Source organism: Siccirubricoccus phaeus (genome assembly GCF_008360935.1).
In the GTDB taxonomy this organism is placed as follows: Bacteria; Pseudomonadota; Alphaproteobacteria; order Acetobacterales; family Acetobacteraceae; genus Siccirubricoccus; species Siccirubricoccus phaeus.
This window is the reverse complement of the sequence record NZ_SRXO01000007.1, coordinates 54336-109265: the sequence shown is the minus strand read 5'-3', so window position 1 is coordinate 109265 and position 54930 is coordinate 54336. Positions and strand designations below refer to the sequence as shown.

Here is a 54930-nt window from a genome sequence, read left to right as displayed (position 1 = left end):
CGTCCGGCGATTCCGCCGGACTTGAAAATGCCCCAGGCCCGGGCCGCGCCCCGCTTCTCAGGCCTTGGGGCCGACCCCGGCCGCGGCCGCGACCTCGGAGGCGAAATCCGGGCCCACCGGCTTGTCGATGCCTTCGCCGAGCTGGAAGCGGGCGAAGCCGGTCAGCTCGCCGCCCGCCTTCTTGACGATGGCCTTCACCCGGCTCTCGCCATCATGCACCCAGACCTGTTCCAGCAGCACCACTTCCTCGTAGTATTTGCGGATCCGGCCCTCGACCATCTTCTCGATGATCGCCTCGGGCTTGCCGGAAGCGCGGGCCTGCTCGGAGAGCACCGCCTTCTCCCGCTCCAGCGCGGAAGGGTCGACGGCGGAAACCTCCAGCGCCTCCGGCCGGGCGGCCGCCACATGCATGCCGATCTGCCGGCCGAGCTGCTCCAGCGCCTCGATCTCCGACCTGCCCTCGAGCGCGACCAGCACGCCGATCTTGCCGAGGCCGGGGCGGATGGCGTTGTGGGTGTAGGTGGCCACGACGCCGCCCTTCACCTCCAGCCGCTTCGCCCGGCGGATGGTCATGTTCTCGCCGATGGTGGCGATCAGGCGGGTCAGCTCCTCCGCCACGCTGTGGCCGGTGCCGGGATAGGTGGCGGCCTTCAGCACCTCGACATCGTCGCCGACCGAGAGGACCAGCCCCGCCACTTCCGCGACGAAATTCTGGAACTGCTCGTTGCGGGCGACGAAGTCGGTCTCGGCATTCACCTCGACCATGCCGGCGACGTTGGGGCCGGAGGCGACGCCCACCAGCCCTTCCGCGGCGACGCGGCCGGATTTCTTGGCGGCGGCCGAAAGCCCCTTCTTGCGCAGCCAGTCGATCGCGGCCTCCATGTCGCCGCCCGTCTCCACCAGCGCCTTCTTGCAATCCATCATGCCGGCACCGGTCTTGTCGCGCAGGTCGCGGACCAGTGCGGCGGTGATCTCGGCCATCGGTTGTCTCCCGTCTCACCCAAATGCGCTACGGCCCGCGCGCCTCCGCGCCGCGGGCCTCAACTCTCCGGGGCAGGCCGGGCAAGCCCCGCTCGCCCGGCCTGCCCCGTCCCTGGTCCGGTCGCGTGCGTCACGCGCCCGCAGCAGCGGCGCCGTGGTGCGGCGCCCGCGGCTCAGACCTTGCCGGCCCGGTTGCCGTCATCCTCATTGGCCTGGACCATCGTCTCCAGGCTTTCCGTGTCCAGGCCGACGGTCGGGCTGGACTGCGCCTCCTCCAGCACCGGCTCGTCCAGCACCTCATCCGTCGGCAAGTCGGCCGCGGCGCCGAGATCGACGCCCGAGGCCTGCAGCTCGGCCGAGATGCCGTCGAAGACCGCGCCGGCGATCAGGTCGCAATAGAGGTGGATGGCGCGGATCGCGTCGTCATTGCCGGGAATCGGGAAGGCGACGCCCTGCGGGTCCGCATTGCTGTCCACCACCGCGACGACCGGGATGCCGAGCTTGTTGGCCTCCTCGATCGCCAGCTTCTCCTTCACCACGTCGATGACGAAGATGATGTCGGGCAGCCCGCCCATCTCCTTGATGCCGCCGAGGGCGCGGTCGAGCTTCTCCTTCTCCCGCGTCAGCATCAGGATCTCCTTCTTGGTGAGGCCCTGGATGTTGCCGCCGAGCTGCTCCTCCATCTGCTTCAGCCGCTTGATGGAGCCGGTGATGGTCTTCCAATTCGTCAGCATGCCGCCGAGCCAGCGGTGGTTGACGTAGTACTGGCCGCAGCGGGTCGCCGCTTCCGCCACGTATTCCGCCGCCGCCTTCTTGGTGCCGACGAAGAGCACGCGGCCGCCGGCCGCCACCACGTCGCGCACCGCGCGCAGGGCGCGCTCCAGCAGCGGCACGGTCTGCTGCAGGTCGAGGATGTGGACCTGGTTGCGGACGCCGAAGATGTAGGGCGCCATGCGCGGGTTCCAGCGCCGCGTATGATGGCCGAAATGCACGCCGGCCTCGAGGAGCTGGCGCAGGGAAACCTGGGGCATCGCCATCGGCGATCTTCCTTCCGTATTCAGTCCGGTTGAGCCTCCGCGGCGCTTTCCCGGGGGATGTCCCGGGACCGGACCCTGCCGCCCCCGGCCGGCTCAGGCCTGGCCAGGAGGTGAAAGGGCGCACCGCGTGCGGATTTGCCGCCACGGGGGACCCGCGCCGGCCGGCGCCATATGGCATGCGGGATGGGCCGCGGCAAGCCATCGCGCTTGGCGCGGGCGGCTTGAGGCTTTCTCAACCATCCATCTCTAAAAGACGAAGGCGGGCATGTTTTCGCGTTCCCGCCGCATCGTATTCGTTATGGTGCGCCAGCCGCGACCGGATCCCGCATGGCGACCACCACCAGCCTCAGCGCCACCCGCAACCCCTATCTGGACGGCCTGCTTTACGGCCTGAAATGGTCGGGGCAGCTCAGCTTCGGCTTTCCCGACTCGGCTGCGGAGTACGAGCCGGGGTACGGGAATGGCGAGGTCCGGGACGGCTTCGCCCCGGTCTCGGCCGCCACCCAGGCGGCGGTGCGCGCGGCGCTGCTCGGCACCGCCGGCAGCGGCGGGGTGCTGCAGGGGCTCGGCGTCGCGCAATTCACCAACCTGTCGATCGTCGAGGCCGGGACGGGCATGGCCGATCTCCGCATCGCCCAGTCCGACGCCCCGCCCACCGCCTATGCCTATTGCCCCGCCGCCGGGGCCGGCGGCGATGTGTGGTTCGGCACCGCCTATGACTACCGCAACCCGGTCCTCGGCAATTACGGCTATCTCTCCACACTGCACGAGCTGGGCCATACCCTCGGCCTGAAGCATGCGCAGGAGGCGGGCGGGGTGGCGAACACCGCGGTGCCGGGCGATCGCGACAGCCTCGAATTCACCGTCATGACCTACCGCTCCTATGCCGGCGGGCCGACCAGCGGTTACACTTTCGGCACCTGGGATGCGCCGCAGGGCTACATGATGCTGGACATCGCCGCGCTGCAGGCGATGTACGGCGCCGACTACACCAGCCATGCGGGGGACAATGTCTATAGCTGGCGTCCGGAGACCGGCGAGACCTTCATAGACGGCATCGGCCAGGGCGCGCCGGGTGGGAACCGCATCTTCCTCACCCTCTGGGATGGCGGCGGGCACGACACCTACGATCTCTCCGCCTATGCCGACGGCGTCGCGGTCAGCCTGGCGGCGGGCGGCTGGTCCTCGCTCTCCGCGGCGCAGACGGCACAGCTCGGCGGGTCGCAGGCGGCGCGCGGCAATGTCTTCAACGCGCTGCTCTACCAGGGCAACACCGCCTCCCTCATCGAGGACGCGATCGGTGGCGCCGGCGACGACACGCTGAGCGGCAATGAGATCGGCAACCATCTCCGGGGCGGCGCCGGGAATGACAGCCTGGCGGGGCTGGAGGGCAATGACACGCTGGAAGGCGGCGCCGGGCGCAACACGCTGGAAGGCGGCGCGGGGAACGATCTCTACATCCTTGCCGGCAGCGGCGATGTCGTCACCGAATTCGGCAATGCCGGCATCGACACGGTGGAGATCGCCGGCAGCTACGCCCTGGGCGCCAATCTGGAGACGCTCCGCCTGACCGGCGACGGGGATTTCACCGGCATCGGCAATGCGCTGGCCAACGCCCTTACCGGCAATGCCGGGAATAACAGCCTCTCCGGTGGGGCGGGGGAGGATACGCTCGCCGGCGGCGAGGGTGCGGATAGGCTGGAGGGCGGGACCGGTCTGGACCGGCTGTCCGGCGGCGGGGGCGATGACAGCCTGGATGGCGGCGCCGGCCACGACTCGCTGGATGGCGGGGATGGCGCGGATACCCTGGCGGGCGGGACGGGCAACGACACCATGGCAGGTGGCCCGGGGGACGACACCTATATGGTGGACAGCAGCGGCGATGTGCTGCGCGAGGCCGCCGATGCCGGCACGGATCTGGTGCTGGCAGGGGTGAGCTGGACCCTGGGCGCCTGGTTCGAGGATCTGGCGCTGACCGGGGACGGCAACCTGATCGGCAGCGGCAATGCCGCGGACAACCTGCTGCGCGGCAATGGCGGCAACAACCTGCTGCGGGGCGGGGCGGGGCAGGACACCCTGCTGGGCAGCGCCGGGCAGGACACGCTGCTGGGCGGCGCGGGGCAGGATGCCTTCCGCTTCATGGCGGCGGATGCCGGGGCGGACGTGATCCTCGATTTCAACGCGGTGGAGGACCGCTTCGAATTCTCCGCCGCGGGCTTCGGCGGCGGGCTGGCGGCGGGGATGAGCCTCGGCGCGGAGCGGCTGGTGTTCGGCGCGGCGGCCATCGGCGCGCTGGGGCAATTCCTGTTCGACACCGCGGCGCATGCGCTGCTGTGGGACGCGGATGGCGGTGGTGGCGAGGACGCGGTGCTGCTGGCGACGCTCTACGCGCCGGCCGGGGCGGTGAGCGCGGCGGACTTCGCGATCATCGCCTAGAGCAGATCGCCGGAGGGCGGCATCGCCCGGAGGCGTGAATCTGCTCTACCATCCATAAGCTAGAGCGGGGCGGGTGAGCGCAGCTCAACCGATCCCGCTCTAGGCCGAGGGAGGCTCTGCCTCCCTCGAGCTCCCTCCGTCAAAGGCCGAAGGGCCTTTGGAACCCTTGAGTTCGGCGTCTCGACCGTCGGCTCCAAGACCCAAGGGTTCCAAGGGGGTTGGGCGCACTGCGCCCAACGAGGGGGAGCAGCGCTCCCCCTCAACACCGCAGATTGTCCCGCAGCGTCCGCCCCTCATACTCCCGCCGGAATACCCCCCGCCGCTGCAATTCCGGCACCACGAAGCGGCCGAATTCCTCGAACATCCGGGGCGAGATGGTCGGCCACAGGATGAAGCCGTCGCAGGCCCCGGCCCTGAACCACGCCTCCATCCGGTCCGCCACGCCCTGCGCCGTGCCCACCACCAGCCCGCGCGGCTTGCGCGCCGCCTCGGCGAAGCTGATGCCCTGCTCCCGCGCCACCTGCAGCACCCGGTTGCGGGAGCCCTCGATGCCGGTATGCCCGGCGGCCGCCACCGCCTCCGCCTCGGTCGCCACCCTGGTCAGGTCGGCGCCGATCATCGCCGAGTTCCAGGCCAGCACCAGCTCAGGGTCGGAGAGCGTCGCCAGGTACGCCGCCTTCTCCTGCGCGATCGCCTCCGTCTCCCCGATCACCACGGCCAGCGAGGGCAGCACGGCGCATTCCTCCGGCGCGCGGCCGTAGCGAGCCATGCGGGCGGAGAGGTCGGCGCGGTAGCGTGCGGCATCCTCCAGCGTCTCGGCATTGATGAAGACCAGCTCTGCCCAGCGCGCGGCGAATTCCCGGCCGCGGTCGGAGGTGCCGGCCTGCATCAGCACCGGCCGCCCCTGCGGGCTGCGCGGAATGGAAAGCGGGCCGCGGGTGCGGACATAGCGGCCCGCGTAATGGGCGTAGTGCACCTTGCCGGGGTCGGCGAAGCGGCCGCTCGCCTTGTCCAGCAGCAGCGCATCCGGCGCCCACCCCTCCCACAGGGCGCAGCAGGCTTCCAGCACCTCGTCGGCCTGGTCGTAGCGCTGCTCCTTCGGCGGCAGGCTCTCCATGCCGTAATTCCGCGCCTCCAGATCGGTGGCGGAGGTGACGATGTTCCAGGCGATGCGCCCGGCGCTGACATGGTCCAGCGAGGCCAGCGTTCGCGCCAGGTGATAGGCCGGGTAGAGCGTGGTGGAGAGCGTCGCCCCCAGCCCCAGATGCCGCGTCACCCGCGCCATCAGCGGCAGCACCGCCAGGGGATCGAGATAGGAGATCTGCCCGCCGCGGCCGAGATGGGTAGCGAAGCCGTCCTTATAGGTATCCGAAAGCCCGAAGGTGTCGGCGAAGAAGCAGCCATCGAAGCGCGCCGCTTCCAGCACCCGGGCCAAATGCTCGTAGCGCTCCGGCTGCAATATGTCGTCCAGCGGGCTTTCCGGATGGCGCCAGGCGCCGGGGTAGTTGGAGGTGGGGCCGGTCTTCAGATAGGCGACCAGATGCATCTGGCGCTGGGTCATGGGCGGGGCTCCTTGCCCAAGGGGATATGCGTTGCGGGCATGCAAGCGCTATTCCGGCGGCAGCAGCACCTCCACCCGGTTCCGCCCCTCCGGCAGCCGGGCATAGTGCAAGGCCCGGGCGGTGCGCTGCACCAGGGCCAGGCCGAGCCCGCCCCTCCCCTCCCCCACCCCTGGCAGGGCCGGACGGGGCTGGCTGGGGTCGAAGGGCGGGCCGGCATCCTCCAGGCAGAGTCGCCAGCCCGTCGCCTCCTGCCGCGCGGTGAGGGCCACCTCCGCCACGCCGCCATGGCGCAGCGCGTTCAGCGCCAGCTCCTCCAGCAGCAGCTCCGCCCGGGCGATGGTGCGCGGCCCTGCCCCAGCCGCCCGCAGATGCGCGGCCAGCGCGGCGCTCGCCGCCGCCAGGGTCGCGGCGCCGCCGACCGCCCCCTCGCCTGCCCGGTCTCCCGGGGCCCGGATCACCCGGCCGAATCCCGCTATCGTCATCCGCCTGCCCGCCCGCCCTTCAGGCCGCCAGCCGGGCGAGCGCCTCCGCCTCCGTCACCACGACGGGTATCATCTGGTCCAGGGCGATTGTCTCAAATACTTCCGCGACCGCGGGTTGCGCCGCATAGAGCACCAGCAGCCGGCCCCGCCGCTGCAGCACCCGCGCCACGCTGATCAGCAGCCGAAGGCCGAGGGAGGAGCAGAAATCCACCCCCGCCAGATTCACCAGCGCATGCCGGTCCACGCTGGCGACGGCGGCGGTGAAGCCCAGCTCGATCGCCTCGGCGCCAAGCGCGTCCAGCCGCCCGCTCATCGCCACGCGGTTGGTGGCGCCGTCCAGCGCCGTCACCTTGTATTCCATGACCCGCTACGACGTCCGGCACGATGCGATACAAGAAATATCATGAAAACATCATGGAAAGTCCAGGACGACGATCGAGACGTCATCGTCGAAGCCGCTCGGCCCCGCCGCTTCCCGCGCCCGGGCCAGCAGCGCCTCCGGCGCCGCCGCCAGGGGGGTGGTATGCGGCGGCAGCCATTCGGCCAGGGCGGCGAAGCCCCGCCGCCCAGCTATCGGCTGCTCGGTCTCGAACACCCCGTCGCTGCACAGGGTGAGGCGCGCGGCGGGCGGCAGGGTCGCCTCGAAGACCGGGTAGGTGGCGGCCGGCACGGCGCCGATGGGCGGCGCCTTGGCCGCCAGCGCCACCCGCCCGCCGGCGGTCTCCAGCAGCGCCGGGTGGTGGCCGGCGGCGGCGAAGCGCAGCCGCCGCGCCGCCAGATCCGCCACGCCATACCACATGGTGAAGAACAACCCGCCCTGCTGGTCCATCTGGAAGCTGGCATTCAGCCCGGCCAGCACCGCGGCGGGGTCCGGCCCCGCCCTTTCCCGCAGCAGGTTCATGACGGAGGCGGCCAGCAGGGCGGAATCCGTGCCATGCCCCGCCACATCCATGACATGGACGGCGAAGCGCGTGGCATCCAGCCAGCGATAGCCGAAGGCATCCCCGCCCAGGCTGGCGGAGGGCAGGAAGCGCCAGGCAGCCTGCACCGGGCCGGATTCGATCGGCGGCGGCAGCAGGGCCTGGAGGTAGCGCCGGGCGCGGTCCAGGTCGCGGGCCTCTGCGGCGGCGCGGTCCATCTCCGCCCGCGGGCCGCGCTGGTAGTCCAGCCGGAAGGGCCCGATGCCGATACGCGCCCCGGGGCTGAGCGCGATGGGCGCCGCGATCCGCACCCCGTCCACCAGGCAGCCATTGGTGGAGCCGAGATCGGTCAGCACCAGCCCGGCCTCGGTGAGGCTCAGCACCGCATGGTTGCGGGAGACTTCCGGTGCCGGCAGCACCAGATCATTCCCCGCCACCCGGCCAAGGCGCAGCGCCCCGGGGCCGAGCGGCAGGCGCCGCGGTGCCTCCCCCGGGGCGTGCAGGACCAGCGCATGCCCCAGGGGCTCGGCCGCCAGAAGCTCTTCGGCCGGGCGGCGCATCAGGGTGGAGTCGGTGTCCTCGACCGGCATCGTTCCGCCTTGCCTTTCGGCAAGGAGTTTTCCCCGTTCCGGCGGTGCACCGCAACAACTGCCGCTTGCCGTGGCGGGCGGAGGGCGGCATGGGGGAAGAAAATCCGGAGGAAGCCGCATGCCCCGCCTCGCCCGCCGCCCCGCCCTTGCCGCCGCGCTGGCCCTGCTGGCCCGTGGTGGCCCCGCCCTGGCCCAGGCCCCCTCCCAGGCCCCTTCCGGACGGCCCGTCACCCTGGTGGTGCCGAACCCGCCGGGCGGCGGCACGGATTTCGCGGCGCGGCTGTTCCAGGACCGGCTGGGGGCGTTGCTCGGCCAGCCCGTGGTGATCGAGAACAAGCCGGGCGCCAATGGCAACATCGCCATCCAGGCGGTGGTGCGGGCGGCGCCGGACGGGCTGACCCTGCTGATGCAGTATTCCGGCTACCACGCCGGCAACCCGGCGATGATCCCCAACCTGCCCTGGGATCCGGTGCGGGACCTGGCGCCGGTGGGCATGGCGACCGTCGCGCCGCACGCCATCCTGGTGCCGGCCAGCCTGCCGGTGCAGACCCTGCAGGAGCTGATCGCCTATGCCAAGGCGCGGCCGGGGCAGTTGAACTTCGCCTCCTCCGGCAATGGCTCCATCCAGCATATCGGCGGGGTGCTGTTCGCCCGGGCCATCGGCGTGCCGATGGTGCATGTGCCCTATCGCGGCGCGGCGCCGGCCCTGCAGGACGTGGCGGGCGGGCGGATCGAGCTGTTCGTCACGACGCCCTCCTCCGCCATCGGGCTGATCCAGGGCGGGCAGGTGCGGGCGCTGGCGATTGCCAGCGATGCCCGCATCCCGGCGCTGCCGGGGGTGCCGACCACGGCGGAGGCGGGGCTGCCGGGCTTCACCGTGGATGCCTGGTTCGCGGTCTTCGCCCCCGCCGCCACGCCGCGCCCGGTGCTGGAAAGGCTGAATGCGGCGATGCGGGAAGCGACGCGGGACCCGGATCTGCAGCGCCGCGCCCAGGAGGGCGGGGTGGTGCTGCGCGCCCTCACCTTGGCGGAGATGGATGCGGTGGCGCGCAAGGAGATCGAGGAGCTGGGCCGGACCATCCGGACGGCCGAGATCCGGCTGGAATAGAAGCAGGCCGGCCGCCGGGCCGGTGCGGGCCGGCCGCGCATGCCGCAGTCGCGCCGCCGCCGCCCGGGCGGCACACGACCGGGGCGGAGCCGCCCGATGCGGGGATTGGCGGGTTGCCGGGGCCCGGCAGCGCCAGGCGGCACGGCCCGGTAAGGTCTGCCCCGGCGCCCACCCATTACAGTGATGAGCGTTTTTTGCCTGAGATATTCTATCGTCAGTTGGTACTGTTTTTGTGATAGGGCTGAGATATAATTGCGGTATAGCGGAATACGATATTCCGTTACTGCTTCCCCTCGACGGCACGCACGGCAAGTAAGACACGGCCTCCCTCGCCATGCACGGGCGAGAAGGAATCGTGCTGACTGTAGCGCCGCCTTAACAGAGGCTATTAATTCGGGGGTAGGGAATGTTTGGTCCTGTCGAGAACTGGTTCCTACCAGAAGAATATGGCCACGAATTGGCACCACGCTGGTTGATTACCGATTTCTCCAGTGTCCAGGTGGACGAGGACACCATCAGAACCACGATCACCGCGATATCCTATCCGGAAACGCTGTATATCGACGCGGCGAGGGAAGATGTCGTGGTAAGCGGGGGTGGCCCGGCTCCCAGCACCGACCTGCTCATCCGCATCAATGGCGAGACCTTCGCCATCGACGACTACACGACCGGCCGCGGCGCCGCTTGGCATGGCGAGGTGACCCCGGGCCTGGTGGAGCTGATCCAGCAGGACGGCACGGTGGTCAGCGACACCAGCTCCGGCTTCACCGAGACAGTGGTCTTCGACATGGAGGGCGACTCCACCGCCTCCTACAACGCCATCGTCGCGAATATCAGCGGCAGCTTGGACCAGACCCAGGTCGGCCAGACCTTCTTCCTGCATGAGGCGGTGTTCGCCGACGGGACAGTCATCGACCTCTCCCTGGACAATGCCTTCCCCATCACCGGCAGCGAGGAGAGCGAAACCCTCTACGGCTTCGGCCGGGTCGGCTACCGCGCCTCCACCTTCCTGCGCAACGATACCATCGATGGCTTCGGCGGCGATGACCGTCTCGACGGGCTCGGCGGCGCCGACCTGATGCGCGGCGGCGAGGGCGACGACACGCTGGTCGGCGGCAATGGCAATGCCGGCGCGGACCCCAGCGAGCGCGACACGCTGGATGGCGGCGATGGCCAGGATCTCGCCGATTACAGCGGCGCCAATATCCGCCTCGCCACCACGCTGGGCGACCCCGGCATGGCCGGCATCGCGGTGCACGGCGCCGCGGCCGATACGCTGCTCTCCATCGAGCACGTGATCGGCACGCGGTTCGGCGACGAGATCACCGGCAATGACCTTGCCAACGCCTTCTCCGGCGGCGCGGGCGACGACTACCTCTCCGGTGCCGGCGGCAGCGATACGCTGGCGGGCGGCGGCGGCGCCGACACGATGATCGGCGGCTGGGGGGACGATGTGTTCCTGTTCAGCGCCCTGACCGACAGCACGGCGGCGGCGCCGGACCACATCCTAGATTTCTATGCCGGCGACCGGATCGACATCTCGGCCATCGATGCCGACGGCGCGCTGGCGGGGGACCAGGCCTTCCGCCAGGTGGCCGACTTCACCGGCGCGGCGGGGGAGTTCACCCTGGCCTATGACGCGGCGACCGACATCACCACCGCATCCTTCGCCACCGGCGGCGCAGGGGCGGAGATGGTCATCCTGCTGGCGGGCGACGTGACCGCGCTGGCGGATGACTGGGTGCTTTGAGGCCGGATTGAGGGAGGGCTCCGCCCTCCCTCAAACTCCTACCCGCAAAGGGCCAAAGGCCGTTTGAATCCTTGAGGTCGGCGTCTCGACCGTCGCGCCTGGAACTCACGGCTTCCAAAGGCCACTCGGTCTTTGGCGGGATCGGACGCACTGCGTCCACCGCGCCGCCCGACTACCGCCCCTCCCGCCGGATGTTCCACAGCACCGGGTAGCCCGCATCGATCACCCCCTTCAGCTCCGCCCGGTACACCGCCGGGCTGGCGAATTGGCCGAGCGGCACGACGTTGACATTCTCATGCGCCAGGGCCTGGAGCTGCGCCGCCAGCGCCCGGCGCTTCGCCGGATCCGGCTCCTCGGAATAGGCGCGCAGCAGCGGCACCTGGCGTTCGTCGCACCACCAGCCGGGATAGACATTGGCGCAATTATAGACCAGCGCCGGGTTCACCATCGGCTCCGGCATGTCGAAGCCGTTCCACACCAGCGGCACCACATGCCAGCCGGTGCGGCTGGTGCGGCGCTGCGCCACCGTGCTCCAATCCGTCGTCTGCAGGTCGATATTCAGCCCGATGCGCCGCATCTGGTCCACCGCGACCAAGGCGATGGGGTCGATCAGCGCGGAATCCCGCGCATGCAGCACCACGATCGGCTCGTTGTTGTAGCCGGCCTCGCGCAGCAGGGCGCGGGCGCGCTCGGGGCTGGCGTCGCGCAGGGGCCCGGTGCCGGCATCGCTCGCATAGGGCGTGTCGCACATGTAGATGGTGAAGCAGCGCTGATGCACCATGTCGTCCGGCAGGCCGGTGGCCGCCACCACATCCGGCTGCTGGATGGCGTATTGCAGCGCCCGGCGCATGCGCACGTCGTTGAAGGGCGGCTGCGCCTGGTTCAGCGTCAGCGCGCCGAAGATCTCCGAGGCGCCGAGCCCTTTCGTCACCACCACGCGACGGTCGCGCCGGAGCGATTCGATGAAGTCGAGCGGCGCCCGCTCGATATAGTCGATCTCGCCCTGCAGCAGCGCCGAGACCTTGGTGGAGTGGTCGGGAATGCTGACGAATTCGGCGCGCTCGAAATGCACCACCTTGCCGCCGGCCAGCCCGTCCGCCGGCTCCGGCCGCGGCCGGTAGCGCGGATTGCGGGCGAAGACCACGCGGTCGCCGGGCCGCCATTCCTCGCGCCGGAACAGGAAGGGGCCGGAGCCGATGATCTCGGTGACCTGGGTGCCGGGCGGCGTGGCGGCGAGGCGCGCCGGCATCATGTAGGGCACCAGCGTCGCGGTCTTGCCCAGCGCCTCCATCACCAGCGCGAAGGGGCGGTTCAGCCGCAGCACGAAGCTGTTCGTCCCCGTCGCCTCCATGGCAGAGGTCGCGGCGAGGAGCTGCCGGCCGAGCCCGTCCCGCGCGCCCCAGCGGCGGATCGAGGCGAGGCAATCCTCCGCCGTCACCGGTGCGCCGTCCGACCATTCGAGGCCGGGGCGCAGGGTGAAGCTCCAGGTCAGGCGATCGGCGCTCACCTCCCAGCCTTGCAGCATCTGCGGCCGCATCACGCCCTGGCTGTCCGGCGCCGCCAGCGTGTCCCACACCATGGAGGCGAAGGCACGGGTGACGACGGAGGGGGTGACGACGGGGTCGAGCACCTGCAGCTCATTGTTCATCACCAGGCGCAGCGGCGCCTGCGGCTGCTGCGCCACGGCATCAGGCGCGGCGGCGCCGGCCAGCATCGCCAGCCCCAACAGGAAGCCCCGCTTCGTCATCCTCCGCATCCTTCTCCCGGCGGCCGCACTCCAACGCGATGGCCGGCTGCTGGGAAGGGGTATTCCGCGCTGCAGCGAAAAAGCCGTGCCGCGCAGGCCGCGTGGGCCGCAATGTCGAAAGCCGCCGGCGCGGGCTGCCAGCGGCGAAGGCACGGCCTGCCTGCACTTGCGGCAGGCCGGAAACGCGGCGCGCCGGCCGCTGCCGGGCCGGCGCGCAAGGCAGGGCGCGGACCCGGCCGAAGCCGCCGGAGGATCAGGCCACCCGGAGCCCGGCGAGGAATTCCTCCGAGCGGGTGCGCAGCGTGCCGGCATGGCCGGAAAGCCCGTCCGCCGCGCCGAGCAGGGAGGTCGCCGCCTCCCCGGTCTGCACCGAGGCGCGCTGCACGTCCTGGATGCTCTTCACCACGGCGGAGGTGCCCTCGGCCACCTGGGCGGCGCTGCGGGCGATCTCCCGCGTCGCGCTGCCCTGCTCCTCCACCGCCGCGGCGATGGCGTTGGTCACCTCGTTCATCCGCTCGATGGTGGCGCCGATGCTGCGCAGCGCCGTCACCGCATTGCCGGTGGCGCCCTGGATGGCGCCGATCTGCTGGCTGATCTCCTCCGTCGCCTTGGCGGTCTGGCCGGCCAGCGCCTTCACCTCGCTCGCCACCACGGCGAAGCCCTTGCCGGCCTCGCCGGCCCGCGCCGCCTCGATAGTCGCATTCAGTGCGAGAAGGTTGGTCTGGCCGGCGATGTCGCCGATGAGGCGCACCACATCGCCGATCCGCTGCGCCGCCTGGGCCAGGCCCTGCACCGTGGCGTCGGTCGCCTTGGCTTCCTCCGCCGCGGCGCGCGCCACCTGGGCGCCATCCGCCACCTGGCGGGTGATCTCGGCGACCGAGGCCGCCAGCTCCTCGGCGCTCGCCGCCACCGCCTGCACGTCGGCGCCGGCGCGGGTGCCGGCGGAGGCCACCGAATCCGCCTCCTGGCCGGAGGTCATGGCGGCCGAGGACATCGCCTCCGCCGCCTCGTGCACCTGGGAGGCGGCGGCGGCCACGGCCTCCACCACCCCGCCGATATCGCTCTCGAAATTCGCCGCCATGCGCACCTGGCCGGTCACCGGCGTCAGCACCAGCATGGCGCTGGCATAGCTGCCATCGGCGTCGCGGATCGCCGTCGCGGTCAGGTCGATCACCTCCTCGGCCAGCGCGACGCGGCTGCGATGCGGCAGGCTGTCGGGCTCCGCCAGCCTCTCCCGCTGCCGCGCCAGCTCGGGGCCCAGCGCCTCCAGCCCCTGGCCCACCACCTGCTCGGCCGGCACCGCCAGCGCGCCCTCCACCTGGCCGAGAAGCTGCTTCGCATGCGGGTTGAGGTAGCCGATGCGGAATTCCTGCTGCGGGTCGGCAGTCAGCAGCGCGATGGGGAGCTGCTCCAGCATCTGCTGCTGGGCGAAGGCGCGCTGCACCGTGCCGCGCAGCTCCTCCAGCGCCGTGGCGATATTGCCGATCTCGTCGCGCCGGTCGCGGTCCGGCACCGTCACCGCGGCATTGCCGCCGGCGATGGTGCGCAGCACCCCCACCATCCGCCGCAGCGGCGTGCCGATGGCCCGCGCCGAGAGCCAGCCGGACAGCACCAGCATGGCGGCGACGGCGAGGCCGAAGCCGAACACCGCCTGCTGCACCTCCCCGGTCGCGGCGGCGCTGGCCGTGGCGCTGGCCGCGGCGTCCCGCTGCAGCAGCGCGCCCGCTTCCTCCAGCAGCGTCTCCAGCCGGTCGCGCGCCGGCACCGCCTCCTCCACCCGCGTCTTCTCGCCGCGCTCGGAAAGCTGCACCACCTCCAGCGCGGCGGCGGCGATGGCGTTCGCCACCTCGATCAGCCGCCGCAGGTCGCCCGCCGCGGTATTCGCCACGGGGATGGAGCCGAGCGCGCGCTGATGCACCCGGAGCTGCGCCGCCGCCCGCCGCACCCGCCGCGCCTGCCCTTCCTCCGTCGTCGCCAGGTAGCGCTGGCTGCCGAGCCGGACCTCGTTCACCGCCGCGTGGAAGGTGAGCAGGCGCTGCCGCGCCTCGTCCCGCGCCTCGGCCGGCACGTCGATCTCCAGCATGCTGGTCACCGCCTCGAAGGCCTGATCGTAATCATTCGAGCGCGGGAAGAAGGTGCTGTCGCGCTGGGCGATCAGCGCCAGGCGCAATTCGATGAGCTGGTTCAGCGCGCCGTCATAGACGGACAGCGCCTCGCGCGCCTCGTTCAGCCGGGCGATCACCGCCTCGGCGCGCGAGGCCGCCACCGTCGCCTGCAGCCGCTGCCCCAGTACGCCGAGCTCCTCATTCACCGATTGCCGCAGCGGGGCGATCGCCGCCTCGGTCTGCGCCATCAGGATCTGCTGGATCTCCCAGGCGATGCGCAGCGACAGCCCGCCCGCGACCTGCGCGTTGAGCTGCGCGGATTTCGCCCCGCGCTCGACCTCGAGCTGGCCCGCCGCCTGATCGAGCTTGATCGACACGATCCCGACCAGCGCCGACAGCAGCAGGACAGCCACCAGCACGCTGGCGGCGAGTTTCTTGCCGACACTCAAATTCCGGAAGAATCGCATGAGGCTGTGCCCTCCTGACCGGCAGCATGGGTCAGAAGCCTTAAGGAGAAGCTGAAGGCCCTGTCATAATGGCCCGGTTGCGCATCGGGGCCGCGCCGGACCGGCCCGCCCGGGCGCCCCAAGGCCCCTCGACAGCCGGCCCCGCCCGCGCCAGTGTCCGCCGAGCCGAGGAGAGCCGCCATGCTGTTCGACTTCACCCAGATCCCGCCGCAGGACGCCTACAAGCTCGTCGTCTCCTCCGTGGTGCCGCGGCCGATCGCCTGGGTGGTGACGCAGGACGCGGCCGGGGTGGTCAACGCCGCCCCCTACTCCTTCTTCAACGCCTTCTCCGACAATCCGGTGGTGGTCGGCATCGGCTGCGGCCCGAAGCCGCCCGGGGCGCTGAAGGACACCGCCGCCAACATCAAGGCGACCGGGCAATTCACCGTCTGCCTGGTGCCGGAGGAGGCGATCCACGCCATGAACGCCACGGCGGTGGATTTCCCGCCCGAGGTGGATGAGCTGCAGGAGGCCGGCCTCACCGCCCTGCCCTCGGCGAAGATCCGGCCGCCGCGCATCGCCGAAAGCCCGGTGGCGCTGGAATGCGAGACCTTCCAGCTCGTCCCGGCCGGCCATCACACCATCGTCCTCGGCCGCGTGCTGGCGGTGCACATCAAGGATGACTGCGTGCTGGACGCGGCCAAATGCTACGTCGATACGCCGAAGCTGAACCTCGTCGGCCGCATGCATGGCCGCGGCTGGTACACCCGCACCACGGACCGGCTGGAAGTGCCGCGGCTGACGGTGGCGGAGTGGGAAGCGCGGAAGAAGGCGGCGGAATAATCGGCCCGCCGAGCGGAACCGCAGGCGGGGACAGCGTGGCGGACGATGTCCGAGGCTGAGGCCTTCCCCGCCCCGCGCCCCGTCGCGCCCGTCCGGCGCGGCCCGGGCTGGACCTGGCTGGCCCTGCCCGCCGCCCTGCTGGTGACGGCGCCGCTCGCCGCCGTGCTGGTCACCGCGGTACGGCCGGCCGGGGCGGTGTGGCACCACATCCTCACCACGACCCTGTCGGAGATGCTGGCCAATTCGGCGCTGCTCGCCCTGCTGGTCGGGCTGATGGTGGCCTCCGCCGGGGCGCTGACCGCCTGGCTGGTCACCGCCTGCCGCTTCCCGGGGCGCGGCCTGCTGGAAGTGGCGCTGCTGCTGCCCATGGCGATGCCCGCCTATGTCTGCGGCTATGCCTATACCTGGCTGCTGGACGTCGCCGGGCCGGTGCAGGCCGCGCTGCGGGACGTCACCGGGCTGCGCTGGGGCCAGTACTGGTTCCCCGAGATCCGCAGCCTGCCGGGCGCCGCGCTGATGCTCGGCATGGTGCTCTACCCTTACGCCTACCTGCTCTGCCGCGCCGCCTTCCAGCAGCAGAGCGTCGCCCTCATCGAGGCCTCCCGCACCCTCGGCCATTCCCTGCCGCGCTGCTTCCTGCGGCTGGCGCTGCCCCTGGCGCGGCCGGCCATCGTCGGCGGCGTGGCGCTCGCCCTGATGGAGACGCTGGCGGATTTCGGCACGGTGCAGCATTTCGCCGTCCGCACCTTCACCACCGGCATCTACGAGGCCTGGTTCGGCCTCGGCGACCGCGGCGCCGCCAGCCAGCTCGCCGCCTGCCTGATGGGGCTCGTCGCCCTGCTGCTGCTGCTGGAGCAGCTCTCCCGCGGCGGGCGGCGCTTCCACCCGACCACCGGGCGGCAGCCGCCGCTGCATCCGGTGCCGCTGCATGGCTGGAAGGCGGCGCTGGCGGCGCTGGCCTGCGCCCTGCCCGTCTGCCTCGGCTTCCTGGTGCCGGCGGGCACGCTTTTCGCCCTGATGCTGCAGGTGGGAGATCCGCTGGAGACCGAGCGCTTCCTGCCCTTCGCCCGCAACTCCCTGGTGCTGGCAGGGCTGGCGGCGGCGGCGGCGGTGCTCATCGCCGCCTTCCTCGCCTGGGCGGCGCGGCTGGACCCGCGCCCCGCGCTGCGCGCCGCCAACCGGCTGGCCGGGCTGGGCTACGCCATTCCGGGCTCGGTCATCGCGGTCGGCACGCTGGTGCCGCTCGGCCTGTTCGACAACGCGCTGGACGGCTGGATGCGGGCGCGTTTCGGGATCTCCACCGGGCTGCTGCTCTCGGGCGGGCTCGCGGCGCTGGTCTTCGCCTATCTGGTCCGCTTCCTCGCCATCGCGCTCTCCGCCATCGAGTCCGGCCTGGCGCGGCTGCGGCCGAGCCTCTTCGCCGCGGCGCGGGTGCTGGGCGCCCGGCCGGCTGCGGCGATCCGGCGGGTGGAACTGCCGCTGGCGCGCGGCAGCCTGCTGACCGCCTTCCTGCTGGTCTTCGTCGATACGATGAAGGAGCTGCCGGCGACCCTCATCGTCCGGCCCTTCGATTTCGATACTCTTGCCGTCCGGGTCCATAGCCTGGCCGCCGATGAACGGCTGGCGGAGGCGAGCACCGCCGCCCTGCTCATCGTGCTGGCCGGGCTGCTGCCGGTGCTGGCGCTGACCCGCGCCATGCGCCGCGGCTGATGCCGCTGTCGAGGAAAGGCGGTTCCTGTCGCCCGCCCGCCGGTCTACCTGCCGAATTCACAACCCAAGCCGGGGATTCGTGGAGGAGTTCCCTGTCCGAAGCTGATCCGGGCGCAATGCGCCCGAAGGGGTAAAGCCTTGGATATCTGGCCTTGCCTTCAGGAATATTTCTGAAGTTGGTGTCTATGCAGCAGAATTTCGCCTTTTTTCCCGATTTTTCTTCCTGTTTCCGGTTTTCGTCGGCTCTGGCGCAGCGCCCCCGCATCCGCCCAGGCCGCGCCACGGCCGAAACGCCCTTGGCCAGTCACGAGTCGCGGCAACCATTCCCTGGCAGCGAGTTCAGGGATCACAAGTCGGTGGGACACCGCCCGGACGGGTCGCGCCCCGGCATCGTCTTCACGATAGTCGGATTCGCCCAGGCGCCACGCCGCGTCGGGGCCACGTGCGGATGGACGGGGTCAATGCCGGGCCTGGCTGGGTTGATCGACACCGAGGCGATGGCCCCGCATGGGGTCTGCCTCCTCTGGCAGCCGGAACTGATCTGGCTGCACGTGGTCTCCGATGGCGCCATCGCCCTGGCCTACTGGTCCATTCCGCTGGTCCTTGTCGTGCTGCTGCTGCGCCGGCGGGACCTCGTCTTCCCCTGGGCGATCGGGCTCTTCGCCGCCTTCATCCTGCTCTGCGGCGCGACCCATGCGATGGATATCTGGACCCTGTGGCACCCGGACTACGCGGTGCAGGGGGTGCTGAAGGCGGTCACCGCGGCGGTCTCGGTCGCCACCGCCATCGCGCTCTGGCCCCTGCTGCCGCGGCTGCTCTCCCTGCCTTCGGTGCAGGCGCTGGCGGAGGCGAATGCCAGCCTCTCGCGCGAGGTGGCGGAGCGGCGGGAGGCCGAGAGCCGGGCGCGGCAGAGCGAGGCGACGCTGGCCAGCTTCTTCACCCATATCCCGGATGCCCTCTTCATCGTCCGGGCCGGGCCGGAGGGGCCGGTCTTCGAGACGGTGAACCCCGCCTTCTGCCAGCTTTTCGGCATGGAGGGCGCGGCGCTTGAAGGGCTCGGGCCGCGGGAGCTGCTGGAGGCGGAAGCGGCCGCCGAGCTGGTCTTCCAGTTCGACGCCTGCTTCACCGCGCGGGAGAAGCGGGATTTCGAGACGCTGGTGAGTGCCGAGGCCCAAGGGACGACCCAGGGCCATGGCACGCGGCACTGGCACACCGTGCTGGTGCCGCTGCCCGGGCCGGAGGGGGAGGCGCCGCGCCTGCTCGGCAGCCTGCGCGACGTGACGGAGGTGCGCCGGCTGCAGGCGGAGCTGGTGGAGACGGCCCGGCGGGCGACGATCGGCGCCATGTGCGCCGGCGTCGCGCATGAGATGAGCCAGCCGGTGAACATCATCGGCCTCTGGGCCGACCGCGCCCGGGCGACGATCGCCGCGGGCGGCGCCGCGCCGCTGCGGGCGATGGAGGTGGTGCTGGGCCAGACCAAGCGGCTCGGCGCCCTGCTGGAGCGGATGCGGGAGCTGGCGCGCGGCGCCTCGAGCGAGACGGAGAGCTTCGATGCCGCGGCGACCGCGGCGGCGACGGTGGAGATCGCCCGCCGGTCCTGGCAGCTCGAGGGGCTGGAGGTGGCGCTGGAAATGCCAGGGCCCGGTCGGCTGCCGGTGCGCGGCCGGGCGGCGGAGCTGGAGCAGGCGCTGCTGCACCTGCTGGAGAATGCCCGGGACGCGGTGCTGCGCCGCCGCGCGGCGGACCCGGCCGCGCCGGCCCGCATCACCGTCAGCCTGACCGCGGGGGCGGAGCCGGGCCGGGTGGTGATCGCCGTGCGGGATACCGGCGGGGGCGTGCCGGCGGGAATCGCGCCGAGCATCCTGGAGCCCTTCGTCACCAGCAAGGATCCCGGCCAGGGCACCGGGCTCGGCCTGCCCATCGCCGCCGGCCTGCTGCGCGCCATGGGCGGGCGGCTGGCCTGGGCGAATTGGGCGGAGGGGCTGCCGGAGGCCGGCGCGGTCTTCCGCCTGATCTTGCCGCTGGCCGGCGGGGGCCGCGCGGCATGAGCATGCCGCTGCGGGTGCTGATGGCGGAGGATGAGGATCTGGCGGCCGAGGTGCTGCAGGAGGGGCTGGTGGATGCCGGCTTCGAGGTGCTGATGGCGCCGGACGGCCAGGCGGCGCTGGAGCTGGCGGCGGCCGGCGCCGGCTTCGACGTGCTGCTGACCGATCTCCGCATGCCGCGGTTGGACGGGAAGGAGCTGATCCTTCGGTTGCGGGCGGAGCGGCCGAGCCTGCCGGTGGTGGTGATGACGGGCTTCGCCCCGCCGGAGGGGCCGGACCGCCTGCATGATGGCAGCGGTCCGCTGCGGCTGCTGACGAAGCCGATCGACCTCAGCGGCCTGGTCTCCGCCCTTTGGGCGGTGACGCAGGTGGATTGAGGCGGGCCGGGCGGAAGCGCAGCCAGGCTGGCGAACAGGTTGCGGCGCGCGGCGGGTCCGCCAGTGCGGCCGCTTCCCCTGGCCCGCATCGCCTGACCCGGCGGCCGGGGCCCCGCCCCCGGCCACGGCACGGTTCAGGCGGTGGCGGGCAGCGCCTCGTTGACCTCCCGCGCCATGCCGGGGATCAGCAGCGCATCGGCCAGCGCCCAGGTGCCGGTGGCGACGAAGCCGAGCAGGCCCAGGCCGCTCCAGATCAGCGGGATGGAGAGGATGGTGATGGCCGCCATGCCGGCGGCCGAGAGGTTGCGGCCGAGATAGAGGCGGTGCAGCCCGACCAGGCCGAACAACGCCCAGATGACATAGGCAAGGCCGACCGAGCGGCGGCCCCCCGGAAACAGAACGGCGTCCATACTACTCCCCTGTGCCGGTGGCGGCCCCGCCAGCGGCAACGCCGCCGGCCCCCCGAAGCCGCACCGCAGGACAAAGAATTGCGGCAGCGCGGTACGGAAGGGAAGCCGTTTCGTGACGCGAGGGGCGAAGCGCCGGCGGCGTGGCCCCGGCGCCACGGCCCGTGGCGGTGCCGGGGCGGGGCGGGCCCGGGCGTGCCGGCGGCCCGGCTTCGCGCCCCCGGACGGGGCTGCTAGAGCAGATCGCCGGAGGGCGGCATCGCCCGGAGGCGTGAATCTGCTCTACAATCCATAAGCTAGAGCGGTTTCGCGCTGCACAGTCAGCGTGAAACCGCTCTAGTGTCCTGCCCGCGAAGTTCGCTGGATTTCCAGCGAACGCAGCGGACAAGCAGGCCACTAAAAAAAGCCAGTGGCCCGAGAACGAAGTCCGCAGGGCTGCGGAATCGGGACACCAGCCTTGCCGCGGAGCGACGCCAAGGAGCGCAGGGATGATCGAATTCTGGACCTGGAACACGCCGAATGGCCGCAAGATCAGCGTGGCGCTGGAGGAGATGGACCTGCCCTACGCGGTGATGCCGGTGAACATCAGCAAGGGCGAGCAATTCGATCCGCACTTCCTCTCCTTCAGCCCGAACAACCGGATCCCCGCCATCATCGACCCCGAGGGGCCGGGCGGGCAGCCGATTTCGGTCTTCGAGAGCGGCGCGATCCTGCTGTACCTGGCGGAGAAGACCGGCAAATTCCTGCCCGCCGACCTGCGCGCCCGGGTGCCGGTGCTGGAATGGCTGATGTGGCAGATGGGCGGCTTCGGGCCGATGCCGGGCCAAGTGCACCATTTCCTCATGCAGCCCGATGGCCCGGCCAAGGAATATGGCTTCACGCGCTACCACACGGAGACGCAGCGGCTTTACGGCGTGCTGGAGAAGCGCCTGGCGGGGCGGGAGTATGTGGCGACGGAGGGCGAGCCGAGCATCGCCGATTTCGCCATCCTCGGCTGGGCCTGGCGGCATGAGCGGCACCAGGTGCCCTTCGACGAATTGCCGAACGTGGCCGCCTGGTATGCCCGGATGATGGCCCGGCCGGCGACGGCGAAGGGCTTCGAGGTGGTGCTCTCCTGAGCCCCCGGGCGGCCGGGGACGCGGCGTTTGACGCTGCGCCCCCCGCCCTGTAAGACCAGCCCCGCATACGTCGTGGGCCGTGCTGCACCTGCGGAGGGGTGGCCGAGTGGCTGAAGGCGACGGTTTGCTAAACCGTTATAGGGGGTCAACCTCTATCGTGGGTTCGAATCCCATCCCCTCCGCCAGAATCTCTTAATTTTCAAACTCTTAGAGCGTTTGAGCGGCGTGGACCACAAGCTGGTCCACAATCTCCCGCCCGTTCTACCTCCCCCATCATCGGGCAAACGATCAACCAGCGGCACGCCTTGATGCGGCGCCGAAAAAGCGCTTGCAACCGCCCGAGTGACTCTCTCTCCTCGCGATCCTGTGTGGCGGCCGATTCACGCGCAATTCGCGCCCGGCAACCTAGCCACATAAAAATCGCTATTTGCGAACACCATTTACCCGACGATAGACTTTCAGGCCCGAAATGGGCTGGTAGGAGGGCCTCATGCCTAAGGTGATTGTCATCCAGGCTGAGTGGGACGACGAAGCGCACGTTTGGTGGGCGTCGTCGAAGGATGTGCCCGGCCTCGTCTCAGAAGCCTCTACTTTTGAAGGGCTTAGCCAGCGCATCCTCGCTGTCCTGCCTGAGGTTGTGGACCTGCCCGAGGGCGCCGAGGTCGAAATTCACGGCGCCCACCGTGCCCACCTGCCGGCCGCGGCCTAGTGTGGGCGGGACGTTTGACCGCGACCTGAAGGGCATCCTTCACGACGCCGGATGGCGCTTCGAGCGCTTCGCCAAGGGTAACCACGAGATCTGGCAGCACCCCGACAAGAGTTTCAAGCTGACCGTTCCCCAGGGCATCGTCTCCAAGCACACCGCCAACGGGGTGCTGAAGCAGGCCGGCCTGCGGAAGCACTTCTAACCCTACCCCACCCGCCACGCCCGCAGCCCGTCCGGGCCGGGCGCGGCCCCTGCGCCCCACGACGGTCGTCCGGTAGAGAGGGAGGCTGACGCCGCAGCTACGCCCTTCCCACCACCACCTCGCCGTTCCTGGCGACGTAGGCCAGCACCTCCGCCATCCAGTTGGGGCCGGTGGTTAGCACGAGCACGGCGCCGCCCGCGGCCCTTGCCTCGGCGATGCTCTGGTCAAGGATCAGCGCTGTGGCATCGGGCCTGACCTCAGGCTTAGGGGTGTCGGGATCGAACAGCGCCGAGACGCGGACGACAGGGCCAGGGCCGAACCGGATCACCTCCCGGCAGGGACATTGAGCCACAAGCTCCGCCAGCGTCGCCTCGTTCCCGTCATCCGGCAGCATGTCCCGCTCGCGCATCAGCGCGATCAGCTCGGCATCGGTCATGCCAGCAGGGCCGGCGCCCGGGAGCGGGGAGAGCTGCCGCTGTCCTGCCAGCCATTCCACCTCTGCGCGAACTGGCTTGCGCCGCTGAGGATGGAGCCGAATGCGCCCATCGTGCCGGCGGACCTGGCGCCGGCTCCCTGCGCCCGCAGCAACATGGCCTGCTGGCTCTGATCCGTCCCGGCCAGGAGCGCATTGTACCTGGTCGTCGCCGCGTCCAGGCCCGTGGCCTCGGCGGTGTCCCGCTGCACGTCCAGCGCGGTGCCGAAGCCGATGTCCAGGTTGTTCGCCCCCATGATGGCGCGCTGGAGGGAAAGCCGCTGCGCGCCCTGGCGATAGATCTGCTGCGCCTCGAACTCACCGCGGGCTAGCGTCGCCTTGGCGTTGTTCTGCGCCACCGCCGCCTGGTACTTGGCCGCCTTGGACGCCGCCTCGCCCTGCTGCATCTGGCCGTAGGCGGAGAGGCCGGAGCCGATCAGGCCGGCAGCGGCAGCCGCGGCGGAAAGGCCGCTGGCAAAGCCACCACCAGTCGCCGCTACCGTGGGCGCAGCCGCGGTGAGGATGCCCGCCGCAGCCGGCGTCACGGTCAAGGCACCGGTCCCAACAGCAGCGCCGCCAAGGGTGGTGAGGCCCGCCGCCGTGGCGCCGGCGCCGATGGTAGCACCAGCGCCCGCCGCCGCCCCTGCCCCAGCAGCAGCGCCAGCCCCGACTGCCGCTCCAGCCCCAGCGCCAGCCGCCGAGGCGCCGAACAGGCTCGCGCCCAGGGCGGAAAGGGTTAATACGCACATGGGACTACTCCTCGAATGTCTGTGGGCGGCTCGGAACCGGCGGCCCGCCTCGGCGGCGTTCGATCTCCAACCGTTGCTCTGTCCCGGTGCGGGTGCCGGCCGCGCCTCCCACCGAGACGGCGGAAGCGTTGGGGATGGCCGCGCCGAGAACATCGGTGATGGTGGCGGTGCGCAGCACCACCCGCGGCCCCGACCCGCCGGCTGTCACCGGCCCCTGCGCGACTAGGGCGAACTGGTTACCGTCATTGATCCACTCGGCTTGGCGCGCCGCGCCGGCCTGCTGCCGGGCCGCCAGCGCCGCCTCCTGCTCCATCGGGGTATCGGGGACGATGGCTTCGCGCTCTTTCAGGACGCGCAGCCCGGTTTCGACCACAGCAGGATTGGCTTGCGACAGCGGGAACCACACGGCGGCCAGCCCTTCGCGGTTCACCACGCCGCGTTGGCCATTCCAGTCGGCCTGCGCGCCTGCCACGGCACGGGAGACGCTGGTCTCACCAGACGCGAGATTCACCGTCGCCAGATGAAGGATCGCCTTCTCGTCCCGAACGGCCGTCTCGCTGAAGGCCAGGTTTCCGGTGATCTGCGCCTGGCGCAGCAGCACTCCCTGAACACTCTGGGTTCGGGCGGAGCGGATCGCGCTCTGCATTTCGCCCGTTTCGCCCGCCTCTTTCACGCGGTCGGATACATCCACGTCGAACGCCGCGAGGATGCGACGGGCACGTTGCTGGCCCATGAAGCCCTCGTTGAGGAACATATCACCGATGCGCGCCAGGCTGCCGGCCGGCAACCGACCGGCGTCGCCGCGCCCGCGCTCCAGAAGCTGGAGCGTAGCGTTGCGGACGCCGGGATCGCTGATCCCGATGACGCCTCTCAGGAGCGCCTCGCGCTGATCCACGTTGCCGTTGACGAACTGCCGCTGGAGATTGGCAGCCGCGTCGGCCGTCAGCATCGCCACCGGGCGCCCGCGCAGCCAGCCGTGACAGCGGCGGCGATCTGAGCCGTTCCCGTTTCCAGAAGGCGGGCGCGATCGTCCATGTTCCGCGTTGTGCCGACCTGCTGGTTGAGCGCGAAGAGACCGTCATTCAGCTCCGCCAGGTTCCTCTCACGGCGCCGCCCCAGCACCAGGCGGCCCACCGCCTGCTGATCCCGGGCAATCTCAAGGCCAAGCTGGGTGGTTGCCCATTCCTGCTGGCGACGGTTGCCGCCGGCCGCGGTGCGGATGGTGTTCTGAAGGCTCCGCTGCCCCTCGGTCCACAACGCCTGGATCTTGTCGGGATCGGTCTCTGCGTCGAGCTGGGTCCGCAACTCCGACAGCCCGGTGACCATCTGCGTTTGCAGCTTGGAGCGGGCGGCAATCTCGTCCTCGCGGGCCAGCTTCGCCGCCACCTGCGCCCATTCGTCGCCGGCCTTGATCAGTGTCGCGCCGACACCGGCGGTAGCCGTGCCAACGCCAGCGCCGAAAGCGTCCGGCGTGGCCTTGATGTTTGACTGGCCGTCGGGCGCAACGCGCGGCCCAGGGCTCATTGGAATTCGCGCCATGGCTACTTCCTCCTGGCGGCCATCGCCGCCACCTTGCGGATGAACCGCGGATCGTTGCCGAGGCCCGTCCGCTCCAGGAATTCCATGATCTCCGGCGAGGTCTGCGCCGCCTTGGTGATCGCACCACGCGCCGCCGCCAGCTTGGTCTCGTACCTGGCGCCCCAGCCTTTCCGCAGCTCGGCCTCGGCCTGCTCCATGGTGCGCCGCGGGGCGGTGCTGGCCTGCGCTGCCAGAGCGTCCTGCCAGAGCTCTGCCGCCTGGGTGCGGCCGAGCCCAGCCTCCATCAGCGCAGTACGGAACCGCGCCTCGGCCGCCTGCCCTTCCGGCGTCCCGTCGCGTAGCGTGCCAGGCGGGGCGGCCAGGTCGTAGTCAGCGGGCCGCTCTGCCGCCGCCTCCTGCCAGTCCACGTAGCCGCGGGTCTCGATGCCGGAGAACGGGAACATGCGCTCGGCCGCATCGCTGAAAGGATCGCCCGTGCCTGCGTCCTGCTGCGCCTCTGAGGGCTTTGGCGCCTCGGCGGGCTGTGCCAGAGCCTCCGCCACCGAAGCGGCCTCTGGCGCGCTCTGCGGGGCTTCTGGCTGCGGCGCCATGCTCGGGTAGAACCGCGCCGCGATGGCTTCGAGGTCGCTCATGCCCGGCCCTCGAAGGCACGGGCCTTGGCCGTCACGGCATCCTGTACGGCCGTATCGCCCGCAGGCTGAAGGTCCCCCCGCCCCACGGCGCGCAGCGCTTCCAGATCTACCGCGCCAGCATCAAGCAGGCGGCGCAGAAGGGGCTCCGCCGCTACCCGCGCGGGGATCTGCATGCCCCAATGGCCTGGGCGCAAAACCGCGCGCTGCGCTGGCCTCGCCGCCTCGGCCAGCTCCTGGAACCGCCGCACCGCGCCGGCCAGCTCGGAAACCGCGGCATCAATCTCGGCGGCGCCGCTGACCATCGCGTCCAGGCGCTCGGCAAGGCAGTCGGGGGCCATCAGGCTGACTCCCGGGCCTGCCGGAGAAAGTCAGCCCGAAGCCGGTCCACCTTGCGCTGCACCTCCTCCGTCCCCCTCACCGCCGCATCCGCGAGGGAGAGCCGCGAGCTGCCGCCGGCCTCCAGATACGCGGTCACCTGCTCCAGGCTGCCGGATCGCGCTGCAAAGGCGTTGCCAATGATCTTGTCGAGCACGGTCCCGCGCTCATGCGCGATGAGCAGGCGTTCTGCCCGCCGCCTGTTGCCATCCACCTCGGCCAGGCAGTCGGATACCTGCTCCAGCAGCCCCTCCAGCCTCTTGGCCGGCCGCTCCCGCGCCTTCATGAGGCGCACCGCCTCATCCAGGTCTCGCTCCCTGGCGAGCCGCTTCTCGTCATCCACCGCATCGCGGCGCTGCTGCTCAGCCCTGGCCAAGGCCGCGGCCAGCGCTGTGGAGTGCTCCTGCAACCCGGCAATGCGCGCCGCCGCCGCTGGAATGCGCAGCTTCGCCTCAGCATCGCCACCGGCAGCAGCGAGGATCAGATCGGCGCGCTCGGCCTCCGCCCGCTCCAGATCAGCACGCGCCTCGGCGATCTGGGATTGCAGGTTGGCGATGATGTCAGACAGGGAAACGGGCTCGGTCATGGGGCGTCCTCGGTGACAGGTTCAGGAGGGAGCGAGCGCAGCCGGCGGCGCTCAGTGAAGTGGGCCTTGATGTCGGTCCAGATGCGGAACCGGTCCTCATTGAGCCGGCCATCCAGCACCGCGACAGCACGGTTGTAGAGGTCGAGCGGCAGGCGGCCGGACTTGCCAGCGGCCTCCACAGCCTCGCGCAGTTCAGCCAAGACGGGGCAGATCGCCATGGCTCAGATCGCCACGTAGTTCTTCGGGTAGTAGTTGTGGAAGTCGCGGTTCTTCACCAGCGATGCGTGCACCCGACCAGCGGTCAGGGGGCCATTTGCGATGGTGTAAACCAGCCTGATGTACCGACTCACACCAGCCGGCACCTTCATCCGGAAAGTGCCGGAAGGGCTCCGCTCGGCAAATGCCGTCAGCGGCATGGCACCGGACTGCACCAGCGTGGTCCACGTCGAATTGTCCGGACTCGTCTGCACCGCCACAACCAGGGTCGCAGCCCCGTCAGCCGTTGGCAGCTCGGTGAAGCGGAACAGGATTTCCAGCGCCTCTTCCGAAACGCCGACGTCGACGACGCCGCCCAGATCGATGGTGTTCCAGCTACTGCGGGTCGTGGTCAGCGCTGCGCCACTGTCCAGCAGAAGTGCTGCATCGAGGATCATGCTTGGGCCCCTTCCACAAGGTCAGCACAGGCCGGAGATCCGGCGGCGGGTGACGCCTCCTGACGCCGCCGCTGACGGAGATAGGTCCACCGCCATGACCGAGTTCCGAACCTTCACGGAGCTTCCTTTGCCGCCCCCGCCGCCTGCGGCCCCATCCACGATGCTGCGAGCGCGAGGATCTCGTCGAGTACGTCAAGTCTGGACACCAACCCATGTGGCAGGACGCCGGAGCCATGGGCAGCTCCCCAAAGCTGACCCGCAATGCTTGCCGTGCTGTCGCTGTCACCATCATGGTTGGAGGCGCGCGCCACTACATCCAAGAACGAGTCGCCGGTCAGGGCGGCGTAGGTCGCGATGGCGACGGCCTCGTCGCCGGTCCAGCCCAGCCCAAGTTGCGCGATGGCCTCGGTTGGCCGGTCCGGCATGCTTTGCACGAGTTTGAGCGCCCGACGGTATGGGGCCGTGATTGGGGCCGTGCAGCCCCACGCACCCGCCGTCCGTTGGAGGTCGTCGACCGCGCCCGCGAGCGCGTCGCACATTCCTTCGCCCCTCAGTATTCGCCGCACGGCGGCGGCCACGAGGCCAGCTGGACCCCACCCGTCTGGGTGCCCGTGCGTGAGTGCACCGATCTGGGCCCCGAGCTGGCAGGCTTCAGGCCCATCCGGTAGGCGGGGGAGGAAGGCCACGAGGGCGCTCCGCATAGCGGCGCCGCAGCCCTTCGAGTTGTTGATGGGGCGCTCGACCTTGCCGTTCCCACTGACCCGCAGCGCGGAGAGGCAGGTGTTCCCCAGGGCGCGCCGGTGACGCATCGCTGGCCGGGCAGCGAGCGTCCCCGCGAGGCCGCCGGGCGCGGCGGCGCCCGATTGTGTGTCAAGCCAATCGAGGTAGGCGCGGCGCACCTCCACGACTACGCCATCCTCCGACCAAGCTCCGTCCGGCCCAATGGCGCGCAGCAGCCCGTCGAGCGTAAACAGCGTCATCTGCGTGTCATCGCTGACAACCAGCCGGCCGGCATGCAGCACCGGCTCCCGAATGCCGTCTGGCCCGAAGCGCCGCCGGATCGTGTCGAGGCTGTCGAACTCGACCTCGTAGCCGAAGGCATCCCCGATCGCCCCGCCGAGCAGGCAGCCCAGCAAGCGGTCAGCGGCAATGGCCTGTGCGGCCCCGACCGGCCTTGCGCCCCGCGCATGCGCCTCCTGCGCCACGGTTTCCATCGTCCCGGGCCTTGCCCGGCGGACCGCCGCGACGGCCTCGGCAGATGCCATCCCCAGTTCCACCAGCAGCCCTGCTGCAATAGTCCCCGTGCGGCCGAGCCCGCCGCGGCAGTGGAGCAGCACGCGCCGCCCGGCGAGGAGGTGCGACCGCAGCCGATGGCCGGCGTACGTCCAGCGCACCTCGAAACGCCCGTCTGGGACATCCACGTCGCGGATGGGAAGGTGGTGCCACTCCATCCCCAGCGCCTCGACGGCATCGCCAATGCCGGACACGCCGTACCGCTCGAGTTCGTGCTGTTCCATCAGGGTAACCACGGCGACCGCACCCCACTCGGCAATTCGGGCAAGGTCGGACGGAAGGTCGCGCTCCCAGTCGCCCATGGTCGAGCCGCCCTGTCGCTTGCCGGGACAGAACGTCATCCCAATCTGGCCCCCGCCGGGCGCGGCAACCGCGTTGATGCAAAGTGGGTCGGTCGCGCTGGTGCGGGCGGGTAAAGCGCCGGGGTTCGTGCGGGTGCTTCGCTCCTTCGTGAGAATCGTGGCCTGAGTCGTTACGGAATTCGGTTTCTTGCGCTTGCTGTCCGGCATGGGATGGCCGCCCGGCAGCCAGGGGGGGCAAAGATTGAATCCGTCCGCCGCCCCCGCCTCGACCCAGGCCTCCATGTCGTCGGCGACGTCCTGCGGCGTGCCGATGACCAGCCGCGTGCCGAAGCCGGCGGCGATCGTCGTGTAGAGCTGGCGGATGGTCAGGTTCCGCCCGTGCGCCAGCTCCAGCAGGCCTTTCGCAATGCTGCGCACCTGGGGGTTGTTGGGCTCCGGCACCGGGCCGTCCACGTCGTGGCCCGAAAGATCGCCCATCTGGCCGTAGAGATGGGAGAGACCGAGGACCGGATCGACCAGCGCGTTGAGCTGCTCGTACTTGTCCTGCGCCTCCTGCCGCGTGCGGCCGATGAAATGGGTGATGCCGGGCATGATCAGCAACTCGTCCGGGCTGCGGCCGTACCGGGCCATGCGGCCCTTCAGCGTCTCGTAATAGACCTTGCCCTGGTCGAGGTTCTGGGCAACGGCATAGACCACGTCGGCGCTTTCGGCGGCGATGTCCATGCCCTGCTCGGACGCGCCGGCCTGCACCAGGATCGGGCGGCCCTGCGGCGTGCGCTTCACGCTCAGCGGGCCCTTGACCCTGAAGTGCTTGCCGATGTGGTTCAGCTCATGCAGCTTCGCCGGGTCGAAGAAGATGCCGCTCTTCTTGTCGTTGACCAGCGCGTCCGCGTCCCAACTGTCCCACAGCCCCTTCACCACCTCGACGAACTCGGCCGCCCGCTCGTAGCGGGTGGCGTAGTCGAGGTGTTCCTCGCGATTGAAGTTCCGCGCCTCCGCATCCGACCAGGAGGTGACGATGTTCCAGCCGGCGCGGCCGCCGCTGAGATGGTCGAGCGAGGCCCATTTGCGGGCGATGTGGAAGGGCTCGTTGTAGGTGGTGCTGGCAGTCGCCACCAGGCCGATATGGCCGGTCACCGCGGCGAGCGCCGAGAGCAGCGTCAACGGCTCCAGCTCCGCCGTCTGGGCGCTGCGGCAGAGGGCGCCGGGCGGCTCGTCCCTGGCGCGGATGCCGATGCCGTCGGCCAGGAAGACCATATCGAACTTCGCCGCCTCCGCCGTCCGGGCGACGCGGAGGAAGTGGCTGAGCTTGGAGGCGCCCTCCGGATCAACCTCCGGATGGCGCCAGGCCCCGGCATGGTAGCCGAGATACCGCATCGAAAGGCCGAGCTTGATCTGCCTGGTCATGTCCGAACTCCTGATGCGTGCGGCGCCGGTCACCCCGGGTTGTGGCAGGCGAGGGCGTGGCCGGGGGCGGTCATCAGCGTGGGCGGGTGAGCTTCGTCGCAGCGCCCGATCCGGCGTGGGCACTGGGCGCGGTAGATGCAGCCCGGCGCCTCCTGGTCGACGGCGCTGCGCTGGCCGGCCCGCTCGCCGGCCTCGTCCAGCGTCGCCAGCAGGGCACGCGTGTAGGGGTGGCGCGGCGTGCGGAACAGCTCGGCCGCCGGCGCCACCTCGACGATGCGGCCGAAGAACATCACCGCGACGCGGTCGCACAGGAAGCGGGCGACGTGCAAATCATGGGTGATGAAGAGGAAGGAGGTCTCCAGCTCCTGCTGGATATCCTTGAACAGGTTGAGGATCTGCGAGCGGACCGAGACGTCCAGCTTGGAGACCGCCTCGTCGGCCACGATGAAGACGGGGTCGCGCATCAGCGCCCGGGCGAGGGCCGCGCGCTGCAACTGCCCGCCGGAGAGCTCGTGCGGGAAGCGCTCCGCCGCCTCGCGTGGCAGGCGCACCCGCTGCAGCGCGGCGGCGACGCGGTCCTGCTGCTCGGATTTCGGCGTGCCGGAAAGCGCGAGGGGGGCGGCCAGCGCCGCGCCGATGGAATGGCGCGGGTTGAGCGAGGAGAGCGGGTCCTGGAACACCAGCGCCATCCGCCCCCAGATTCGGCGCAGCGCCCGTTCCCGGAGATGGGTGATGGGCTCGCCCTGGAACAGGATGGCGCCCTCGGATGGCTCGACCAGGCGCAGGATGGTGCGGCCCAGCGTGGTCTTCCCGCTGCCGGATTCGCCGACCAGGCCCACCACTTCGCGTCGCGCCACCGTCAGGGTCGCCCCGGCCACGGCCCGGAAGCTGGGGGGCGGGCCGAACAGGCCGCCCAGCCCGCTGCGGCGGCGGCGGAAGCGGACGGAAACGTCCTGCACATCCACCAGGGGGGCCTCAGCCATGCAGGAGGCAGCGCACGCGGCGCCCTCCCTCAAGGGGAATCATCGGTACTGGGGCCAGGGTGCAGCCTTCCAGGCGACGCGCGCAGCGGCTGGCAAAGGCGCAGCCGGTGCGGGGCTCGGCGATCGAGGGCGGCTCGCCCGGCAATTCGGGCAGGCGTTCGGCCTCGCCTTCCAGCGCGCGGGCAGTCGCGATCAGGGCGGCCGTGTAGGGGTGCAGCGGGTCCTCGAAGAGCTGCGCCGTGGTGCCGATCTCGACCACCTCGCCGGCATACATGACGGCGATGCGGTCGCACAGGCTGGCGGCCACCGTCATGTCGTGGGTGATGAAGAGGAAGGCGGCGTCCTCGGTCTGACGCAGGCGGCGGAACAGGCGGAGGATCTGCTGCTCCACGATGTTGTCGAGGTTGGTGGTGGGCTCGTCGGCGACCACCACGGCGGGGTTGGCGGCCAGCACCAGCGCGATCAGCGTCCGCTGCAGCATGCCGCCGCTGAGCTGGTGCGGATAGGCGCCGAGCACGCGGGCGGTGTCGGCGATGTCCACCTCGGCGAGCAGGCGCTCGGCGGCCGGGCGCCAGTCGGCGATGCCCCGGCGGACCAGCACCTGCCGCGCATGCCAGGCGATGCGCTTGGCGGGGTTGAAGGCCCCGACCGGGTCCTGGAAGATCATGCCGACGGCGCGGCCGCGCAGCGCGCGCAGCTCGGCCTCCTCCGACTGCAGCAGATCGGCCTCGCCGGCGCGCATGATTTCTGCGGTGAGGCGCGCCCCCTCCGGCTCCAGCCGCAGCAGGGAGAGGCCGGTCATCGTCTTGCCCGAACCGCTCTCGCCGATCAGGCCGAGCACCTCGCCGCGGCGCAGCTCCAGGTCCAGGCTGCGGACGACGTGCAGGCGGCGGCCGAGCGGATCGAGCATGAGGTCGAGGCCGCGGATTTCGAGGGCGAGCCCGGTCATGCGCCGGCCCCGTTCCGGGCGGCGGCAGGAGCCGCAAGCCGCCCGCCTGCAGGCTGTACCATGCTCATCGGTCCCGCAGCCGCGGGTCGAGCGCGTCGCGCAGCCCGTCGCCCAGCAGGTTGAGGCCGAGGATGATCCAGGCGACCGAGAGGCCGGTCAGGGTCAGCACCCAAGGGCCGTTCTGGAAGTAGTCCTTGCCGTCCGCCATCATCACGCCGAGGGAGGGCGTCGGCGGCTGCACGCCAAGGCCGACGAAGCTTAAGCCCGCCTCCATGATGATGCCGAAGCCGAGGCCGGCGGAGAATTGCACCAGCAGGGGCGCGGCGATGTTCGGCAGGATCTCCCGCGCCAGGATGCGCGGCGCGGACTGGCCCATCAGCCGGGCGGCGGTGACGTAATTCTCCGCCTTCGCCTGCGCCGTCATGCTGCGCGCCAGGCGGGCGAAATTCGGCACGTAGACCAGGCCGATCGCCAGCGCCACGCTGGAGGCGCCATAGCCCAGCAGCAGCATCAGGCAGAGGGCAAGCACATAGGTGGGGAAGGAGTAGAGCAGCTCGACGATGCGGGTGATGACGGCGTCCAGCCAGCCGCCACGATAGCCGGCGGTCATGCCGAGCACGGTCCCGGCCAGGCCGCCCAGCACCAGCCCGCCGACGCTGACCAGCAGCGAGATCCGTGCCCCATGCGCCACGCGGGTCAGCACATCCTGGCCGAAGGAATCGGTGCCGAAGGGGTGCTCGAGCGAGGGCGGCTGCAGGATCGCCATGTAGTCCTTGTCGTTCGGGTCGTAGGGCGAGAACAGGACGATGCCCGCGATCAGCAGCAGGGTGGAGACGAGGATGAAGGCGCCGCACTGGGCGACGCGGTTGCGCGCCAGCACGCCCAGCGGGCCGCGCCGGCGGGCGGAACGGGGGATGGCGGCGGCGGCGCTCATGCCGCCGTCCTCGGGTCGAGCAGCCCGCACAGCAGGTCGACCAGCAAATTGACCAGGATCACGATCAGCAGGAACACCACGGCGCAGCCCTGCACCACGCTGATGTCGCGGGCGAAGGCGCCGTCCACCATCACCGAGCCGATGCCCGGCACGCCGAACACCCGCTCCACCACCACCACGCCGCCCAGCAGGTAGCGCGCCTGCAGCCCGATGGCGGTGACATAGGGAATCAGCGCGTTGCGGAACACATAGTGCCAGAAGACGAAGGCCCGGCCGAAGCCCATGACCCGGGCGGAGGTGACATAGGCGCGGCGGAAGGTTTCCAGCAGCGTCGCGCGCAGCATGCGGGAGAAGATACCGGCCATCGGCACCGCAATGGCGAGCGCCGGCAGGAAGCCGCTGTGCAGCGCGCCGAGGAAGGATTCCCCAGGGCGGGTGAAGCCATAGGCGGGGAACCAGCCCAGCTCCAGGCTGAACAGCAGCACCAGCACATAGCCCAGCCAGAAATCGGGCATGGAAATGGTGACGATGGCGCCGGAAGTGGCCAGCACGTCCTCCACCCGGCCATGGCGGCTGGCGGCGATGCTGCCGGCGGTGATCGAGATTGCCAGGGCGAGGAGCAGCGCGTAGGCGCCGATGAAAAGCGTATTGGGCAGCGAGCCGGCGATCAGCGACGCGGTGGAGAAGCCCCCCGCCAGCGAGATCGAGGTACCGAGATCGCCGCGCAGCGCCCCGCGCAGCCAGGCGAGGAACTGCATCGCCAGCGGATCGTCCAGATGGTGCAGCCGGCGGAAATCGGCGATGGCGTCCGGGCTCGCCTGATCGCCCAGGGCGGCCAGCGCCGCGTCGCCCGGCACCGCATGCATCAGCAGGAACACGACCAGCGAGCCCAGCAGCAGCATGAAGGCCGCGCTGCCCGCCCGGAGCAGCAGCCAGGTCAGGACGCGCATCAGCGCCCAGGCGCGGGGACGCCGCGGCGAGGCGCCGCAGCCCCCCGCCGTTGATCGAACGACGCCATGCGCTCTAGCCGACCGTCATCGGCGCGAGCTGCGCCCCGAACCCGTCGAAGGGTGTATGGTCGAAGCCGGTCACCCGCTTCAGCACCGCGCTGTTGGAGTAGGTGTTCATCAGGAACACGCTGGGGCAGTCCTCGGCGATCAGCCGCTCCGCCTGCATGTAGAGCGGACCGCCCTTCGCCTCGCGGTCCAGCTCCTGCCGCGCCTGCTCCAGCAGGCTGTCCACCTGCGGGTTGCTGTACTTGCTGAAATTGCGCCAGCCGGTGCTGTGGAAGCAGTCGAACAGGTATTCGTCCGGGTCGCACAGCGCGATCCAGCCATTCGGCCAGCACTGGCCGTCATTGGCCATCCAGCGCTGGAAATGGGTGCGGCTGTCCATGAACTCGACGCGGAATTTGGTGCCCAGCGTGCGGTTCACCATGTCCACGAAAACCTCGGACATCCGCTTCCACCAGGCATCCGGCATGCCATAGACCACCACCTCGACATCCGCGCCGTATCTGGACTTGGCCAGTTCCGCCTTCGCCGCCTGCGGGTTGTACTGAGCGTAGGGGCGCGGCTCCCTGTCATAGGCCCAGCTTATCGCCTGCGGGATATAGCCCTGGGAGGGCACCGCCTGGCCGAACACCACCGCCTGCACGAAGGCCTGCCGGTTGATGGACATCGAGACGGCGCGGCGGAAATGCACGTCGTCGAAGGGCGGGCGCTGGATGTTGAACTGGGCGAAGCGGGCATTGAGGCCGGGCATGGAGGAGAACGCCACCGAGGCCATGCGCTTCACCCGCTCGGTATCCCCGTAGGGGACGGCGTTGACGAAGTGCAGCCCGCCGGCGGCCAGCGCGTTGATGGCGCTGCTGTCGTCGCGGATCAGCATCACCTCCAGCGCCGGGGCTTTCGGCAACCCCCGCTCGAAATACTCGGTGTGGGCGGCGAAGCTCAGCTTCTCGTTCGGCCGCCACTCCGTCAGCTTCCAGGGGCCGGAGCCGACCGGGGTGCGGCCATACTGCTCGTCGCCCATGGCCAGCACGGCCTTCTTGCAGACGATCTGCGTGCTGGTGCGGGTGTTGGTCAGGTAGGTCAGCAGCGGCGCGAAGGGCTTGTCGGTCTTCATCCGCACGGTATGCGCATCGACCGCCTCGACGCTGACGAGGGGCGCCATCTTGCGCCGCACCGGCGAGCCGAATTTCTCGTCGGCGATGCGCTGGAAGGTGAAGACCACGTCCTCGGCGGTCAGCTCGCTGCCGTCGTGGAAGTGGACGCCCTGGCGCAGCTTGAACTCCCAGGTGGTGGCATCGGGGTTGGTCCAGGATTCCGCCAAGTCGCCCACCACGTTCATCTTGGCGTCGAACTTCACCAGCGTGTTGAAGACGCCCCAGATGATATAGAATTCGGGATTAATCGCCGCCTTGCCAGGATCGAGCGTGTTGATCGTCGTGAAGCCGGTCATCGCCGCGCGCAGCGGGGCAGCGCCGGGTTGGGCCATCGCCGCGAAGGGACGCAGCCCTCCCGCTTCGGCCGTGAGCAAGGTGGCGCCACCCAGCAAGGTGCGGCGGGACAAGGTCATGGGCAGGCGCTCCGGGTCAGGGAGGGACAGGATTTTCCCGTTGTTGAAACTGGCCCGTGCGCTGCGTTGCAGCTTGCTTATCCCGCATTCAATCCGGTTTCCGCGCTGCATTCAACCCTGTATTCAGGGCAGCCGGACGGTTTGTGCCTCCCGCCGCGCCGCTTAGGCAAAGGCCCGCGCCGGCGCCGCCTGCCGGCTGTAGCGGTTCACATGCGGCTTGAGGCCGAGATTCTCCCGCAGCGTCCGCCCCTCATAGGCGGTGCGGAACAGGCCGCGGCGCTGCAGCTCCGGCGTGATCAGCTCGACGAAATCGTCGCAGCCGCCGGGCAGGATGGAGGGCGTGATGTTGAAGCCGTCGCAGGCCTCCGCCGCCATCCACGCTTCCATCACGTCCACGATCTCCGCGGCGGTGCCGATCAGGTGGAAGCCGCCGGCCCCGGCCTGGTGCTCGTAGAGCTGGCGGATGGTGAGGTTCTTCTCCCGCACCAGCCGCACCCAGCGCTCGGAGAAGCTCCGCAGCTCCTGCGGGCCGAGGCGGTCCAGCGGCACCGGCCCGTCCAGGTCATAGCCGCGCAGGTCGCCGAAGGTGCCGTAGAGCCGCTGCAGCCCCACCATGGGATCGAGCAGCGCCTGCATCTCGTCGAATTTCGCCCGCGCCTCGGCCGCCGTGCGCCCGACGATCGGCCGTAGTGCCGGCATGATCTTCAGATCGTCCCAATCTCGGCCATAGGCCGACAGGCGCCGCTTCACATCGGCATAGTAGGCGCGCGCCGCCTCCATCGTGTCATGCGCGGCGTAGATGACATCGGCCGTGGCCGCCGCCATCTCCCGCCCCTGCTCCGAGGCGCCGGCCTGGAACAGCACCGGCCGGCCCTGCGGCATTTCGCCGACGTTGAGCGGGCCGCGGACCTGGAAATGCTTGCCGCGATGGTCCAGGACATGGGCGCGGCTCTCGTCATAGAAGCGGCCGCCCGCCTTGTCATAAAGGAAGGCCCCTTCCTCCCAGCTATCCCAGAGGCCGGTCACGACCTCGACAAACTCCGCCGCACGCTCGTAGCGCGTGGCGTAGTCCAGATGCTGCTCCCGGTTGAAGTTGCGCGCCTCCGCCTCGGACCAGGAGGTCACGACATTCCATCCCGCGCGCCCCTCGCTGATGAGGTCGAGCGTCGCGAATTTGCGGGCGATGTGGTAGGGCTCGTTGTAGGTGGTGGAAGCCGTGGCGACGAGGCCGATGCGGCTGGTCCGCGCTGCCAGGGCCGGCAGCAGCGTCAGCGGCTCCATCTCGATGATCTCGTAGCCCGAGCGCGCGAGGGCGCCGGGCGGCTCGTCATGCTCACGAATGCCGATGCCGTCAGCGAAGAAGACCATGTCGCACAGCCCGCGCTCGGCGGTCTGCGCATTGCGCAGGTAGTGTTGGAAGCTGACGGTGCCGTTCGCCGGGACGTCCGGGTGGCGCCAGGCCGCGGGGTGATAGCCGAGGCCCCGGATCGACATGCCGAGCCGCATCATCCGCTTCGCACCCATCCGCGCCTCCGTGCTCCTGCCTTGGCGAAAGGCCGGCCAGCAAAGCGGCCCAGCCCCGCCGCGGGGCAGTGTAGAAGGCTGCCAAACCGCAATGCAACGCTGTATTCAGCGCTGTGGTATGGACTTCCGGCGCCAGTCCGGGCAGACCATCCTGCGCGGGACAGGCCGGGCAGGCGAGAAGGGGCCGAGGGGAGCGTCGACATGCAGATGGCCAGACTACCGGCCGAGAGCCCGGCCGCCGCCGGCCGCGTCTACGACCGCATCAAGGTCATGGCCATGGCCTACCAATTCCGGCCCGGCGAACGGATCAACGAGCTCGCGCTCGCGGCGCAGCTGGGGGTGAGCCGTACGCCGCTGCGCGAGGCGCTGAACCGCCTGGTCTCGGAAGGCTTCGTCACCACCGTGCCGGGCCGGGGCTTCTTCGGCCGGATGCTCGACGCGAAGGAGATCCACAATCTCTACGAGGTGCGCGCCTCGCTGGAGGAGGCTATCATCCGCCTCGCCTGCGAACGCGCGAGCGACGAGGAGCTCGCGGAGCTCGAGGCCTTCGCCCGGTCCCGGCCGACGCAGGAGAACGGGAAAAGCCTCGAGGCGCTCCGCCACGACGAGGAGTTCCATCTTCGAATCGCGCGCATGACGCAGAATGCGGAATTCGTCCGCCTGCTGGAAAGCATTCACAGCCGGATCCACTTCGTCCGCTGGATCGATATGCGCCGGCGCGAGAAGCTCGACATGACGGCCCATCTGCGCTTCGCGCGGCTGCTCCGGCGGCGCGACGTCGCGGCCTGCCTGACGGACAACAGCGTCGTCATGCGTCGCCGCTACAAGGAAATCGTGGATGTCATCCGCACCGGGATCGCCGAGATCTACATGACGCCGGAGCAGCCCGCATGAGTCTGGCCGGTCAGGTGGATACATCTCCTGCTCCGCTGCCAGGTGGCTGAAGGAGCCGACGCCGGCAGAGGCAAAGGTCAGCCCGCCGCGCGTCGTCCCCGAGGCGGCGATGATCCGCCGACGCTCTGAAGCGCGACGCCTTGTTCACCACCAGCACGCCCGGGCTGTCGCCCACGAAGGCCACCGGCGCCAAATCGCGCAACACGTCGTAGGGCGGGCGCTGCATCAGTTGCGAGTTGATCGTCACCGATCCCGGCGTGCCGCCCATCAGCGTATAGCCGTCGGCCGGTGCCGAGAGGCCGATGCGCGAGACTCGCCACCGTCATCGCGCCATCGGTTTCGGTTCCATTCAGTCCATCCACATGCCACCATTGACGTCAACGATCTCGCCGGTGACGAAGCCGGTCTCCGGCGCCGCGAGGAAGGCCACCACCCGCGCCACCTCCTCGGCCGTCCCCATGCGGCCAACGGGGATCAGCGCCTTCAGCGCATCGGGGAAGGTGGTCGTCATGGCTGAGGCGATGGGGCCGGGCGCCACGGCATTCACTGCGATGTTGTCCGCCGCCAGTTCCTTGGCGAGGAAGAAGGTCAGGGCATGCACGCCCGCCTTCGAGACGCCGTAGGCCGCGCTGCCGCTGCGCTGCTGTTCCGCGCGGTCCAGCCAGGGTCGCGCATTGCCGCCATTCTTGCCGATGATCGAGCCGATATTGACGATACGCCCGCCCCCTTGCGCGCGCATGGCCGGGATCACGGCCTGGCAGGCGAGGAAGGTCCCTTTCAGGTTTACCGCCAGCACGCGGTCCCATTCCGCCTCGGGCATCTCGGCGGCCGAGCCGAAGCCAACCACGCCGGCCACGTTCACCAGCGCATCCACTCGCCCGAATTCGGCCAGTATCCGTGCGACCACGGCCTCGACGCCAGCCTTGCTGGTGACGTCCAGGGCCATGGCCAAGGCGCGGCGGCCCAAAACGCGCACCGCCTCGGCCGCCCCGGCGGCCTCGCGCACATCGGCCAGCGCCACGTCCCAGCCGGCCTCGGCCAGCGCCAGCGCGCTGGCCCGGCCGATGCCGCCTGCGGCGCCGGTGACGAGGGCGACGCGCGGCTCAGGCATTGCACCGCTGCCCGGCGATGTCCTGCCCAGCCAGCCGCCCGAAGACCAGCCCCTTCAGCACGGAGGTGGCGCCGGTATAGGTGCCCCAGAACAGGCCGATGACTTCGCCGGCGGCGTAAAGGCCGGGGATTGGCTCGCCATCCTGGTCCAGCACCCGGGCACTGCCATCCACCTTCACCCCGCCGAAGGTGAACACATTCGCGGACATGATCGGATAGGCATGGAAGGGCGCCTGGTCGATCGGCAGCGCCCAGTTGCTTTTCGGCGGCTGCAGGTCCCTTGTGGCAAGGCCGTCCAGCTCCAGCGGCTTCCACTCGCCCTGCACGCAGGCGGCGTTGTAGCGCTCCACCGTGGAGACCAGGCCGACCGCCGGCACGTCCAGCTTCGCCGCCAGCGCCGCGATGGTATCCGCCGCGATGGGCGGCTGGTCGGTGCGAATGGCCAGGCGGTAGTTCGGGATGCTCAGATGCTTCGCGTCCAGCACGACATAGGCGATGCCGTCGCGCTGTTCGTAGATGCGCCGCGTCACCCGCTCGTAATGCGCGTCCACCGTGCCGGGCGCTTCGTCCACGAAGCGCTCGCCCGCCTTGTTCACCAGGATGCCGTAGGGGAAAATGAAGACCGAAGGCTCCGAGACGCCGGAGCGCGGATCCACGGGCTCGGCATGGTAGCTGCCGAAATCGCCGCAGGGCGCCGCGCCGATATCGAGCGCCATGCGAATCCCTTCGCCGCGGTTGAAATAGCCGCCCTTGCAGATGGGGCGAAGATGCACGCTGCGCGGGCCGATATAGCGGGTCTGCATTTCGGCATTGCCCTCGAAGCCGCCGCAGGCCAGCACGACCTTGCCATGCAGGCGCAGCGCACGGCCCCCACGCCGGGCATTCAGGCCGATCACGCCGCCCTCCTCGTCCTGGATCAGCGAGATCGCTGTCGTCTCGTAGTGGAAGGCGACGCCCAGCCCCTCGGCGCGCCTGGCCAGCGCCTCGACCAACGCCAGCCCACCGCCCACCGGCAGCAGGCGTGGCTGCGACTTCGTCAGGAATTGCGTCGGCAGGAAGTCGAAGCGCACGCCCAGGCCTTCCAGCCAGGCGATGGTGGGGCCCGCATTCTCGGCGAAGGTGGAGATGAAATCCGGATCCGCGAGACTCAGCGCCCGGGCATAGGCAGCGCGGTCACCGCGCGCGCGGGCGGCCTCCTGCACCAGCTCGGGATCGATGGCGCCGCTGCCGTTCTCGGCCAGATGGGTCTCGAAATCGTCGGTCACCTCGCGGTGCGACTTCATGCGGAGATAGGCTTCGGTGTAGCAGCTCTGCCCGCCCCGCTCCTCGCGCGGCGCGCGCTCCAGCACGGCAACCCTGGCACCGCCTTCCGCCGCGGCCACCGCGGCCGAAAGCCCCGCCACGCCGCATCCCGCCACCACCACGTCATAGGCCGTCATGGGTTTCCTCCGTTGCGGGCAGTCTGTCGCGCCCGGCCGGCCACGACAACCGGTGCGGGGCGAAGGGACAGATCAGCCGGAGGTGGTGGCCGAGGCATTGGCAACGCCGAGCTGCTCCGCGGCGTGCGACATGCTGCCGGTATCCGCCGTTCTGACGAAGGCTTCCATGGCCAGGAGGCGGTCCATGCCTCGTCCTCTTGTTGCTGAGCCGTCCGACGCCAGCCGGGCATTCACTGCACCAGCGGGCAGCCGCCCTGGGCGATCGGCCGATAGGCCTCCTCAAGTGGGACGTCCCGGATCAGGCGATAGACGTCATATCGGCCGGTGGATGCAGCCGGTGCCTTGACCTGGAACACGTAAACCGGGCTGATCCGGCGACCATCCGCGCGGATCTGCCCGCTGCCGAAAACCGCATCCTCCGTCGGTGTCGCCTTCATGCGCGCGACCACCGCCCGGCCATCCGTCGAATTGCCCAGCGCCTCCACGGCCTTCAGGTAATGCGTCACCGCCGCATAGACATTGGCCTGCAGATCGGTCGGCATCCGTCCACCCGACCGTTCGGCAAAGCGCCTGGCGAAGCCACGCGTCCCGTCGGTCAGGTCCCAATAGAAATTGCCGACGACAATGGCGCCTTGCGTCGTCTCCAGGCCCAACGACACGATGTCCGAGATATAGACCGCCAGCCCGACGACGCGCTGCCCGCGCCGCACCAGGCCGAATTCGGAAGCCTGCTTCATGCTGTTGATGAAGTCGGCCTGGGAATTCGCCAGCGCCACCACCGAGGCGCGAGAGGCCTGGGCCTGCAGCAGGACCGAGGAGAAATCCGTGGTCCCGAGCGGATGGCGCACCGAGCCAAGGACGCGCCCGCCCGCCAGCGTCACCGCCTCGCTGGATTGCTTCTCCAGATCATGTCCAAAGGCATAGTCAGCGGTGACGTAGAACCAGCTCGTACCGCCCTGCTGCACCAAAGCCCGGCTCGGCACATTCGACATCGACCAGGTGTCGAGCGAGTAGTGGATGAGGTTCGGCGAACAGAGGTCGCCGGTCAGGCGGCTGGCCACCGCCGCCGTGACCAGCGCGACGCGATTGGCATTGCGCGCCACCTCGCCGACCGCCAGGGCGACGGCGGAATTGGGCAGGTCGACAATGGCATCCACGCCCTCCGTATCGAACCACCGACGGGCAATGGCGGAGCCGGTGTCGGCACGGTTCTGATGGTCGCCGGACAGGATCTGCACCGGCAGCCTGGCGGCGCGGCCGCCGAAATCCTCCGCCGCCAATTGCGCCGCGACCACCGAACCCGGACCGGCCACATCGGCGAAGCTGCCGGAAAGATCGCTCATGATGCCAATGCGGACGGCCTCGCGCCGTGGCGCCGGCTGTGACTGCGCGATCTGCGGCAATCCGGCCCCCAGGCCACTCATCATCAGGACGACTGCCAAGACTGCGCGGCGCATGTACGTTCCCCCTTGTTGTGAGCCGTTATTCAGCGTGGCGCGCAGTGCCCGAGAAGCTGCTCTCCGCCACATCGACAGCACCCGCCGCTCTCCGCGCCTCAGCCAGCATGGCCGCAGGCGGCCTGGCGTAATGGCCGATGCGGCTGACCTGAAGGCCGATCGAGGCCCTCGCGCCCACCATGAACTGCGCATAGCGGAACAGCGTGCCGAGCGCGTCCATGACCAGGGCGCCATGGCTCGCCTTGAGGCCCTGGCGCCAGACGAACTCATTGAGAAAGCCGTCACCGGGGATGACCACCTCGGCCCCCATCTCCACCAGCCGGCCGCAGGCCGCGTGAAAGGCGTCGACCAGTGGGCGCGCCGTGCCCTCGCCACCCTCGAGGCTGTACTCGTCAATGGGCGGCTGCATCGCCACCACCCCGGCCAGCCGGTCCCGCAAGCCATAGAGGCGGGCCAGTTCGTCATGCTGGGCGCGCTGGCTGGCCTCCAGCGACACCATGCCGAAGCGCTGGCCCAGCGAGCAGGCGACCAGCATGCAGGTCTCCGAGAGGCCGAGGCAGGGGATGTCCACCAGGGACCGCACGGTGCGGAGCGCCGGATCGAAGAAGCAGCCAAGGGCGAAGGCGTCGTAGCCGGCGCGCTCCGCCGCCAGTGCCGCCTCGACGATCTGCGCCTCGTTCAGGTACTCCAGATAGCGATGACGGATGGCATGGATGGGCGCGACGTCATGCCCATAGGTCCCGGGACGCAAGCCGTGCAGGACGACGCTGTCGCCCGGTGGCAGCACAGCTTCGGCATGGCGGGCAAGGGTGGCGCGGTAGATCGGCACGATATTCAGGTCGCTGAAGCTCTGATGCCAGATCCGCATCGCTGTCGATCCTCAGGCCGGCGCGCGATCGGGCGATGTCGTCGCGGCGCGCCGCAAGGGCGACGGCCATCCGACTGTCCCATGTATAGGGTTGGCCCGGCTCCTCGCCTGCCGGCAAGCCTCGGGGCGATGGCTTCTTCGGCCGCCGCGCGCGGCATGGCCGCCGGCCTCCGCTGCGACAAATGCTGGTGCTGAGCCGGGCAAGCCGTGGCCGGTCGTTGCCGACTGGAAATTCCTTTCGGGCATTCGACGTTCTCCCGTAGGGGAGCATGGCACGAGAGCGACGCCGGTTAAATGCACCGGCTGGGGCCCGGAGCAGCCTTGCCGCAGTCGATGCCGCTCAAGCGATCGGCACAATGACGGTCGGGCCGGCGCAGAAGGCGATATTCTGCTTCCGGCTGTTGAAGGCGACGGCCGAGTCCGCGGCCCGGAGGCCATAGCCCGGCATGCCTTGCTGCATCCGTTCGGCCCAGCCGGCGAGCCGCTCCGGGCAACGCCGACGGAGCTGTTGGAAGGCTGGCAAGCCGGCGAGGTCAAGCGCCGCCATCCACTCGTCAACGGTCTGCGCTTTGGACTGCACCATCGATCTCAGCCCCCGCCACGTGTCAGGTCCGAAGCCACTGGCAAAAGAGTCGGGGGGGGAGGCCGGGTTGACCGCGATCAGGCGGCCGTGAAGCCGCCGTCGACGACAAGGCCGGCGCCGTTCATGTAGCCCGCGTCGTCGGACGCCAGGAATACGATGCCTTTGGCGATGTCGAGGGGCACGCCCAGGCGGCCCCAGGGCACCGATTCCGAGACGAGCTGCCGGACTGGCGCGGTGTCGTTGCTGCCGGTGCGCCGCGCGCGGGCCTCGAAGGTCTGCTCGCCCATATCCGTCTGGATGACGCCGGGATGGATCGAGTTCACCCGGATCCGGTAGCCCTTCCGGGCGAATTCCAGGGCGGCGGACTTCGTGAACAAGGTCACGCCGCCCTTGGTCATCGAGTACAGCGGATCGAGCTGCGAGCCGACGATTCCGGCGATGGAGGCCAGGTTGACGATGGCGCTGCCATGCTCGCTGGACCGCGCCGCATCCCGCAGCGCCGGAGCGGCGAGCTTGGTGCCGAGGAACACGCCCGTCATGTTGACGGCGACGAGCTTGTGCCACTCGTCCAGGCTGACCTCCTCGATCGCCTTGCCGATGAAGACACCGGCGTTGTTCACCAGAATGTCGAGCTGCCCGAACCGCCCGGTGGCGAGGTCGATGGCGGCGGCCCAGTCCGCCTCCCGCGTCACGTCCAGATGGCTGTATTCCGCCTGCCCTCCGGCGGCCCGGATGGCTGCCACGGCCTGCTGCCCCGGGCCGTCGAGGACGTCGGCGACCACCACCTTCGCCCCGGCCTCGGCCATCAGCCGGGCGGTCTCTCCGCCGATGCCGCGCGCGGCGCCGGAGATCAGGGCGGTTTTGCCATCGAGACGATTCATGGGTTCGATTCCGTATCCTGGACGCGTGGATGCCTGTGTCTGCATCGCTGCCGCAGCTTACGCAGCGCTGGGGCCGGCGGATAGCCGCCTGCCTGCTCGCGCCAATTCCGTTCACACATGTATACACGCGCATTGACAGGCGTTCGCACCAGCCGATAGCCTGCCGCCAGAACTGCCAGCATGACCTGGGCAGCCGAGGAACGTCCGCCAGCCGCCGGCACGCCCACCCGAGGCATGCTGCCGCTGGTCCTGGGCAAGCTCCTCCGCGGCTCCGGACAGGCCGGGGCCAAGGGAGCACGCCATGCCACATGCCATCGCCGGGAACAGCTACCTCGTCACCGGCGGGGCCAGCCTGATCGGCTCGCATCTCGCCGACGCGCTGCTCGCCGCCGGCGCGCGGGAAGTGCGGCTGCTCGACAGCCTCGCCCTCGGCACGCCCGACATGATCGCGCATCTGCAGGCCGAGCCACGGGTGCGGCTGGTCCGCGGCGATATCCTGCGGCTGAACGAGGTGATCGATGCCGCCCAGGGCATCGACGGGATCTTCGCGCTGGCCGGCTTCCTGACCCTGCCGATGGCGGAAAACCCGCCGCTAGGCGTCGCGGTCAACACCATCGGCGTGCTGCACACCCTGGAAGCGGCGCGCATCGCGTCCTGCCGGCGCGTCGTCTTCTCCTCCTCCGTCGCTGCCTATGGCAATGCAGTGGCCGAGACGCTGGCGGAGGATGCCGGCACGGTGGTCACCGGGCTGCAGCCGGTCACCGCCGTCTACGGCGTCAGCAAGCTGTTCGGCGAGCAGCTCGGCAGGCTCTACGCGCAGAAATACGGCGTGCAGTTCAACGCGCTCCGCTTCGCCTCGGTCTATGGCGAGCGGCAGCACGGGCGGGCGGTGAACGCCAATTTCATCGCCGCCACCTATGAGGCGGTGCGGCGCGGGGAGCGTCCGGTCATCACCGGCGACGGCCGCGAAGTGCATGACTACATCCATGTCACCGATGTGGCGCAGGGTTGTCTGGCCGCCATGGCCAGCGATGCCAGCGGCCTGGTCATGAACCTCGCCACCGGCCGCGACGCCTCGCTGACCGAGGTGGCGCACCTGGTGCTCGCGGCCTGCGACGCCCCGCATCTCGAACCCGAATACCACGAGGACCGTCGCGCGGTCCGCTCCGCCGGCGGCACCCATCTCGGCTTCAGCCGTGCCAAGGCGGAGCGGGAGATCGGCTGGGTGCCGAAGGTCACGCTGGAAGACGGCATCCGTCGCTACATCCGCTGGCGGGAAGCCTCCGGCGGCTGACATCGGAGAACAGGCATGCCGGGACACACCGCTGCCGTCGCGCGCCGCGCCCTGCTCGCCGCGCCGGCCCTCCTGCCGGCGGCCCGGGCGTGGGCTGCCTGGCCGGATCGTCCGGTGCGCCTCATCGTGCCCTTCCCGGCCGGCAGCGCCACCGACACCATCACCCGCAGCCTGGCGGAGCCCTTGGCCCGCGCGCTTGGCCAGAGCGTGGTGGTGGACAATCGCGGCGGCGCCAATGGGGTGATCGGCGCCGAAGCGGCGGCGCGCGCCGCGCCGGACGGCTATTCGCTGCTGATCTACAGCACCAGCAACGCCAGCGTGAACCCGCATACGCTGCGGCGCCTGCCCTATGATCCGCTGCGCGACTTCGCGCCCATCGGCTTCATCGCCGAAATGCCCTATGTGCTGGTGGTGCCAGCTGCCTCGCCGGCCCGCGACCTGGCGGCGTTCCTGGAGCTGGCGCGCCGCCGGCCGGGCGAGGTGACCTACAGCTTTCCGAACTCGGCCTCGCTCATCGCCATCAGCATGCTGGCGCGGATGGCGGGCGTGCAGGTCTCGCCCATCCCCTATCGCGGCGGGCCGGAAGCGCTGACCGATGTGGTCGCCGGCCGGATCGACGCCACCTTCACCGATTTCGCCAATGGGCTGGCGCAGGTGCGGGACGGCAAATTACGGGCGCTGGCCGTCACCACCGCCCGGCCCTTCCCGCTGGCGCCGGAGATCCCGCCGGTCGCTTCCGTGGCCGCCGGCTACGATCTCACGGTGTGGTACGGGCTGGCGGCGCCGGCCGGCACACCGGTGCCCATCCTGCGGCGCGCCTCGGCGGCGCTGGACGCCGCGCTGGACGACCCAGGGCTGACCGCGCGGCTGGCCACCCAGGGCTATGTGCCGCGGAAGATGGGCCCCGAGGAATTCGCCGATTTCCTGCACCGGCAGCTCGCCCTCTGGGGCGAGCGCGTGCGCGCCGCCGGGATCGAGCCGCAATGAGGAGACTCCCATGAACGCCATGCCCCCGGCCTCCCTGGCCACGCCGGCCGGCCGAATCGCCGCTTTCGCCGCGGCGTTGACCCATGACGCGATCCCGGCGGCGGTGCGCGAGCGGGCGCGGCTGCAGATCCTGGACGGGCTCGGCGTCGGCCTCGCCTCCAACGCCTATCCCTTTGCGGCAACGGCGCTGGCCGGCATCCAGGCGCTGAGCGGCCCCGGGGATTGCACCGTGCTGGGGCGGCGGGAAAAGCTGCCGATGCGCGATGCCGCGCTGGCCAATGGCATCCTGATCCACGGCCTGGACTTCGACGACACGCATCTGGCCAGCATCGTCCACGCCACCGCCGCCTGCCTGCCGGCCGCCCTGTCGCTGGCCGAGGCGCTGGACGCGCATGGCAGCGAGCTGCTCGCCGCCTATGCCGCCGGGATGGAGGTGGCGATCCGCATCGGCGCGGCGGTGAAGGCCGGCTTCCACCATGCCGGCTTCCACGCCACCGGCATCGTCTCGCATTTCAGCTCCGCCGTGGTGGCGGGCCGGCTGCTCGGCCTCTCGGCGGAGCAGATCCTGTCCGCCCAGGGCATCGCCTCCAGCTCCGCCGCCGGGTTGCAGCTTTTCCTGGAAGAGGGCGCCTGGACGAAGCGCTTCCACCCTGGCTGGGGCGCGGTGGCCGGCATCACGGCGGCCTATCTGGCCCGGCCCGGCTTCATCGGCCCCAGCCGGCCCTATGAGGGCAAATTCGGGCTGTTCGAGACGCATCTTCAGGCGCATGCTGCCGAGGCCGATATCGGCTGCCTCGCCGCCGACCTCGGCACGCGCTGGGAGCTGGCCGAGACCGCCATCAAGCCCTACCCCGTCTGCCACTTCATCCACGGCGCGGCGGACGCCGCCATTGCCCTGCGGGCGGCGATCCCCGACCTGGCGGCCATCGCTGCGGTGCGGGTATTGCTGCCCGGGCCCACCCTGCCCATCGTCGCCGAGCCCGCCGCCGACAAGCTGCGGCCACAGACCGACTACGCCGCCAAATTCAGCGCCCCCTTCGTCATCGCCACCTGCCTGGTCCGCGGCTATTTCGGCCTGGCGGAGCTGCTGCCGGAAGCGCTGGTCGATCCGCGCATCCTGGCGCTGGCCGGCCGCACCACCTGCGCCGCCGATCCCGACACCGCCTTCCCCGCCTATTTCTCCGGCGGGGTCGAGGTGGAGCTCACCGACGGCCGGCGGCTCCGCCAGCACGTCCGGGTCAATAGCGGGGCGGGCGAGCGGCGGCTCGACCAGGCCGCCGTCGCCGCGAAATTCCGGGCCGCCGCCGGCATGGCGCTGGCGCCGGCGCAGGCAAGCCGGGCCTGCGAGGCGATCCTGGCGATCGACCGCCGGCCGGTGCGCGAAACCCTGCGCGCCTTGGCCGCGGCGTGAACGGGAGCCACCCCATGTCGCCACCCCGCCTGCCACGTCGCGCGGCGCTGGCCCTGCCCGGCCTGCTGCTGCTCCGCCGCCCGGCCCGCGCGGCCTGGCCGGAACGGCCGGTGCGGCTGATCGTGCCCTTCCCCGCCGGCAGCGGCACCGACATCCTGGCCCGCCTCCTGGCCGAGCCGCTGGGCCAGCGCATCGGCCAGCCCGTGGTGGCGGACAATCGCCCCGGCGGCAATGGCGTGGTCGGCGCCCAGGCCGGCGCCATGGCGGCGGCAGACGGCTATACGCTGCTCATCCTCGGCACCAGCGCCGCGGCCATCAACCCGCATACCGTACGCCGCCTGCCCTACGACCCGCTGCGCGACTTCGCGCCCATCGGGATGCTGGCGGAGCAGCCCTATGTGCTGGCGGTCGGGCCGAACTCGCCGGCGCGGGACCTTGCTGGCTTCCTCGCCCTCGGTCACAGCCGGGCGGAGGGGCTGACCTTCGCCACCGGCAATGCGGGCTCGATCATCATGGCGATGATGATCGGCCGCATGGCCGGGATCCGGCTGACCGGCGTGCCCTATCGCGGCGGCGCCGAGGCGCTGGCCGATGTCGCGGCCGGCCGTGTCGCTTTCAACCTGGCCGATTTCGGCCCGGCGCTGGCGCAGCGCGAGGCCGGGCGGGTGCGCCTGCTGGCCCAGACCCTGGCGCATCCCTTCCCCCTGGCCCCCGAGATTCCGCCCATCGCCACCGCGCTGCCAGGCTTCGACGCCAATGTCTGGTTCAGCCTGGTGGCGCCGGCGGCGACCCCGCCGGAGCTGCTGACCCCGATCGGCGCAGCGCTGGATGCGCTGCTGGCCGAACCGGCTACGGCCGAGAAGCTGGCCCGCATCGGGCTGGCGCCGCTGCGCCTGGGCCGCGCCGAAACCACGCGCCATTTCGAGCAGCAACTGGCGCTGTGGGGCGAGCGGGTGCGGAATGCCGGGACCGAACCGCAATAGGGCATTCCGGGTCCGGCGAATCGCCGGATGCTGCGGAGACCGCGACAAACCACAGGCTGAGGCGCTGCCGCGCGCGCAATGCAGCGGAAACGCTCCGGCGAGCTACCCGCTGCGTTCGCCGGAGTTCCGACGAACGCAGCGGGTAGCAGCGACGCAAACAAGGGCCAGGCGTCGCCGATTGCTGCAGTCCGCAGGGCTGCGAAACCGGGGGCGCCAGCCTTCAGCGCCAGCCGCCGCCGCCATTCACATAAACGGTGTCGGCCGTCATGTAGCCGCAGGCGTCGGAGCACATGAAGAGGACAAGCTCGCCGATCTCCTCCGGCTCCGCCATGCGCTTCATCGGCACATCCTCGACGAATTTCCTGACCAGCTCCGGCGGCGTGTCGGCAGCCATGGCGAAGGGCGTGTTCACCGGCCCGGGCGAGATCGACAGGCAGCGGATGCCGCGATCGGCGAATTCCCGCGCCACGCCCAGGGTCATGGTCAGCACAGCGCCCTTGGCCGCGGCGTAATGGACGGAGGCGCCGGGCCCACCGCGCTTGTGCGACATGCTGGCGACATTGACGATGACGCCCTGGCCATTCTCCAGCATATGCGGCAGCACCGCCTGCATCGCGTGGAAGGTGCCCTTGACGTTCAGATCGAAGGTCCGCTCGAGGAGCTGATCATCGATCTCGAGGAATTTGCAGCGGCGGAAGGCCGAGCCGGCGGAGTTGAACAGGAAGTCCACCCGGCCGAATTCGGCGATGGCGCGCCGCACCAGCTCCTCGACCTGCGGGCGGGAGGTGACGTCGGTCGCCACCGGCAACGCCTTGCTGCCGCGCTGCCGCAGCGCATCGGCCACGGCCTGGCTGCCCGCGGCATCGACATCGGCCACGACGACATTGGCGCCCTCGCGGGCGAAGATCAGCGCAGTGGCACGGCCGATGCCGCTGGCGGCGCCGGTGATGATGATGGTCTTGCCATGGAAATAGTCGGGGGTCTTGGGCATGGATCCTGCTTCCTCCTCAGCTTCCGCCAACCAACGGGCAGCCGCCTTCGGCCAGCGGCGGCCAGGCCTTCTCGGACGGCAAGGCGGCTTTGGCCGTACGCGGCGTCGGCTTGCGGCCGGGCTAGCCGCTTTCGGGCTGCGGCAAGGCCAGGCCGGCGCGCTCCGGCGGACCCGGCGGCGGACGGCGCAGCGAACGCTTCTGCGCGGCCGAGCGCACATCCTCGCTCACCACTCGCACCCGGCTTTCATAGGCGTGGCGGATGTGACGGCGCGCCGCATCCTCGGCCCGGGCGGTGTCGCGGGAGCGGATGGCGTCCACGATCTCGGCATGCTCGCGCAGCGCATCCTCCGCCCGGCCGGGGTCGTGGTAGGTGGTGCGGCCCAGCAGCGGCACGAAGTTCAGCAGCACCTGCAGGCTTTTCAGGATGAAGCGGTTGTGCGCGGCGCGGTAGATCAGCTCGTGGAAGGCCTGGTTCTCCCGCGCATGGGCACGCGGATCGGCCGGCAGGGCGCGCATGGCCTCGAGCGTCGCGGTCAGAATGCGGAGCTCGGTCGCGTCCGCATGCCGGGCGGCCATGGCCGCGGCGGCGCCCTCCAGGGATTCGCGGGTGGCGTAGAACTCGCCGATCGCCCGCAGGTCGTAGAGCGCGACGGCCAGGCCGCCGCTGGCGCTATGCTCCAGCAGCCCCTCGGCCTGCAGCCGCCGTATCGCCTCCCGCACCGGGGTGCGGCTGATGCGCAGCCAGGCGGAGATCTCGGTTTCCATGACCCGCTGGCCGGGCTCGATCGTGCCCTCGCGGATGGCTTCGTGCAGCATCGCATAGGCCCAGTCGCTGCGGCCACGGGTGCCGCGGGCGCTGTCCTCCGCAAAGCTGCCGGTCAGGTCTTCAGGCTGCATCACTGGCTCCGCCGCGCCAATCCGCCGGAGGTGCCGGCGCGGCTTGCGGCACGGCAGGTATAGGCGCCCCGGCCGCCCGGCCTCAAGCCTTTGCTGATCACAGATGTATACACGCGTATTGACGAGCGTTCGGGGTCGCGGCTAACCTCCCCCCAACATCGTCGGCCGGCGCCCGGCGAAGGGAGGAACCAGCCATGTCAGGCACCGCCGCCTATGACGTCATCGTGGTCGGCGCCGGGAATGCGGCGCTTTGCGCCGCGCTCTCGGCCCGCGAACAGGGCGCCCGCGTCCTCGTGCTCGAAAAGGCCTCGCAGGAGGAACGCGGCGGCAACTCGACCTTCACCGCCGGCGGCTTCCGTTTCGTCCATGACGGGTTGGACGATCTGCGGCGCGACGTCCTGGTCGATCTCTCCGAAGCCGAGGCGGCCCGGGCCTATATTCCGCCGCTGCCGGCCGAGCTCTACATGCACGACCTGCAGAAGGTAACCGAGGGGCTGGCGCAGGAGGAGCTCGCTGGGTTGCTCATCGGCCGCTCGCGCGAAACGGTGGTGTGGATGCGCCAGCAGGGTGTGCGCTTCATCCCGATGTTCGGCCGGCAATCCTACCTGGTGAACGGCAAGCATCATTTCTACGGCGGCGTGAACATCGAGGCGGTGGGCGGCGGCTGGGGGCTGGTGGATTTCCTGGTGAAAGCCGCCGAGAAGGCGGGGATCGAGATCCGCTACGACACCGGGCTGCGCCGGCTGCTGCAGGACCGGAAGGGCGCGGTCACCGGCGTCACCGTCTTCGGGCCGGAGGGTTATGAGGACATCGCCGCCCGCGCGGTAGTGCTGGCCTGCGGCGGGTTCGAATCCAACCCGGAAATGCGTACCCGCTACCTCGGCCCCGGCTGGGAGCTATGCCGGGTGCGCGGCACGCGGCACAACACGGGTGACGGGATCCGCGCCGCCCTCGAGATCGGCGCCCAGGCCTTCGGCGGCTGGTCCACCTGCCATGCCGTGCAATGGGACATCAGCGCGCCACCCTACGGCGACCGCGTGGTGCTGGATAATTTCCAGAAGCACTCCTACCCCCTCGGCATCGTCGTCAACCTCGCGGGGGAGCGTTTCGTCGATGAGGGCGCGGATTTCCGCAACCACACCTACGCCAAATATGGCCGGGAGGTGATGAAGCAGCCGCAGCGAACCGCGGTGCAGATCTTCGACAGCCAGACCATCAAGATGGTGCGCGACGAATACCGCATTCGGCAGGTGACCAAGGCGGAGGCGAACAGCATTGAGGAATTGGCCACGGCGCTCGACATCGACCCGGTGGGGCTGGCGCGCACCGTGCAGGCCTACAACGCCGCCTGCCAGCCCGGCGACTACAATCCCGCCATCCTGGATGGCAAGCGCACCGAAGGCATCAGCCCGCCCAAGTCGAACTGGGCGTTGCCGCTGAACGAGCCGCCCTATTACGGCTTCGTGGTCACCTGCGGCATCACCTTCACCTTCGGCGGGCTGCGCATCACCACGCGCGGCGAGGTGCAGGACACCTCCGACCGGCCGATCCCCGGGCTCTATGCGGCCGGGGAGCTGGTTGGCGGCATCTTCTACCAGAACTACCTCGGCGGCGCCGGGCTGATGTCGGGCTCGGTCTTCGGCCGGCTCGCCGGCGGGTCCGCTGCCCAGCATGCCCGCGCCGCCACCGCCCTCGCGGCGGAATAGGCCGGTGCGTGGCCTGACCTGGCAGGTCGCGGACTGGGTCGCGGCGCTGCGGCCGGAGGCGATCCCGCGAGCGGTCGCGGAGTCGGTCGGGCTGCTGGCATTGGACACGCTCGGCGCCGGGCTGGCCGGTCGCAGCCTGCCATGGACCGAGGCGATCCGCGCCTGGGCCCTGGCCGCGGCACCGGGCGAAGCGCCGACCGGCCGCGCGCGGATCTGGGGCGAGGCGACGGCCATGCTCCGCGCCGCCGACGCCGCCTTGGTGAACGGCGCCGCCAGCCACGCCTTCGAGCTGGACGATTTCCACAACGCCAAGCTGCACCCGGGCGCCGTGGTGGTGCCCGCCGCGCTGGCACTGGGCGAGGCCATCAACGCCTCCGGCGAGACGGTGCTGGCCGCCATCGCCGCGGGCTATGAGGTGATGATCCGCACCTCCCTGGCACTCGGCCCGGCGGCGGCGCGCGGCCGCGGCTGGCACCTGACCGCGGTCTGCGGCACCTATGGCGCCGCTGCCACCGCCGCCCTGCTGCTGCGGCTGGATGCGGAGCGCACCGCCTGGGCGCTCGGCCTGGCCGGCACGCAATCCGGCGGGCTTTTCGCCTTCACCACCGACGGCAGCAATTCCAAGCGGCTGCATCCCGGTCGCGCCGCGCAGTCGGGCATCATGGCGGCGGAGCTGGCGGCGCTCGGCCTCAGCGGCCCGACCGTGGTCTACGAAGCCGAGGATGGCGGCTTCCTCCGTGCCTTCGTGGAGCGGCCGGAGCCGGAGCGGCTGATCAGCGAGCTCGGCCGGCATTGGCATGCGGCGGAGACCAGCTTCAAGCCGCATGCCTGCTGCGGCAGCCTGCATGCGCATGTCGATGCGGCGCTGCAGTTGCGGTCGCAGTGGAGGCGGGATGGCCAGGTGCGGGTCGGGATGGCGAAGCTGGTCGAGCGGCAATGCGGCTATCCCTACGCCCCCGGCTCGGCGCTGAATGCGCAGATGAGCGCACGCTACTGCATTGCCGCGGCGCTGCTGGACGGTGCGGTGCTGCCGGCGCAGTTCACGGCGGAGCGCATTGCCGATCCCGCCATCACCCGCCTGGCGCAGCGCATCGAGCTAGTGCACGACCCGGCGCATGACGCGCTCTACCCCGGCCATTTCCTCGGCTGGACGGAGGTGGAGACGGCGGACGGGATGCGGCGCGCGAGCGTGCTCGACCCCTCGGGCTCGCCGGAGAATCCGGCCATGCCCGAGGGCGTCCGGCGCAAATTTGCCGCGCTGGCACAGCCGCTGCTCGGCACGGCGGGCGCCGCCGCCCTGGCCCAGGGCTTTGCCGGGTTGCGCGGCCTCCCGGTGCGGGCGCTGCTTGACCGGGCCGTGATGCGGGAGGCTGGGCATGTCTGACCGGGACGCCGGCGGCCCGCCGCCACGTCTGCCACGCCGCGCCCTGCTGGCGGTGCCGGCCCTGCTGCTGGCACCACCTGCCCAGGCGCAATGGCCGGAGCGGCCGGTCCGCCTGGTCGTCGCCTTCCCGCCTGGCAGCGGCACGGATGTGCTGGCACGGATCGTGGCGCCGGCCTTCGCGCGCGAGCTCGGGCAGCCGGTGATCATCGACAACCGTCCTGGCGGCAACGGCATCGTCGGCACCCAGGGCGCCGCCCAGGCGCCGGCGGATGGCCATACGCTGCTGGTCATCAGCACCAGCGCCGCGTCGATCAACCCGCATACCTTCCGCCGCCTGCCCTATGACCCGCTGCGCGACTTCGCCATGATCGGCTCGCTGGCGGAGGGACCCTATGTGTTCTGCGTCGCCCCCGACAATCCGGCCCGGGATCTCCGCGGCTTCCTCGACCGGGCGCGCGAACGCCCGGCGGGCGAGACCACCTTCAGCTACGGCA

53 protein-coding genes and 1 tRNA gene (1 of these 54 cut by a window edge) are annotated in these 54930 nt (G+C 70.4%); 19 read left to right on the top strand and 35 right to left on the bottom strand.

Features of this window, described 5'->3' with window-relative positions; all coding sequences use genetic code 11:
* Positions 1 to 57 precede the first annotated feature (57 nt).
* Together tsf and rpsB are read right to left on the bottom strand one after the other, a co-directional pair.
* A complete protein-coding gene (gene tsf, locus E5N76_RS12005; protein WP_149537540.1) occupies positions 58 to 981 on the bottom strand; it encodes a translation elongation factor Ts in 924 nt (307 codons plus the stop codon).
* Between the two features lie 173 nt (positions 982 to 1154).
* Positions 1155 to 2018, bottom strand: coding sequence for a 30S ribosomal protein S2 (gene rpsB, locus E5N76_RS12000; RefSeq protein WP_149537539.1), 864 nt, complete (start codon positions 2016 to 2018; stop codon positions 1155 to 1157).
* Between the two features lie 327 nt (positions 2019 to 2345).
* Between rpsB and E5N76_RS11995 the strand changes: the two genes are divergently transcribed.
* Positions 2346 to 4454, top strand: a complete 2109-nt coding sequence (locus tag E5N76_RS11995; protein ID WP_149537538.1) for a M10 family metallopeptidase — start codon at positions 2346 to 2348, stop codon at positions 4452 to 4454.
* 259 nt (positions 4455 to 4713) lie between these two features.
* On the opposite strand, the gene E5N76_RS11990 is transcribed toward E5N76_RS11995, so the two are convergent.
* The 4 genes from E5N76_RS11990 to E5N76_RS11975 are packed head-to-tail and all read right to left on the bottom strand — an operon-like array spanning position 4714 to position 8008.
* Entirely contained in the window at positions 4714 to 6015 is a 1302-nt protein-coding gene (locus E5N76_RS11990; RefSeq protein WP_149537537.1) for an NtaA/DmoA family FMN-dependent monooxygenase, read from the bottom strand.
* Positions 6016 to 6063: 48 nt separating this feature from the next.
* Complete coding sequence (locus E5N76_RS11985) at positions 6064 to 6498, bottom strand: ATP-binding protein (protein ID WP_149537536.1); 435 nt, start codon at positions 6496 to 6498, stop codon at positions 6064 to 6066.
* Positions 6499 to 6517: 19 nt separating this feature from the next.
* A complete protein-coding gene (locus E5N76_RS11980) occupies positions 6518 to 6859 on the bottom strand; it encodes an STAS domain-containing protein (RefSeq protein ID WP_149537535.1) in 342 nt (113 codons plus the stop codon).
* A gap of 51 nt (positions 6860 to 6910) precedes the next feature.
* Complete coding sequence (locus E5N76_RS11975; protein ID WP_187830127.1) at positions 6911 to 8008, bottom strand: PP2C family protein-serine/threonine phosphatase; 1098 nt, start codon at positions 8006 to 8008, stop codon at positions 6911 to 6913.
* Positions 8009 to 8126: 118 nt separating this feature from the next.
* On the opposite strand from E5N76_RS11975, the gene E5N76_RS11970 reads away from it, so the two are divergent.
* Both E5N76_RS11970 and E5N76_RS11965 read left to right on the top strand, forming a co-directional pair.
* Positions 8127 to 9116, top strand: coding sequence for a Bug family tripartite tricarboxylate transporter substrate binding protein (locus tag E5N76_RS11970; protein WP_149537533.1), 990 nt, complete (start codon positions 8127 to 8129; stop codon positions 9114 to 9116).
* A gap of 499 nt (positions 9117 to 9615) precedes the next feature.
* Complete coding sequence (locus E5N76_RS11965) at positions 9616 to 10866, top strand: calcium-binding protein (protein WP_187830126.1); 1251 nt, start codon at positions 9616 to 9618, stop codon at positions 10864 to 10866.
* Between the two features lie 172 nt (positions 10867 to 11038).
* Here E5N76_RS11965 and E5N76_RS11960 read toward each other — a convergent pair whose 3' ends face one another.
* Together E5N76_RS11960 and E5N76_RS11955 are read right to left on the bottom strand one after the other, a co-directional pair.
* A complete protein-coding gene (locus tag E5N76_RS11960) occupies positions 11039 to 12613 on the bottom strand; it encodes an ABC transporter substrate-binding protein (RefSeq protein ID WP_187830125.1) in 1575 nt (524 codons plus the stop codon).
* 253 nt (positions 12614 to 12866) lie between these two features.
* Positions 12867 to 15185: a methyl-accepting chemotaxis protein gene (locus E5N76_RS11955; protein WP_149537530.1), complete on the bottom strand. Its 2319-nt coding sequence runs from the start codon at positions 15183 to 15185 to the stop codon at positions 12867 to 12869.
* 180 nt (positions 15186 to 15365) lie between these two features.
* On the opposite strand from E5N76_RS11955, the gene E5N76_RS11950 reads away from it, so the two are divergent.
* The 4 genes from E5N76_RS11950 (at position 15366) to E5N76_RS11935 (ending at position 20139) form a co-directional block, all read left to right on the top strand.
* Positions 15366 to 16007 (top strand): flavin reductase family protein, encoded by a 642-nt coding sequence (locus E5N76_RS11950; protein ID WP_149537529.1) that lies wholly within the window; start codon positions 15366 to 15368, stop codon positions 16005 to 16007.
* Between the two features lie 45 nt (positions 16008 to 16052).
* Positions 16053 to 17717 carry an ABC transporter permease gene (locus E5N76_RS11945; RefSeq protein ID WP_149537528.1) on the top strand — a complete coding sequence of 555 codons (1665 nt, stop codon included), beginning with the start codon at positions 16053 to 16055 and terminating at the stop codon, positions 17715 to 17717.
* Between the two features lie 461 nt (positions 17718 to 18178).
* Positions 18179 to 19765, top strand: a complete 1587-nt coding sequence (locus E5N76_RS11940; protein ID WP_149537527.1) for a PAS domain-containing sensor histidine kinase — start codon at positions 18179 to 18181, stop codon at positions 19763 to 19765.
* Positions 19762 to 20139 (top strand): response regulator, encoded by a 378-nt coding sequence (locus E5N76_RS11935; protein WP_149537526.1) that lies wholly within the window; start codon positions 19762 to 19764, stop codon positions 20137 to 20139. Before E5N76_RS11940 ends, E5N76_RS11935 begins: the two co-directional genes overlap by 4 nt.
* A gap of 134 nt (positions 20140 to 20273) precedes the next feature.
* Here the strand turns inward: E5N76_RS11935 and E5N76_RS11930 are convergent, their stop codons facing one another.
* Positions 20274 to 20549 carry an NINE protein gene (locus E5N76_RS11930; protein WP_149537525.1) on the bottom strand — a complete coding sequence of 92 codons (276 nt, stop codon included), beginning with the start codon at positions 20547 to 20549 and terminating at the stop codon, positions 20274 to 20276.
* A gap of 485 nt (positions 20550 to 21034) precedes the next feature.
* On the opposite strand from E5N76_RS11930, the gene E5N76_RS11925 reads away from it, so the two are divergent.
* The 4 genes from E5N76_RS11925 (at position 21035) to E5N76_RS29505 (ending at position 22572) form a co-directional block, all read left to right on the top strand.
* Entirely contained in the window at positions 21035 to 21664 is a 630-nt protein-coding gene (locus E5N76_RS11925) for a glutathione S-transferase family protein (protein ID WP_149537524.1), read from the top strand.
* Positions 21665 to 21756: 92 nt separating this feature from the next.
* Positions 21757 to 21849, top strand: a tRNA-Ser gene (locus E5N76_RS11920).
* A 305-nt stretch (positions 21850 to 22154) separates the two neighbouring features.
* Positions 22155 to 22373, top strand: coding sequence for a DUF1902 domain-containing protein (locus E5N76_RS11915; protein ID WP_149537523.1), 219 nt, complete (start codon positions 22155 to 22157; stop codon positions 22371 to 22373).
* Between the two features lies 1 nt (position 22374).
* Positions 22375 to 22572 carry a type II toxin-antitoxin system HicA family toxin gene (locus E5N76_RS29505; protein WP_187830136.1) on the top strand — a complete coding sequence of 66 codons (198 nt, stop codon included), beginning with the start codon at positions 22375 to 22377 and terminating at the stop codon, positions 22570 to 22572.
* Between the two features lie 97 nt (positions 22573 to 22669).
* On the opposite strand, the gene E5N76_RS11905 is transcribed toward E5N76_RS29505, so the two are convergent.
* The 16 genes from E5N76_RS11905 to E5N76_RS11825 form a co-directional block, all read right to left on the bottom strand.
* The gene (locus E5N76_RS11905) at positions 22670 to 23008 is read right to left on the bottom strand and encodes a hypothetical protein (RefSeq protein WP_149537521.1); all 339 of its coding nucleotides are present in this window, start codon (positions 23006 to 23008) and stop codon (positions 22670 to 22672) included.
* Positions 23005 to 23595 (bottom strand): hypothetical protein, encoded by a 591-nt coding sequence (locus tag E5N76_RS11900; protein ID WP_149537520.1) that lies wholly within the window; start codon positions 23593 to 23595, stop codon positions 23005 to 23007. The genes E5N76_RS11905 and E5N76_RS11900 overlap by 4 nt, the downstream gene beginning before the upstream one ends.
* Positions 23596 to 23797: 202 nt before the next feature.
* Entirely contained in the window at positions 23798 to 24742 is a 945-nt protein-coding gene (locus E5N76_RS29500; protein WP_187830124.1) for a hypothetical protein, read from the bottom strand.
* Positions 24736 to 25332: a hypothetical protein gene (locus E5N76_RS11885; RefSeq protein ID WP_149537518.1), complete on the bottom strand. Its 597-nt coding sequence runs from the start codon at positions 25330 to 25332 to the stop codon at positions 24736 to 24738. Before E5N76_RS11885 ends, E5N76_RS29500 begins: the two co-directional genes overlap by 7 nt.
* 2 nt (positions 25333 to 25334) lie before the next feature.
* Complete coding sequence (locus tag E5N76_RS11880) at positions 25335 to 25964, bottom strand: hypothetical protein (RefSeq protein ID WP_149537517.1); 630 nt, start codon at positions 25962 to 25964, stop codon at positions 25335 to 25337.
* Positions 25961 to 26302: a hypothetical protein gene (locus E5N76_RS11875; protein ID WP_149537516.1), complete on the bottom strand. Its 342-nt coding sequence runs from the start codon at positions 26300 to 26302 to the stop codon at positions 25961 to 25963. Before E5N76_RS11875 ends, E5N76_RS11880 begins: the two co-directional genes overlap by 4 nt.
* Entirely contained in the window at positions 26302 to 26925 is a 624-nt protein-coding gene (locus E5N76_RS11870; RefSeq protein ID WP_149537515.1) for a hypothetical protein, read from the bottom strand. The genes E5N76_RS11875 and E5N76_RS11870 overlap by 1 nt, the downstream gene beginning before the upstream one ends.
* Positions 26922 to 27143, bottom strand: a complete 222-nt coding sequence (locus E5N76_RS11865; protein ID WP_149537514.1) for a hypothetical protein — start codon at positions 27141 to 27143, stop codon at positions 26922 to 26924. The genes E5N76_RS11870 and E5N76_RS11865 overlap by 4 nt, the downstream gene beginning before the upstream one ends.
* Positions 27144 to 27146: 3 nt before the next feature.
* A complete protein-coding gene (locus E5N76_RS11860; RefSeq protein ID WP_149537513.1) occupies positions 27147 to 27578 on the bottom strand; it encodes a Bbp16 family capsid cement protein in 432 nt (143 codons plus the stop codon).
* A gap of 113 nt (positions 27579 to 27691) precedes the next feature.
* Positions 27692 to 30580, bottom strand: coding sequence for an NtaA/DmoA family FMN-dependent monooxygenase (locus E5N76_RS11855; RefSeq protein ID WP_149537512.1), 2889 nt, complete (start codon positions 30578 to 30580; stop codon positions 27692 to 27694).
* A 29-nt stretch (positions 30581 to 30609) separates the two neighbouring features.
* Complete coding sequence (locus E5N76_RS11850; protein ID WP_149537511.1) at positions 30610 to 31563, bottom strand: oligopeptide/dipeptide ABC transporter ATP-binding protein; 954 nt, start codon at positions 31561 to 31563, stop codon at positions 30610 to 30612.
* Positions 31556 to 32512: an ABC transporter ATP-binding protein gene (locus E5N76_RS11845; protein WP_149537510.1), complete on the bottom strand. Its 957-nt coding sequence runs from the start codon at positions 32510 to 32512 to the stop codon at positions 31556 to 31558. Before E5N76_RS11845 ends, E5N76_RS11850 begins: the two co-directional genes overlap by 8 nt.
* Positions 32513 to 32576: 64 nt before the next feature.
* Positions 32577 to 33446 carry an ABC transporter permease gene (locus tag E5N76_RS11840; RefSeq protein WP_149537509.1) on the bottom strand — a complete coding sequence of 290 codons (870 nt, stop codon included), beginning with the start codon at positions 33444 to 33446 and terminating at the stop codon, positions 32577 to 32579.
* The gene (locus E5N76_RS11835; protein WP_149537508.1) at positions 33443 to 34396 is read right to left on the bottom strand and encodes an ABC transporter permease; all 954 of its coding nucleotides are present in this window, start codon (positions 34394 to 34396) and stop codon (positions 33443 to 33445) included. Before E5N76_RS11835 ends, E5N76_RS11840 begins: the two co-directional genes overlap by 4 nt.
* Before the next feature lie 73 nt (positions 34397 to 34469).
* A complete protein-coding gene (locus tag E5N76_RS11830) occupies positions 34470 to 36026 on the bottom strand; it encodes an ABC transporter substrate-binding protein (RefSeq protein WP_187830123.1) in 1557 nt (518 codons plus the stop codon).
* Between the two features lie 162 nt (positions 36027 to 36188).
* Positions 36189 to 37550, bottom strand: a complete 1362-nt coding sequence (locus E5N76_RS11825) for an LLM class flavin-dependent oxidoreductase (RefSeq protein WP_149537506.1) — start codon at positions 37548 to 37550, stop codon at positions 36189 to 36191.
* Positions 37551 to 37751: 201 nt separating this feature from the next.
* Between E5N76_RS11825 and E5N76_RS11820 the strand changes: the two genes are divergently transcribed.
* On the top strand, positions 37752 to 38444 hold the full coding sequence (locus E5N76_RS11820) for a GntR family transcriptional regulator (protein WP_235907670.1): 693 nt from the start codon (positions 37752 to 37754) through the stop codon (positions 38442 to 38444).
* Between the two features lie 10 nt (positions 38445 to 38454).
* Here the strand turns inward: E5N76_RS11820 and E5N76_RS11815 are convergent, their stop codons facing one another.
* The 8 genes from E5N76_RS11815 to E5N76_RS11780 all read right to left on the bottom strand — a co-directional run bounded on the left by E5N76_RS11815 (position 38455) and on the right by E5N76_RS11780 (position 44782).
* Entirely contained in the window at positions 38455 to 38712 is a 258-nt protein-coding gene (locus tag E5N76_RS11815; protein WP_149537505.1) for a hypothetical protein, read from the bottom strand.
* 81 nt (positions 38713 to 38793) lie between these two features.
* Complete coding sequence (locus E5N76_RS11810; RefSeq protein WP_149537504.1) at positions 38794 to 39555, bottom strand: SDR family NAD(P)-dependent oxidoreductase; 762 nt, start codon at positions 39553 to 39555, stop codon at positions 38794 to 38796.
* Entirely contained in the window at positions 39548 to 40993 is a 1446-nt protein-coding gene (locus E5N76_RS11805) for an FAD-dependent oxidoreductase (protein ID WP_149537503.1), read from the bottom strand. Before E5N76_RS11805 ends, E5N76_RS11810 begins: the two co-directional genes overlap by 8 nt.
* Positions 40994 to 41065: 72 nt before the next feature.
* Positions 41066 to 41179 (bottom strand): helix-turn-helix domain-containing protein, encoded by a 114-nt coding sequence (locus E5N76_RS11800; protein WP_149537502.1) that lies wholly within the window; start codon positions 41177 to 41179, stop codon positions 41066 to 41068.
* Positions 41180 to 41223: 44 nt separating this feature from the next.
* Entirely contained in the window at positions 41224 to 42417 is a 1194-nt protein-coding gene (locus tag E5N76_RS11795; protein ID WP_268921300.1) for an ABC transporter substrate-binding protein, read from the bottom strand.
* 58 nt (positions 42418 to 42475) lie between these two features.
* A complete protein-coding gene (locus tag E5N76_RS11790) occupies positions 42476 to 43318 on the bottom strand; it encodes an aspartate/glutamate racemase family protein (RefSeq protein ID WP_149537501.1) in 843 nt (280 codons plus the stop codon).
* A gap of 340 nt (positions 43319 to 43658) precedes the next feature.
* A complete protein-coding gene (locus E5N76_RS11785) occupies positions 43659 to 43901 on the bottom strand; it encodes a hypothetical protein (RefSeq protein WP_149537500.1) in 243 nt (80 codons plus the stop codon).
* A gap of 77 nt (positions 43902 to 43978) precedes the next feature.
* On the bottom strand, positions 43979 to 44782 hold the full coding sequence (locus tag E5N76_RS11780; RefSeq protein WP_149537499.1) for a glucose 1-dehydrogenase: 804 nt from the start codon (positions 44780 to 44782) through the stop codon (positions 43979 to 43981).
* A gap of 301 nt (positions 44783 to 45083) precedes the next feature.
* Here E5N76_RS11780 and E5N76_RS11775 point away from each other — a divergent pair, with 301 nt between their 5' ends.
* Genes E5N76_RS11775 through E5N76_RS11760 form a run of 4 tightly spaced genes read left to right on the top strand, consistent with a single transcriptional unit; the run spans position 45084 to position 49457 of the window.
* A complete protein-coding gene (locus E5N76_RS11775; RefSeq protein WP_149537498.1) occupies positions 45084 to 46076 on the top strand; it encodes an NAD-dependent epimerase/dehydratase family protein in 993 nt (330 codons plus the stop codon).
* Positions 46077 to 46091: 15 nt separating this feature from the next.
* Positions 46092 to 47063, top strand: coding sequence for a Bug family tripartite tricarboxylate transporter substrate binding protein (locus E5N76_RS11770; RefSeq protein ID WP_149537497.1), 972 nt, complete (start codon positions 46092 to 46094; stop codon positions 47061 to 47063).
* A gap of 10 nt (positions 47064 to 47073) precedes the next feature.
* On the top strand, positions 47074 to 48474 hold the full coding sequence (locus E5N76_RS11765) for an MmgE/PrpD family protein (RefSeq protein WP_149537496.1): 1401 nt from the start codon (positions 47074 to 47076) through the stop codon (positions 48472 to 48474).
* A gap of 14 nt (positions 48475 to 48488) precedes the next feature.
* Positions 48489 to 49457 carry a Bug family tripartite tricarboxylate transporter substrate binding protein gene (locus tag E5N76_RS11760; protein WP_149537495.1) on the top strand — a complete coding sequence of 323 codons (969 nt, stop codon included), beginning with the start codon at positions 48489 to 48491 and terminating at the stop codon, positions 49455 to 49457.
* Between the two features lie 220 nt (positions 49458 to 49677).
* Here E5N76_RS11760 and E5N76_RS11755 read toward each other — a convergent pair whose 3' ends face one another.
* Together E5N76_RS11755 and E5N76_RS11750 are read right to left on the bottom strand one after the other, a co-directional pair.
* Complete coding sequence (locus tag E5N76_RS11755) at positions 49678 to 50448, bottom strand: SDR family NAD(P)-dependent oxidoreductase (protein ID WP_187830122.1); 771 nt, start codon at positions 50446 to 50448, stop codon at positions 49678 to 49680.
* A gap of 121 nt (positions 50449 to 50569) precedes the next feature.
* The gene (locus E5N76_RS11750) at positions 50570 to 51346 is read right to left on the bottom strand and encodes a GntR family transcriptional regulator (RefSeq protein ID WP_149537493.1); all 777 of its coding nucleotides are present in this window, start codon (positions 51344 to 51346) and stop codon (positions 50570 to 50572) included.
* A 194-nt stretch (positions 51347 to 51540) separates the two neighbouring features.
* Between E5N76_RS11750 and tcuA the strand changes: the two genes are divergently transcribed.
* The 3 genes in view from tcuA to E5N76_RS11735 are tightly spaced (at most 4 nt apart) and all read left to right on the top strand, a layout consistent with a single transcriptional unit that may run on beyond the window.
* Complete coding sequence (tcuA, locus tag E5N76_RS11745) at positions 51541 to 53052, top strand: FAD-dependent tricarballylate dehydrogenase TcuA (RefSeq protein ID WP_149537492.1); 1512 nt, start codon at positions 51541 to 51543, stop codon at positions 53050 to 53052.
* Between the two features lie 4 nt (positions 53053 to 53056).
* The gene (locus E5N76_RS11740) at positions 53057 to 54436 is read left to right on the top strand and encodes an MmgE/PrpD family protein (protein ID WP_187830121.1); all 1380 of its coding nucleotides are present in this window, start codon (positions 53057 to 53059) and stop codon (positions 54434 to 54436) included.
* Positions 54429 to 54930, top strand: the 5' portion of a protein-coding gene (locus E5N76_RS11735; RefSeq protein ID WP_149537490.1) for a Bug family tripartite tricarboxylate transporter substrate binding protein. It continues 488 nt past the right edge of the window; 502 of the gene's 990 nt are visible here — the first part of the coding sequence; it begins with the start codon at positions 54429 to 54431; the stop codon falls past the right edge of the window. Before E5N76_RS11740 ends, E5N76_RS11735 begins: the two co-directional genes overlap by 8 nt.

What these genes read in the sequence shown, in the direction of transcription:
- E5N76_RS11940 (WP_149537527.1), top strand. Translation starts at nt 18,179, where the DNA reads ATGCCGGGCCTGGCTGGGTTGATCGACACCGAGGCGATGGCCCCGCAT.
- E5N76_RS11970 (WP_149537533.1), top strand. Translation starts at nt 8,127, where the DNA reads ATGCCCCGCCTCGCCCGCCGCCCCGCCCTTGCCGCCGCGCTGGCCCTG.
- E5N76_RS11865 (WP_149537514.1), bottom strand. Translation starts at nt 27,143, where the DNA reads ATGGCGATCTGCCCCGTCTTGGCTGAACTGCGCGAGGCTGTGGAGGCC.
- rpsB (WP_149537539.1), bottom strand. Translation starts at nt 2,018, where the DNA reads ATGGCGATGCCCCAGGTTTCCCTGCGCCAGCTCCTCGAGGCCGGCGTG.
- E5N76_RS11960 (WP_187830125.1), bottom strand. Translation starts at nt 12,613, where the DNA reads ATGACGAAGCGGGGCTTCCTGTTGGGGCTGGCGATGCTGGCCGGCGCC.
- E5N76_RS11995 (WP_149537538.1), top strand. Translation starts at nt 2,346, where the DNA reads ATGGCGACCACCACCAGCCTCAGCGCCACCCGCAACCCCTATCTGGAC.
- tsf (WP_149537540.1), bottom strand. Translation starts at nt 981, where the DNA reads ATGGCCGAGATCACCGCCGCACTGGTCCGCGACCTGCGCGACAAGACC.
- E5N76_RS11760 (WP_149537495.1), top strand. Translation starts at nt 48,489, where the DNA reads ATGTCGCCACCCCGCCTGCCACGTCGCGCGGCGCTGGCCCTGCCCGGC.
- E5N76_RS11775 (WP_149537498.1), top strand. Translation starts at nt 45,084, where the DNA reads ATGCCACATGCCATCGCCGGGAACAGCTACCTCGTCACCGGCGGGGCC.
- E5N76_RS11810 (WP_149537504.1), bottom strand. Translation starts at nt 39,555, where the DNA reads ATGCCTGAGCCGCGCGTCGCCCTCGTCACCGGCGCCGCAGGCGGCATC.
- E5N76_RS11780 (WP_149537499.1), bottom strand. Translation starts at nt 44,782, where the DNA reads ATGAATCGTCTCGATGGCAAAACCGCCCTGATCTCCGGCGCCGCGCGC.
- E5N76_RS11925 (WP_149537524.1), top strand. Translation starts at nt 21,035, where the DNA reads ATGATCGAATTCTGGACCTGGAACACGCCGAATGGCCGCAAGATCAGC.
- E5N76_RS11845 (WP_149537510.1), bottom strand. Translation starts at nt 32,512, where the DNA reads ATGACCGGGCTCGCCCTCGAAATCCGCGGCCTCGACCTCATGCTCGAT.
- E5N76_RS11805 (WP_149537503.1), bottom strand. Translation starts at nt 40,993, where the DNA reads ATGACGGCCTATGACGTGGTGGTGGCGGGATGCGGCGTGGCGGGGCTT.
- E5N76_RS11935 (WP_149537526.1), top strand. Translation starts at nt 19,762, where the DNA reads ATGAGCATGCCGCTGCGGGTGCTGATGGCGGAGGATGAGGATCTGGCG.
- E5N76_RS11840 (WP_149537509.1), bottom strand. Translation starts at nt 33,446, where the DNA reads ATGAGCGCCGCCGCCGCCATCCCCCGTTCCGCCCGCCGGCGCGGCCCG.
- E5N76_RS11770 (WP_149537497.1), top strand. Translation starts at nt 46,092, where the DNA reads ATGCCGGGACACACCGCTGCCGTCGCGCGCCGCGCCCTGCTCGCCGCG.
- E5N76_RS11950 (WP_149537529.1), top strand. Translation starts at nt 15,366, where the DNA reads ATGCTGTTCGACTTCACCCAGATCCCGCCGCAGGACGCCTACAAGCTC.
- E5N76_RS11820 (WP_235907670.1), top strand. Translation starts at nt 37,752, where the DNA reads ATGCAGATGGCCAGACTACCGGCCGAGAGCCCGGCCGCCGCCGGCCGC.
- E5N76_RS11850 (WP_149537511.1), bottom strand. Translation starts at nt 31,563, where the DNA reads ATGGCTGAGGCCCCCCTGGTGGATGTGCAGGACGTTTCCGTCCGCTTC.
- tcuA (WP_149537492.1), top strand. Translation starts at nt 51,541, where the DNA reads ATGTCAGGCACCGCCGCCTATGACGTCATCGTGGTCGGCGCCGGGAAT.
- E5N76_RS11955 (WP_149537530.1), bottom strand. Translation starts at nt 15,185, where the DNA reads ATGCGATTCTTCCGGAATTTGAGTGTCGGCAAGAAACTCGCCGCCAGC.
- E5N76_RS11905 (WP_149537521.1), bottom strand. Translation starts at nt 23,008, where the DNA reads ATGACCGATGCCGAGCTGATCGCGCTGATGCGCGAGCGGGACATGCTG.
- E5N76_RS11750 (WP_149537493.1), bottom strand. Translation starts at nt 51,346, where the DNA reads ATGCAGCCTGAAGACCTGACCGGCAGCTTTGCGGAGGACAGCGCCCGC.
- E5N76_RS11975 (WP_187830127.1), bottom strand. Translation starts at nt 8,008, where the DNA reads ATGCCGGTCGAGGACACCGACTCCACCCTGATGCGCCGCCCGGCCGAA.
- E5N76_RS11990 (WP_149537537.1), bottom strand. Translation starts at nt 6,015, where the DNA reads ATGACCCAGCGCCAGATGCATCTGGTCGCCTATCTGAAGACCGGCCCC.
- E5N76_RS11785 (WP_149537500.1), bottom strand. Translation starts at nt 43,901, where the DNA reads ATGGTGCAGTCCAAAGCGCAGACCGTTGACGAGTGGATGGCGGCGCTT.
- E5N76_RS11835 (WP_149537508.1), bottom strand. Translation starts at nt 34,396, where the DNA reads ATGCGCGTCCTGACCTGGCTGCTGCTCCGGGCGGGCAGCGCGGCCTTC.
- E5N76_RS11795 (WP_268921300.1), bottom strand. Translation starts at nt 42,417, where the DNA reads ATGAGTGGCCTGGGGGCCGGATTGCCGCAGATCGCGCAGTCACAGCCG.
- E5N76_RS11985 (WP_149537536.1), bottom strand. Translation starts at nt 6,498, where the DNA reads ATGACGATAGCGGGATTCGGCCGGGTGATCCGGGCCCCGGGAGACCGG.
- E5N76_RS11945 (WP_149537528.1), top strand. Translation starts at nt 16,053, where the DNA reads ATGTCCGAGGCTGAGGCCTTCCCCGCCCCGCGCCCCGTCGCGCCCGTC.
- E5N76_RS11875 (WP_149537516.1), bottom strand. Translation starts at nt 26,302, where the DNA reads ATGGCCCCCGACTGCCTTGCCGAGCGCCTGGACGCGATGGTCAGCGGC.
- E5N76_RS29500 (WP_187830124.1), bottom strand. Translation starts at nt 24,742, where the DNA reads ATGCTGACGGCCGACGCGGCTGCCAATCTCCAGCGGCAGTTCGTCAAC.
- E5N76_RS11790 (WP_149537501.1), bottom strand. Translation starts at nt 43,318, where the DNA reads ATGCGGATCTGGCATCAGAGCTTCAGCGACCTGAATATCGTGCCGATC.
- E5N76_RS11825 (WP_149537506.1), bottom strand. Translation starts at nt 37,550, where the DNA reads ATGGGTGCGAAGCGGATGATGCGGCTCGGCATGTCGATCCGGGGCCTC.
- E5N76_RS11755 (WP_187830122.1), bottom strand. Translation starts at nt 50,448, where the DNA reads ATGCCCAAGACCCCCGACTATTTCCATGGCAAGACCATCATCATCACC.
- E5N76_RS11765 (WP_149537496.1), top strand. Translation starts at nt 47,074, where the DNA reads ATGAACGCCATGCCCCCGGCCTCCCTGGCCACGCCGGCCGGCCGAATC.
- E5N76_RS11870 (WP_149537515.1), bottom strand. Translation starts at nt 26,925, where the DNA reads ATGACCGAGCCCGTTTCCCTGTCTGACATCATCGCCAACCTGCAATCC.
- E5N76_RS11855 (WP_149537512.1), bottom strand. Translation starts at nt 30,580, where the DNA reads ATGACCAGGCAGATCAAGCTCGGCCTTTCGATGCGGTATCTCGGCTAC.
- E5N76_RS11800 (WP_149537502.1), bottom strand. Translation starts at nt 41,179, where the DNA reads ATGGACCGCCTCCTGGCCATGGAAGCCTTCGTCAGAACGGCGGATACC.
- E5N76_RS11880 (WP_149537517.1), bottom strand. Translation starts at nt 25,964, where the DNA reads ATGAGCGACCTCGAAGCCATCGCGGCGCGGTTCTACCCGAGCATGGCG.
- E5N76_RS11830 (WP_187830123.1), bottom strand. Translation starts at nt 36,026, where the DNA reads ATGACCTTGTCCCGCCGCACCTTGCTGGGTGGCGCCACCTTGCTCACG.
- E5N76_RS11980 (WP_149537535.1), bottom strand. Translation starts at nt 6,859, where the DNA reads ATGGAATACAAGGTGACGGCGCTGGACGGCGCCACCAACCGCGTGGCG.
- E5N76_RS11930 (WP_149537525.1), bottom strand. Translation starts at nt 20,549, where the DNA reads ATGGACGCCGTTCTGTTTCCGGGGGGCCGCCGCTCGGTCGGCCTTGCC.
- E5N76_RS11885 (WP_149537518.1), bottom strand. Translation starts at nt 25,332, where the DNA reads ATGGCGCGAATTCCAATGAGCCCTGGGCCGCGCGTTGCGCCCGACGGC.
- E5N76_RS11915 (WP_149537523.1), top strand. Translation starts at nt 22,155, where the DNA reads ATGCCTAAGGTGATTGTCATCCAGGCTGAGTGGGACGACGAAGCGCAC.
- E5N76_RS11815 (WP_149537505.1), bottom strand. Translation starts at nt 38,712, where the DNA reads ATGGGCGGCACGCCGGGATCGGTGACGATCAACTCGCAACTGATGCAG.
- E5N76_RS11860 (WP_149537513.1), bottom strand. Translation starts at nt 27,578, where the DNA reads ATGATCCTCGATGCAGCACTTCTGCTGGACAGTGGCGCAGCGCTGACC.